Source organism: Dactylosporangium sp. NPDC049140 (genome assembly GCF_040648435.1).
The window spans coordinates 161,979-216,466 of the sequence record NZ_JBEZDS010000007.1 but is presented as its reverse complement, the minus strand read 5'-3'; the positions used below and the strand labels follow the sequence as shown (position 1 = coordinate 216,466).

Annotated in this window: 64 protein-coding genes, 4 tRNA genes and 2 pseudogenes (1 of these 70 only partly in view); 59 read left to right on the top strand and 11 right to left on the bottom strand. The window is 69.2% G+C overall.

What is annotated here, in order from left to right; all coding sequences use genetic code 11:
- Together AB0B76_RS14755 and AB0B76_RS14750 are read right to left on the bottom strand one after the other, a co-directional pair.
- Positions 1-86 carry the start of a hypothetical protein gene (locus AB0B76_RS14755; RefSeq protein ID WP_360374716.1) on the bottom strand. It extends 622 nt beyond the left edge of the window, so 86 of the gene's 708 nt are visible here — the first part of the coding sequence; the start codon lies at positions 84-86; its stop codon lies beyond the left edge, outside the window.
- Between the two features lie 465 nt (positions 87-551).
- A tRNA-Tyr gene (locus AB0B76_RS14750) sits at positions 552-635 on the bottom strand.
- Positions 636-737: 102 nt separating this feature from the next.
- Here AB0B76_RS14750 and AB0B76_RS14745 point away from each other — a divergent pair.
- A complete protein-coding gene (locus tag AB0B76_RS14745) occupies positions 738-1,232 on the top strand; it encodes a YajQ family cyclic di-GMP-binding protein (protein ID WP_360374714.1) in 495 nt (164 codons plus the stop codon).
- 168 nt (positions 1,233-1,400) lie between these two features.
- Here AB0B76_RS14745 and AB0B76_RS14740 read toward each other — a convergent pair whose 3' ends face one another.
- From AB0B76_RS14740 to AB0B76_RS14700, 9 genes are all read right to left on the bottom strand, one after another.
- Positions 1,401-1,532, bottom strand: coding sequence for a hypothetical protein (locus AB0B76_RS14740; protein WP_360374712.1), 132 nt, complete (start codon positions 1,530-1,532; stop codon positions 1,401-1,403).
- 11 nt (positions 1,533-1,543) lie between these two features.
- Positions 1,544-2,791: an MFS transporter gene (locus tag AB0B76_RS14735; protein ID WP_360374710.1), complete on the bottom strand. Its 1,248-nt coding sequence runs from the start codon at positions 2,789-2,791 to the stop codon at positions 1,544-1,546.
- A 132-nt stretch (positions 2,792-2,923) separates the two neighbouring features.
- Positions 2,924-3,799: a zinc metalloprotease HtpX gene (gene htpX, locus AB0B76_RS14730; protein ID WP_360374708.1), complete on the bottom strand. Its 876-nt coding sequence runs from the start codon at positions 3,797-3,799 to the stop codon at positions 2,924-2,926.
- 264 nt (positions 3,800-4,063) lie between these two features.
- Complete coding sequence (locus AB0B76_RS14725) at positions 4,064-5,563, bottom strand: proton-conducting transporter membrane subunit (protein WP_360374706.1); 1,500 nt, start codon at positions 5,561-5,563, stop codon at positions 4,064-4,066.
- Complete coding sequence (locus AB0B76_RS14720) at positions 5,560-7,194, bottom strand: NADH-quinone oxidoreductase subunit M (RefSeq protein WP_360374704.1); 1,635 nt, start codon at positions 7,192-7,194, stop codon at positions 5,560-5,562. Before AB0B76_RS14720 ends, AB0B76_RS14725 begins: the two co-directional genes overlap by 4 nt.
- Positions 7,191-9,032 carry an NADH-quinone oxidoreductase subunit L gene (locus AB0B76_RS14715; protein WP_360374702.1) on the bottom strand — a complete coding sequence of 614 codons (1,842 nt, stop codon included), beginning with the start codon at positions 9,030-9,032 and terminating at the stop codon, positions 7,191-7,193. The genes AB0B76_RS14720 and AB0B76_RS14715 overlap by 4 nt, the downstream gene beginning before the upstream one ends.
- Positions 9,029-9,409 carry an NADH-quinone oxidoreductase subunit NuoK gene (gene nuoK, locus AB0B76_RS14710; protein WP_360374700.1) on the bottom strand — a complete coding sequence of 127 codons (381 nt, stop codon included), beginning with the start codon at positions 9,407-9,409 and terminating at the stop codon, positions 9,029-9,031. Before nuoK ends, AB0B76_RS14715 begins: the two co-directional genes overlap by 4 nt.
- Positions 9,409-9,933 carry an NADH-quinone oxidoreductase subunit J gene (locus tag AB0B76_RS14705; protein ID WP_360374698.1) on the bottom strand — a complete coding sequence of 175 codons (525 nt, stop codon included), beginning with the start codon at positions 9,931-9,933 and terminating at the stop codon, positions 9,409-9,411. Before AB0B76_RS14705 ends, nuoK begins: the two co-directional genes overlap by 1 nt.
- Positions 9,934-10,011: 78 nt before the next feature.
- Positions 10,012-10,518, bottom strand: coding sequence for an NADH-quinone oxidoreductase subunit I (locus tag AB0B76_RS14700; protein WP_360374696.1), 507 nt, complete (start codon positions 10,516-10,518; stop codon positions 10,012-10,014).
- 84 nt (positions 10,519-10,602) lie between these two features.
- Between AB0B76_RS14700 and AB0B76_RS14695 the strand changes: the two genes are divergently transcribed.
- From AB0B76_RS14695 to truA, 58 genes and pseudogenes are all read left to right on the top strand, one after another.
- Positions 10,603-10,899: a hypothetical protein gene (locus AB0B76_RS14695; protein WP_360374694.1), complete on the top strand. Its 297-nt coding sequence runs from the start codon at positions 10,603-10,605 to the stop codon at positions 10,897-10,899.
- 439 nt (positions 10,900-11,338) lie between these two features.
- Positions 11,339-11,548 carry a hypothetical protein gene (locus AB0B76_RS14690; protein ID WP_360374692.1) on the top strand — a complete coding sequence of 70 codons (210 nt, stop codon included), beginning with the start codon at positions 11,339-11,341 and terminating at the stop codon, positions 11,546-11,548.
- Between the two features lie 69 nt (positions 11,549-11,617).
- Entirely contained in the window at positions 11,618-14,155 is a 2,538-nt protein-coding gene (locus tag AB0B76_RS14685; RefSeq protein ID WP_360374690.1) for a bifunctional diguanylate cyclase/phosphodiesterase, read from the top strand.
- Between the two features lie 320 nt (positions 14,156-14,475).
- A tRNA-Thr gene (locus AB0B76_RS14680) sits at positions 14,476-14,548 on the top strand.
- 32 nt (positions 14,549-14,580) lie between these two features.
- Positions 14,581-14,653, top strand: a tRNA-Met gene (locus tag AB0B76_RS14675).
- A gap of 111 nt (positions 14,654-14,764) precedes the next feature.
- Positions 14,765-14,932 (top strand): 50S ribosomal protein L33, encoded by a 168-nt coding sequence (rpmG, locus tag AB0B76_RS14670; RefSeq protein WP_033357682.1) that lies wholly within the window; start codon positions 14,765-14,767, stop codon positions 14,930-14,932.
- 556 nt (positions 14,933-15,488) lie between these two features.
- Positions 15,489-15,935: a MaoC family dehydratase N-terminal domain-containing protein gene (locus AB0B76_RS14665; RefSeq protein ID WP_360374688.1), complete on the top strand. Its 447-nt coding sequence runs from the start codon at positions 15,489-15,491 to the stop codon at positions 15,933-15,935.
- 3 nt (positions 15,936-15,938) lie between these two features.
- Positions 15,939-16,352 carry a MaoC family dehydratase gene (locus tag AB0B76_RS14660; protein ID WP_360374686.1) on the top strand — a complete coding sequence of 138 codons (414 nt, stop codon included), beginning with the start codon at positions 15,939-15,941 and terminating at the stop codon, positions 16,350-16,352.
- A 106-nt stretch (positions 16,353-16,458) separates the two neighbouring features.
- Positions 16,459-16,531 (top strand) — tRNA-Trp (locus AB0B76_RS14655).
- Positions 16,532-16,741: 210 nt separating this feature from the next.
- Positions 16,742-17,230 carry a preprotein translocase subunit SecE gene (gene secE, locus AB0B76_RS14650; RefSeq protein WP_360374684.1) on the top strand — a complete coding sequence of 163 codons (489 nt, stop codon included), beginning with the start codon at positions 16,742-16,744 and terminating at the stop codon, positions 17,228-17,230.
- Positions 17,231-17,531: 301 nt separating this feature from the next.
- Positions 17,532-18,128 (top strand): annotated as a pseudogene (nusG, locus tag AB0B76_RS14645) (transcription termination/antitermination protein NusG); the annotation flags it as partial.
- Positions 18,129-18,231: 103 nt separating this feature from the next.
- Entirely contained in the window at positions 18,232-18,663 is a 432-nt protein-coding gene (gene rplK, locus AB0B76_RS14640) for a 50S ribosomal protein L11 (RefSeq protein ID WP_360374899.1), read from the top strand.
- A 67-nt stretch (positions 18,664-18,730) separates the two neighbouring features.
- Positions 18,731-19,462, top strand: a complete 732-nt coding sequence (rplA, locus tag AB0B76_RS14635) for a 50S ribosomal protein L1 (RefSeq protein WP_360374682.1) — start codon at positions 18,731-18,733, stop codon at positions 19,460-19,462.
- Positions 19,463-19,523: 61 nt separating this feature from the next.
- A complete protein-coding gene (locus AB0B76_RS14630) occupies positions 19,524-20,252 on the top strand; it encodes an ATP-binding cassette domain-containing protein (protein WP_360374680.1) in 729 nt (242 codons plus the stop codon).
- A 29-nt stretch (positions 20,253-20,281) separates the two neighbouring features.
- On the top strand, positions 20,282-20,971 hold the full coding sequence (locus AB0B76_RS14625; protein WP_360374678.1) for a hypothetical protein: 690 nt from the start codon (positions 20,282-20,284) through the stop codon (positions 20,969-20,971).
- A 238-nt stretch (positions 20,972-21,209) separates the two neighbouring features.
- Positions 21,210-21,758, top strand: coding sequence for a 50S ribosomal protein L10 (rplJ, locus tag AB0B76_RS14620; RefSeq protein WP_360374676.1), 549 nt, complete (start codon positions 21,210-21,212; stop codon positions 21,756-21,758).
- Positions 21,759-21,804: 46 nt separating this feature from the next.
- Positions 21,805-22,188 carry a 50S ribosomal protein L7/L12 gene (gene rplL, locus AB0B76_RS14615; protein ID WP_360374674.1) on the top strand — a complete coding sequence of 128 codons (384 nt, stop codon included), beginning with the start codon at positions 21,805-21,807 and terminating at the stop codon, positions 22,186-22,188.
- A gap of 527 nt (positions 22,189-22,715) precedes the next feature.
- Positions 22,716-26,141, top strand: a complete 3,426-nt coding sequence (locus tag AB0B76_RS14610) for a DNA-directed RNA polymerase subunit beta (protein WP_360374672.1) — start codon at positions 22,716-22,718, stop codon at positions 26,139-26,141.
- An 86-nt stretch (positions 26,142-26,227) separates the two neighbouring features.
- Positions 26,228-30,115, top strand: coding sequence for a DNA-directed RNA polymerase subunit beta' (locus AB0B76_RS14605; RefSeq protein WP_360374670.1), 3,888 nt, complete (start codon positions 26,228-26,230; stop codon positions 30,113-30,115).
- A 71-nt stretch (positions 30,116-30,186) separates the two neighbouring features.
- Positions 30,187-30,522: a hypothetical protein gene (locus tag AB0B76_RS14600; protein ID WP_360374668.1), complete on the top strand. Its 336-nt coding sequence runs from the start codon at positions 30,187-30,189 to the stop codon at positions 30,520-30,522.
- Entirely contained in the window at positions 30,523-30,993 is a 471-nt protein-coding gene (locus AB0B76_RS14595) for a hypothetical protein (protein ID WP_360374666.1), read from the top strand.
- Positions 30,994-31,330: 337 nt separating this feature from the next.
- Positions 31,331-31,705 carry a 30S ribosomal protein S12 gene (rpsL, locus tag AB0B76_RS14590; protein ID WP_033357671.1) on the top strand — a complete coding sequence of 125 codons (375 nt, stop codon included), beginning with the start codon at positions 31,331-31,333 and terminating at the stop codon, positions 31,703-31,705.
- A 1-nt stretch (position 31,706) separates the two neighbouring features.
- Positions 31,707-32,177 (top strand): 30S ribosomal protein S7, encoded by a 471-nt coding sequence (gene rpsG, locus AB0B76_RS14585; RefSeq protein ID WP_360374664.1) that lies wholly within the window; start codon positions 31,707-31,709, stop codon positions 32,175-32,177.
- Positions 32,178-32,223: 46 nt separating this feature from the next.
- Positions 32,224-34,323: an elongation factor G gene (gene fusA / locus AB0B76_RS14580; protein WP_360374662.1), complete on the top strand. Its 2,100-nt coding sequence runs from the start codon at positions 32,224-32,226 to the stop codon at positions 34,321-34,323.
- Positions 34,324-34,500: 177 nt separating this feature from the next.
- Positions 34,501-35,694, top strand: coding sequence for an elongation factor Tu (gene tuf / locus AB0B76_RS14575; RefSeq protein WP_360374660.1), 1,194 nt, complete (start codon positions 34,501-34,503; stop codon positions 35,692-35,694).
- 323 nt (positions 35,695-36,017) lie between these two features.
- The gene (gene rpsJ / locus AB0B76_RS14570) at positions 36,018-36,326 is read left to right on the top strand and encodes a 30S ribosomal protein S10 (RefSeq protein ID WP_018347762.1); all 309 of its coding nucleotides are present in this window, start codon (positions 36,018-36,020) and stop codon (positions 36,324-36,326) included.
- 12 nt (positions 36,327-36,338) lie between these two features.
- The gene (gene rplC, locus AB0B76_RS14565) at positions 36,339-37,010 is read left to right on the top strand and encodes a 50S ribosomal protein L3 (protein ID WP_360374658.1); all 672 of its coding nucleotides are present in this window, start codon (positions 36,339-36,341) and stop codon (positions 37,008-37,010) included.
- Positions 37,007-37,675 carry a 50S ribosomal protein L4 gene (rplD, locus tag AB0B76_RS14560; protein WP_360374656.1) on the top strand — a complete coding sequence of 223 codons (669 nt, stop codon included), beginning with the start codon at positions 37,007-37,009 and terminating at the stop codon, positions 37,673-37,675. Before rplC ends, rplD begins: the two co-directional genes overlap by 4 nt.
- 3 nt (positions 37,676-37,678) lie before the next feature.
- Positions 37,679-37,981, top strand: coding sequence for a 50S ribosomal protein L23 (rplW, locus tag AB0B76_RS14555; protein WP_033357665.1), 303 nt, complete (start codon positions 37,679-37,681; stop codon positions 37,979-37,981).
- 12 nt (positions 37,982-37,993) lie between these two features.
- Complete coding sequence (rplB, locus tag AB0B76_RS14550) at positions 37,994-38,833, top strand: 50S ribosomal protein L2 (protein WP_360374653.1); 840 nt, start codon at positions 37,994-37,996, stop codon at positions 38,831-38,833.
- 12 nt (positions 38,834-38,845) lie between these two features.
- Positions 38,846-39,127, top strand: coding sequence for a 30S ribosomal protein S19 (gene rpsS / locus AB0B76_RS14545; RefSeq protein ID WP_190249384.1), 282 nt, complete (start codon positions 38,846-38,848; stop codon positions 39,125-39,127).
- Positions 39,128-39,158: 31 nt separating this feature from the next.
- Positions 39,159-39,524: pseudogene (gene rplV, locus AB0B76_RS14540) on the top strand (50S ribosomal protein L22); the annotation flags it as partial.
- Between the two features lie 203 nt (positions 39,525-39,727).
- The gene (rpsC, locus tag AB0B76_RS14535; protein ID WP_360374651.1) at positions 39,728-40,579 is read left to right on the top strand and encodes a 30S ribosomal protein S3; all 852 of its coding nucleotides are present in this window, start codon (positions 39,728-39,730) and stop codon (positions 40,577-40,579) included.
- 3 nt (positions 40,580-40,582) lie between these two features.
- A complete protein-coding gene (gene rplP / locus AB0B76_RS14530; protein ID WP_190249381.1) occupies positions 40,583-41,008 on the top strand; it encodes a 50S ribosomal protein L16 in 426 nt (141 codons plus the stop codon).
- Entirely contained in the window at positions 41,008-41,247 is a 240-nt protein-coding gene (gene rpmC, locus AB0B76_RS14525; RefSeq protein WP_360374648.1) for a 50S ribosomal protein L29, read from the top strand. Before rplP ends, rpmC begins: the two co-directional genes overlap by 1 nt.
- Positions 41,248-41,249: 2 nt before the next feature.
- A complete protein-coding gene (rpsQ, locus tag AB0B76_RS14520) occupies positions 41,250-41,540 on the top strand; it encodes a 30S ribosomal protein S17 (protein ID WP_360374646.1) in 291 nt (96 codons plus the stop codon).
- A 71-nt stretch (positions 41,541-41,611) separates the two neighbouring features.
- Positions 41,612-41,980: a 50S ribosomal protein L14 gene (rplN, locus tag AB0B76_RS14515; RefSeq protein ID WP_033357657.1), complete on the top strand. Its 369-nt coding sequence runs from the start codon at positions 41,612-41,614 to the stop codon at positions 41,978-41,980.
- 2 nt (positions 41,981-41,982) lie between these two features.
- Positions 41,983-42,297, top strand: coding sequence for a 50S ribosomal protein L24 (rplX, locus tag AB0B76_RS14510; RefSeq protein WP_360374644.1), 315 nt, complete (start codon positions 41,983-41,985; stop codon positions 42,295-42,297).
- Positions 42,297-42,860 carry a 50S ribosomal protein L5 gene (rplE, locus tag AB0B76_RS14505; protein WP_360374642.1) on the top strand — a complete coding sequence of 188 codons (564 nt, stop codon included), beginning with the start codon at positions 42,297-42,299 and terminating at the stop codon, positions 42,858-42,860. Before rplX ends, rplE begins: the two co-directional genes overlap by 1 nt.
- Before the next feature lie 12 nt (positions 42,861-42,872).
- Positions 42,873-43,058 carry a type Z 30S ribosomal protein S14 gene (locus AB0B76_RS14500; protein WP_190249376.1) on the top strand — a complete coding sequence of 62 codons (186 nt, stop codon included), beginning with the start codon at positions 42,873-42,875 and terminating at the stop codon, positions 43,056-43,058.
- A 63-nt stretch (positions 43,059-43,121) separates the two neighbouring features.
- On the top strand, positions 43,122-43,529 hold the full coding sequence (rpsH, locus tag AB0B76_RS14495; protein WP_360374639.1) for a 30S ribosomal protein S8: 408 nt from the start codon (positions 43,122-43,124) through the stop codon (positions 43,527-43,529).
- Between the two features lie 13 nt (positions 43,530-43,542).
- Entirely contained in the window at positions 43,543-44,085 is a 543-nt protein-coding gene (gene rplF, locus AB0B76_RS14490) for a 50S ribosomal protein L6 (RefSeq protein ID WP_360374637.1), read from the top strand.
- A complete protein-coding gene (gene rplR / locus AB0B76_RS14485) occupies positions 44,082-44,477 on the top strand; it encodes a 50S ribosomal protein L18 (protein WP_360374635.1) in 396 nt (131 codons plus the stop codon). The genes rplF and rplR overlap by 4 nt, the downstream gene beginning before the upstream one ends.
- A 15-nt stretch (positions 44,478-44,492) precedes the next feature.
- Positions 44,493-45,119 carry a 30S ribosomal protein S5 gene (gene rpsE / locus AB0B76_RS14480; RefSeq protein ID WP_360374633.1) on the top strand — a complete coding sequence of 209 codons (627 nt, stop codon included), beginning with the start codon at positions 44,493-44,495 and terminating at the stop codon, positions 45,117-45,119.
- Positions 45,120-45,121: 2 nt separating this feature from the next.
- Positions 45,122-45,304, top strand: a complete 183-nt coding sequence (gene rpmD / locus AB0B76_RS14475) for a 50S ribosomal protein L30 (RefSeq protein ID WP_360374631.1) — start codon at positions 45,122-45,124, stop codon at positions 45,302-45,304.
- 4 nt (positions 45,305-45,308) lie between these two features.
- Positions 45,309-45,767 carry a 50S ribosomal protein L15 gene (gene rplO, locus AB0B76_RS14470; protein ID WP_360374629.1) on the top strand — a complete coding sequence of 153 codons (459 nt, stop codon included), beginning with the start codon at positions 45,309-45,311 and terminating at the stop codon, positions 45,765-45,767.
- A gap of 196 nt (positions 45,768-45,963) precedes the next feature.
- Positions 45,964-47,301 carry a preprotein translocase subunit SecY gene (secY, locus tag AB0B76_RS14465; protein ID WP_360374897.1) on the top strand — a complete coding sequence of 446 codons (1,338 nt, stop codon included), beginning with the start codon at positions 45,964-45,966 and terminating at the stop codon, positions 47,299-47,301.
- The gene (locus AB0B76_RS14460) at positions 47,301-47,954 is read left to right on the top strand and encodes an adenylate kinase (RefSeq protein ID WP_360374627.1); all 654 of its coding nucleotides are present in this window, start codon (positions 47,301-47,303) and stop codon (positions 47,952-47,954) included. The genes secY and AB0B76_RS14460 overlap by 1 nt, the downstream gene beginning before the upstream one ends.
- 21 nt (positions 47,955-47,975) lie before the next feature.
- The gene (gene map, locus AB0B76_RS14455) at positions 47,976-48,824 is read left to right on the top strand and encodes a type I methionyl aminopeptidase (RefSeq protein ID WP_360374625.1); all 849 of its coding nucleotides are present in this window, start codon (positions 47,976-47,978) and stop codon (positions 48,822-48,824) included.
- A 69-nt stretch (positions 48,825-48,893) separates the two neighbouring features.
- Positions 48,894-49,385: a DUF1707 domain-containing protein gene (locus AB0B76_RS14450; RefSeq protein ID WP_360374623.1), complete on the top strand. Its 492-nt coding sequence runs from the start codon at positions 48,894-48,896 to the stop codon at positions 49,383-49,385.
- Between the two features lie 218 nt (positions 49,386-49,603).
- Positions 49,604-49,825, top strand: a complete 222-nt coding sequence (infA, locus tag AB0B76_RS14445; protein WP_007073013.1) for a translation initiation factor IF-1 — start codon at positions 49,604-49,606, stop codon at positions 49,823-49,825.
- A gap of 82 nt (positions 49,826-49,907) precedes the next feature.
- Positions 49,908-50,024: a 50S ribosomal protein L36 gene (gene rpmJ / locus AB0B76_RS14440; RefSeq protein ID WP_091262778.1), complete on the top strand. Its 117-nt coding sequence runs from the start codon at positions 49,908-49,910 to the stop codon at positions 50,022-50,024.
- Positions 50,025-50,191: 167 nt separating this feature from the next.
- The gene (gene rpsM / locus AB0B76_RS14435) at positions 50,192-50,572 is read left to right on the top strand and encodes a 30S ribosomal protein S13 (RefSeq protein WP_360374620.1); all 381 of its coding nucleotides are present in this window, start codon (positions 50,192-50,194) and stop codon (positions 50,570-50,572) included.
- Between the two features lie 44 nt (positions 50,573-50,616).
- Positions 50,617-51,027: a 30S ribosomal protein S11 gene (gene rpsK / locus AB0B76_RS14430; protein ID WP_033357646.1), complete on the top strand. Its 411-nt coding sequence runs from the start codon at positions 50,617-50,619 to the stop codon at positions 51,025-51,027.
- 18 nt (positions 51,028-51,045) lie between these two features.
- Positions 51,046-51,672: a 30S ribosomal protein S4 gene (rpsD, locus tag AB0B76_RS14425; RefSeq protein WP_360374618.1), complete on the top strand. Its 627-nt coding sequence runs from the start codon at positions 51,046-51,048 to the stop codon at positions 51,670-51,672.
- Positions 51,673-51,808: 136 nt separating this feature from the next.
- Positions 51,809-52,831 (top strand): DNA-directed RNA polymerase subunit alpha, encoded by a 1,023-nt coding sequence (locus tag AB0B76_RS14420; RefSeq protein ID WP_350611890.1) that lies wholly within the window; start codon positions 51,809-51,811, stop codon positions 52,829-52,831.
- 30 nt (positions 52,832-52,861) lie between these two features.
- Entirely contained in the window at positions 52,862-53,395 is a 534-nt protein-coding gene (rplQ, locus tag AB0B76_RS14415) for a 50S ribosomal protein L17 (protein WP_360374615.1), read from the top strand.
- Positions 53,396-53,465: 70 nt separating this feature from the next.
- Positions 53,466-54,275 carry a tRNA pseudouridine(38-40) synthase TruA gene (truA, locus tag AB0B76_RS14410; protein ID WP_360374613.1) on the top strand — a complete coding sequence of 270 codons (810 nt, stop codon included), beginning with the start codon at positions 53,466-53,468 and terminating at the stop codon, positions 54,273-54,275.
- Positions 54,276-54,488: the final 213 nt, after the last annotated feature.

Here is a 54,488-nt window from a genome sequence, read left to right as displayed (position 1 = left end):
GCGACCAGTTCCGACTTTGTAACTAGGTCGGACGAGCCGTCCTGCAACTGCAGGTACTCCAGGAAGCCGTTCTCGTCCATCGCCACGCAGTCACCTCCACTGGCCTTGTTTACAGTGCCAGTGTAAATCACAGCCTCGGTGCTGTCGCAAGGTCCAGTGACCTACATCACCGAACACCTGTTGGAAATTGGTTGACAAAGGTCGATGAAAGGCTCGGCATGCGGGCCGCCCGGATTCGCGGTCGTGCGAGTGGGGCCGTGCTCGAATGCGAAGCGCTTCAAACACGCAGCTATCGCATGGTCGGCGCGGCGGGCCGCGACTTCCGGTGCGCGGAGTAGATAGCCGCGTCGAGCGAAGTCGAGAAGTGGTAGTCCCGACTACTCGCGGCGCCCGCAAAGGCTCGACGATGTCGCCGGCTCGCGGGGGCTGCACTCGTCGGGGCGCAGTTGGGGCGACGGGTCAGATCAAGCGGGTCGCGGTAGGACTTGGTGAGACCAAGGTGAAGGGCCTGTCACTAGAGTTTCCCCTGGTGACAGGCCCTGTAGCCTTGCTGGTGGCGGGTAGAGGATTCGAACCTCTGTAGCTTTCGCGACGGATTTACAGTCCGCTCCCATTGGCCGCTCGGGCAACCCGCCTGGCGGAAGCCAGAATAGCGGTAGGCCCCGGGGGCAATGCAAACGGGTACCCTCGGCACGCCCACAACCGTCTTTCGCGCGCAGTAACAGGGAGCGTCTGCCATGGCTTCGGCACCCTCGTTCGACATCGTCAGCAAGGTCGACCGGCAGGAGGTCGACAACGCGCTCAACCAGGCCGAGAAGGAGCTGGCTCAGCGGTTCGACTTCCGCGGCACCGGCGCTGAGATCAAGTGGGCCGGGGAGGAGACCGTCGCCCTCCAGGCGGAGACCGAGGAGCGCGTCGCCGCGGCCCTCGAGGTCTTCAAGGAGAAGCTGGTCAAGCGCAACATCTCGCTCAAGTCGCTCGACGCGGGGGAGCCCCGCGCGTCCGGCAAGACCTACAAGATCGACGCCAAGATCGTCCAGGGGATCGAGGCCGACAAGGCCAAGGCGATCTCGAAGAAGATCCGCGACGAGGGTCCGAAGGGCGTGCAGGCCCAGATCCAGGGCGACCAGCTGCGCGTGACCGGCAAGAAGCGGGACGACCTCCAGGCCGTCATCGCCCTGCTCAAGCAGGAGGACTTCGGCATCGCCCTGCAGTTCACCAACTACCGCTGACCCACGCCCGGGGCTGGTTCGCGCGTCGAGCCGGCCCCGGCGCGGACGTCTAGTGGCGCTTGCTGCGGTTCACGATCACGATCGTGACGACGCCCGCGATCACGGCCATCACGAACAGACAGCACAGCAGCACTTCCCACGGCCGGATCGCACCCATGACCGCGCAGCCTAGCCGAGCGGCCGCTCCTGTGTTGACCCATCTCGATCGAAGAGATCACGAAGGTCCGTGTGGCGGATCTCGATGTCGCTCACGCCGGCCTCATCGGGGTCGGTCAGCACGACGTGGAGCGTCTGAGCCATGGTTGCGGACCCTACACGGCGGCCTGATTCTCATCGCTCGAACGAGTGACGGCCGCCGCGCTTGACGCAACAACCCGCGGCGCCACAACCCGCGGCGCCGGCGCGACCACGGCGCCCGCCGCGACCGCGGCCCCGGCCAGTAGAAACGCCCAGACGACCCCGCCGGGACGGTCGACCACGAGGCCGGTCACCGCGACCCCGGCCGCGCTGGCGCCGATCGAGACCGTGACCAGCCAGGTGTACGCCTCCGTCAGCATCGACCGCGGCACGACCTGCCCGACCATGGAGTTCTGGACGGTCAGCGCGGGCGCGATCGTCGCCCCGCCGAGCAGCAACGCCAGGCCGAGCGCGAGCGCATTGGGCATCGCGGCGAGGACGGCCAGGCTGGCCGCGACCCCGACGAGCAGCCACCGCAGCCGCACGCCGGGCCGGGGCCGGACGCCGAACCACACGCCGGCGACCGCGCTGCCGATGCTCCACACGCCGAGCAGGACGCCGCCGGCGCTCTGTGGGTCGTCGGCGACGTAGGCGGTCGCGTACGCGGGCACCGCCACCCCGGTCCCGCCGAACGCGAACCCGATCCCGCACGCGGTCACGAGCAGCGCCGCGAACCCCGGCACGCGCAAGGGCCCGAGCCCGCGCGCCGGCACGTGTCCCTCGGGCCGCCGCCAGGAGCGGATCGCCCGCCCGCGCGCGACGACCAGCGTGCCCACGAGCGTCACGGCGGCCGCGCCCGCGAGCGCGACGGCCGGCTGCCACAGCGCCACGCACAGCGCGACGAGCATCGGCCCGATCACGAACACGAGCTCGAACAGCGCGGTCTCGGCCGCGAGCGCCGTCACGCGCACGTCGGGCTCGTCGGCGGTCATCGCGTTCCAGGTGCCCCGCACGGCCGCCGTGAGTGGCGGAAACGTCACGCCCGCGAGCACCGCCGCGGCGAGCACGACCCCGAGCGGGAGATCCCGCAGCCCCGCAAAGATCAAAAAGACCAGGCTGCAGGGGTACGTCAAGCCGGTCATCAAGAGCACCGGCGCCGGCCCGATCCGATCGGCGAGCCGCCCCACCAGCGGACTCGCGGCGGCGCTCGCGACCGCGTACACCGAGCAGGCGAGCGCCGCCTGCGCGTACCGCCCGTGCGCCTGCTCGAGCAGCAGGAGCAGCGCGAGCGAAACCATCCCGATGCCGAGCCGGGCGAACACGCCCACGACGAGCAGCACGGGCGCGCCGGGAAGCCGCCACACGGCCATGTACTGCCGCACGGCAGACCTCGATCCGATCTCTGAACAGCAAAGCCCGCCGATCGTACGGCGACCCGGCCCCCATTTCCGCTGTGATAACGGCAACGACCGGCGGCTCGGTCGGCCGCCGGTCGTCGTCAGGGCTGGTTGCTACTACCGGTGCAGGGCCACGCCGGCCATCTGCTCCAAGCGCTCCACCCGCTGCTCCATCGGCGGGTGCGTCGAGAACAGCGACGCGATGCCCCCACTCTTGAGCGGGTTGTCGATCATCAGGTGCGCCTGGCTGGCCAGCTGCCCGTCGGCCGGCAGCGGCAGCGCCTGCGTGCCCCGGTGGATCTTCCGCAGCGCGCTCGCGAGCGCCAGCGGGTCCCCGGTGAGCCGCGCCCCGGACTCGTCCGCCTCGTACTCCCGGCTCCGGCTGATCGCCAGCTGGATCACGGTCGCGGCGAGCGGCCCGAGGATCATCATGAGCAGCAGCCCACCGATGCCCGGCCCATCCTCGTCGTCGTTCGATCCGCCGAGCGGCAGGAAGATCGCCAGCTGGGCGAGCATGGTGATCATTCCGCCCAGCGCCCCGGCCACGCTCGAGATCAAAATATCCCGGTTGTACACGTGTGAGAGCTCGTGCCCGATCACGCCCCGCAGTTCACGCGGCGTGAGCATGTCGAGAATGCCCGCGGTAACCGCCACGGCCGCGTTCTGGGGGTTGCGCCCGGTAGCGAAGGCATTCGGCTGCCGGGTCGGACTGATGTAGAGCCGCGGCATAGGCTGCCCGGCCGACGTCGCCAGCTCCCGCACCATCGAGTACAGCTGCGGCGCCTGCGCCTCGGTGACCGGCTGCGCATTCATCGCGCGGAGCGCAATCTTGTCGGAGTAGAAGTAGCTGAACGCGTTCATGCCCAACGACAGGAACACGGCGATCACGAGGCCACCGCTACCGCCGAGCCAGTAGCCGACAAGCAGAATGAGCGAGGTCAGCAGCCCAAGGAGGGCCGCCGTCTTCACACCGTTGAAATGCCTGTGCTGCATGCCACCTACAACAGCGCGACTCCCCGTACCCCTTCCCAACGCACGCTGTGAGCTAGCTGAAAATCCGACCGCCCGGACGACGCTTATTCCCACACGCCCCGCACAGACTCCCCACGCCGCGCCTCCCGTGCCGCGTCCCCACGCAGGCTCCCGCACCGCCGGCCGACCCACGCGGCCACGACCACGCCGGGCACGCCGCGACTCCCGCCACACGTCCCCGCCGACGACCCCCGGCACGGACTCCCCGCGGACTCCCCGCGCCGCCTAGCCGAACGTCCCGGCGGCCCGCATCACCAGCTCCGGCCCGAACCCGACCAGCACCGCCACCACCGCCGCAACCCCCACAGAAGTCGCGACCGCCCACGGCACCCGAGCCCGCAGCGCCACCTCACCCGCCTCCTCCGAGGGGGTGAAGAACGTAGCGCCCACCCGGACGTAGTACGCCAACCCGATCACCGCGTTCACCGCCACCACGATCGCCAGCCAGGTGGCGTCCCCGCCGAGCAGCGACCGGACCACCGCCACCTTCGCGAACAGCCCCGCCAGCCCCGGCGGCAGCCCCGCGAGCCCGGCCAGGGCCAGCGCCAGGACGGCGGTCAGCCAGGGCGAGCGCCGCGCCAGCCCCCGGTAGTCGGCGATCGCCCCGCCGTCGCCGGCCCCGCGGACCGCGACCAGCGCCCCGAACGCGGCGAACTCGAGCACGACGTAGAAGAAGGCGTACCCGATCACGGCCGCCACCAGCAGCGGCGTCACCTCGTCGGCGGCGATCAGGGCCCCGAGCGGCGCCAGCAGATAACCGGCCTGCGCCACCGAGGACCAGGCGAGCAGCCGCACCATCCGCCGCTGCCGCAGCGCCACCAGGTTGCCGACCGTCATGCTCAGCGTCGCCAGCACCGCGAGCGTCAGCCCCGACGTCGACAGCACCGGCCGCGCCGCCGAGACCCCGACGAGCAGCAGCGCGACGACGCCGCCCAGCTTGGAGGCGGTCGACAGATAGGCGGCGATCGGCAGCGGCGCCCCGTCGTACGTCGCGGGCGCCCACGCGTGCGCCGGCACCGCCGCGACCTTGAACCCGAGCCCGACCAGCAGCAGCACCACGCCGACCTTGAGCAGCGCCCCGGTCGCCGCGACCGGCGCGCCGACGTCCGCCGACTGCCCGGCCAGGTGCGCCGGCCCGGCCGCGATGTCCGAGAAGTGCACCCCGCCGGTCGCCGTGAAGACCAGCGCCGCCCCGAGCAGCGCCACCGTCGTCGACACGACGCTCACCACGAAGAACGTGACCGCCGCCGTCCCGCCCTCCCGGGCCCCGCGCCGCAGCCCCACCAGCAGGTACAGCGGAAGGGTCAGCGTCTCGAGGGCCACGATCAGCGTGATCAGGTCGCGCGCCCCGCCCAGCACCACGGCCCCGGCGAGCGAGCAGGCCAGCAGGAAGCAGTACTCGCCGACCGGCACCTCGCCGGTCCGCAGCAGCGGCACCGACAGCGCGAGCGCCCCGAGCGCGAGCGCGGCGAACACGCCGGCGACGATCGCCGCCGCCGGGTCGAGCACGAGCGAGCACTGGTCGGGCCCGACGCAGAACGCGGTCCGCCGCTCACCCCCGGCCCCGACCGCGATCGCCGCGGCCATGACCCCGGCCATCCCGAGCGCGGTGACGCCCATGACGGGCCCGCGCCGCCCCGGCACGATCAGATCCACGAGCAGCGCGAGCACCGCGGTGCCCGCCGCCACGTACGCGGGGATCAGCGCCACCTGGTCGATCCTCATCGCCCGAACACCCCCGCGAGCGCCTCGACCGCCGCATTGGACCAGCCCAGCGCCAGCGCCGGAGCCACACCCACGACGAGCGTGAGCAAGACCAACGGCGCCCAGGCGACCAGCTCACCGGCGGTCAGCCGCGCCAAGATCCGCGCGCCGGCCGGCGTGTCGCTCCCGCCTCCCGCGAGCGCGGGCGCAGGCACGGGCATGGGCGCGGGCACGGGCGCGGGCGCGGGCACGGGCACGGGTGCGGGCGGTGGCAGCGGGCGGGCGAGGGCGGCGACGTCGGGCGTGGCCGCGCCGTGGGTGACCCGGCGCAGCAGCCGCAGGAAGTACGCCGCCGCGAGCGCCGCCCCCGCCGCGGCCAGCACGCCGAGCGTCGTCCACAGCGGCCCGCCCCGCTGGAAGGCCGCCACCACCGCGAACGCCTCGCCCCAGAAGCCCGCGAGGCCCGGCAGGCCGAGCGAGGCGATCGCCGCGAAGGCCAGCACCCCGCTCAGGGCCGGAGCCGTCTCGCGCAGGCCGCCCAGGCGGGCGAGGTCGCCGGTGTGGGTGCGGTCCTTGATCCCGCCGGCGACGAAGAACAGCAGCCCGGTGACGAGCCCGTGCGCGATGTTGCCGATGAGCGCCGCCTGCATGCCCGTGGCGGTCAGCGTGGCCACGCCCAGCAGGACGAAGCCCATATGACCCACGGAGGAGTACGCGATGAGCCGCTTCAGCTCCGTCTGCGCCAGGCAGATCAGGCCGCCCGCGAGGATCGCCGCCGTCGCGAGGACCCCGAGCACGGGCGCGCTGCGGGCCGCGCCGTCGGGCGCCACCCCCACGGCGACCCGCAGCAGCCCGTAGGTGCCCATCTTCAGCAGCACCCCGGCCAGGATCACCGATCCGACCGTCGGCGCCTCGGTGTGCGCGGCCGGCAGCCAGGTGTGCAGCGGCCAGAGCGGGCTCTTGACCGCGAACGCGACCGCCAGCAGCACGAACGCCAGCAGCTGCATGCCCGCGGACATCGGCCGCACCGCCGGGTCGGACAGCGCCACCAGGTCGCCGGTGCCGGACGACGACACCACCACGAACACGCCGACGAGCAGCAGCACCGAGCCCAGCAGGGTGTACAGCACGAACTTCCGCGCCGCCCGCCGCCGCTCGGCCCCGCCCCAGACCGCGATCACCGCGTACATGGGCAGGAGCACGACCTCGAAGAACACGAAGAACAGCACCAGGTCGAGGGCCAGGAACACCCCCGTGATGCCGGCCTGCAGCACCAGCAGCAGCGACACGAGCAGCCGCCCGCGCCCGGGCTCCGGCACCCGCCACAGGCAGTAGGCGCAGCAGAGGACCGTCAGCAGCGCGGTCAGCGCGACCAGTGGATAGGAGATGCCGTCGACGCCGATGTGGAAGCGCAGGCTCAGCGTCGGCGCCCAGGGCGCGTCGATCTCGGCGAACGGCTCGATGCGCCGCACCCCCGGCGTGTCCGTGCGGGCCAGCCCGAGCGCGACGACGACCCCGGCCGTGGCCGCGGCGAACACGGTCCCGCCGACCCGCCCGGCCCGGTCGAGCCGGGCCGGCATCGCGGCCGCGAACAGCGCCCCGATCACCGGCAACAGCAGCGCCGCGAGCAACAGCGTCTGCGCGGAGCTCATCGGCCCACCCCCAACGCCACGACGATCACGGCGGCGAGCACCACGCCGCCGGCCAGCACCGCGGTCGCCGCCCGGGGCAGCGCGGCGGTGTGCGCGCGGGCGAGCAGCCCGCCGAGCCCACCGGCGCCGGACCCGACCCCGTCGACCGCCCCGTCCACGAGGCCCTCGTCGCCGCGGCGGGCCAGCCGGGCCAGCGCCGCGACCGGCCGGGTGACGAGCGCGTCCTGTACCGCATCCAGATAAAAGGCATTGGCCAGCAGCCGCCCGAGCGCCGTGTCGGGCGGCGCGGCGGCCGGGTCGCGGCGCCAGGCGAGCAGCGCCCCGGCGGCCAGCAGCACCAGCGCGACAAGCGTCATCCAGCCCAGGTGGGCGACCCGTTCGTCGGCCCCGAGCCGTTCGCCGAACCCGGGCGCCAGCCCGGCCAGGCCGAGCAGCGCCGCCGGCACGGCCAGGACCAGCAGCGGCCCCCGCATCGCCCACGGTGGCTCGTGCCCGGCCTCGGCCGCGGCCGTGCGCGGCGCACCGAAGAACGTGCGGCGCCAGAGCCGCACCACGTACGCCGCGGTCAGCGCCACCGTCAGCCCCGCCGAGCCGAGCACGATCCACGCGACCCCGCGCGGCACCGGCCCGGCCCCGGTCGTCGCCTCCAGGATCGCGTCCTTGCTCCAGAACCCGGCCAGCGGCGGCACCCCGGCCAGCGCCCCGAGCCCGATCGTCATGGTCCAGAACGTCACCGGCATGCGGCCCCGCAGCCCGCCCATCGCCGACATCAGGTTGCCGCCGACCGCGTGGATCACCGACCCGGCCGCGAGGAACAGCAGCGCCTTGAACGCCGCGTGCGTGAGCAGGTGGAACAGCGCCGCCGAGGGCGCACCGACCGCGAGCGCGCCGGTCATGTACCCCAGCTGGCTCACCGTCGACCAGGCGAGCACCCGCTTGATGTCGTCCTGCCCGAGCGCACTGAGCGCGCCGAGCAGCATGGTCACCGAGGCCATGACCGCGAGCACGACCAGCGCCGCCGTCGAGCGCTCGAACAGCGGGTACAGCCGGGCGACCACGTAGACCCCGGCCGCCACCATCGTCGCGGCGTGGATCAGCGCCGAGATCGGCGTCGGGCCGGCCATCGCGTCGGGCAGCCAGGTGTGCAGCGGGAACTGGGCGCTCTTGCCCGCCACCCCGGCCAGCAGCAGCACGCACGCCGCGGTCAGCGTCCCGCCGGAGATCGCCCCCGACCCGGCCGCCGCGAACACGTCGGCGATCCGGAAGCTGTGCGCGTGCAGCCCCAGCACCACGATCCCGAGCAGGAAGCCGACGTCGCCGACCCGCGTCACCAGGAACGCCTTGACCGCGGCCCGCGGCGCCTCGGGCAGCCGCCGGTCGTGCCCGATGAGCAGGTAGGAGCAGATGCCCATGACCTCCCACCCCACCAGCAGCGCGATGAGGTCCCCGGACACGACCACCAGCAGCATCGCCCCGGTGAAGAGGCTCACCTGCGCCGCGTAGGGCGCGTATCGCTCGTCGTCGTGCAGATAGGCGACGGAGTAGACCTGAACGCAGAGGGCGACCACCCCGACGGCGATCGCGACCAGCCCCGCCGGCCCGTCCAGCCACGTCCCGAACGTCACCGTGATCCGCCCGAACTCGGCGACCGTCACGCCCGCGTCGGCACCGCGCACGCCTCGCAGCGCCACGGCGATCGCGCACCCGAGCGCGACGGTGGCCCCGCCAACCCCCAGAAGAACGGAAAGACCCCGCATCCGGTACCGCAGCAGCAGCCCGGCCAGCCCGGCTCCCACGGGCACGGCCGGCAGCGCGGCCCCCAGCACGTCGACGCTCACCGAGCCACCTCCGTTCCGCCCGAGCCGGTTCCGTCTACCCCTTCATCGGATCGAGTGCCCTGATCGGTTCTCGTCTCGCCGAGCGGGAGGTCGTCGACGACGACCGTGCGGCTCAGTCGGTACAGCTGCAAAATCAGGGCGAGGCCGACGCCGATCTCCGCGGCCGCCAGCACGATCACGAAGAGTGTGAAGGACTGCCCGGCGCGGGGCACCGCGGCGCGGATGGTCGCGTCCGCGGTCACGAAGACCAGGTTGACCGCGTTGAGCATGAGCTCGACGGCCATCAGGAGCAGGACGGCGTTGCGGCGCACCAGCACGCCGTAGACCCCGATACCGAACAGCAGGGCCGCGATGGTGAACGGCAGCACGGGGTGCATCAGCCGCGCCCCCGCTCCGATGACACGCGGGCGCCGATGTCCGGGCGGGACACCACGATCGCGCCGACCAGGGCCGCCAGCAGCAGGACCGACACCAGCTCGAACGGCAGCACCCACGTGCCGAACAGGGCCGCGCCCAGGCGCTCGGCGGTGCCGGCCTCGGGCATCGCGACCCGCGTCCACCGGAACGCGTCGATGAGCAGCGCGGCGAGCCCGGCCCCGGCCCCGGCGCCGACGAGGGCCCCGGGCCATCGGGCCCGGTCGAGGTCGTCGCTGGCGCCGATCGGTGCGCGGGTGAGCATCACCGCGAAGAGCAGGAGCACCACGACCGCGCCGACGTACACCAGCACCTGGACCCACGCGACGAGCTCGGCGGTCAGCACGAGGTAGAGGCCGGCGATCGCGCCCAGGGCGACGACGAGCCAGAGCCCGGCCCGCACGACGTGCCGGGTGGTCACGACCAGCAGGCCGGCGCCCAGCGCCACCGCGCCGAGCGCCAGCGTGAGCACGTCGGCCACGGTCATCGCTGCGCCACCCTCATGGCCGACATCCTGCCACCCGGGTATGACAGGAATCGACCGCCGGGCCGTGCATCGGGTGCGCTACCGGGCGGCGCGCTTCGCGGCGGCCGTCTGCTCCTTGGCCGGCTCGCCGCGGTGGTCGTGCGCGGGCGGCGCCGGGACGGTGGGCACCCACTCCTCGAGCCGGTCCTTCTCGTGCAGCAGGTCACGGATGTCGTGCTCGGCGTACTCGAACTCCGGCGACCAGTGCAGCGCGTCGAACGGGCAGACCTCGATGCAGATCCCGCAGTACATGCAGAGCGAGAAGTCGATCGCGAACCGGTCGAGGACGTTGCGCTGGCGGGCCCGCGCGGCCCCGGGGACCAGGACCTCTTCCTTGTGCGAGTCGATGTAGATGCACCAGTCCGGGCACTCCCGCGCGCACAGCATGCACACCGTGCAGTTCTCCTCCAGCAGCGCGATCACGCCGCGGGAGCGGGGCGGGAGGTCGGGTTCGACGTCTGGGTACTGCTGCGTGTGCGACCGCTTGGTCATCGTGCCCAGCGTGACGGCCAGTCCCTTGGCGAGACCCTTCCCCGGAAACTCCACGTTCGGAAGGTAACACCGGACCCGGAAGGGTGGCGGCGATCGCCGGGGGCAAAAAATGTCGTACACCTGTTCTAAGATATCCCCATGAACGAGCGACGGTGGTGGAACGGTAGCTGGGCGCGGCTCACGCGTCGTGACGTCTTCGTGCGCAACGCGGCCGACGGCCGGTGGCAGGTCGAGCTTCGCCGCGGCGGCCCGGAGGGGCGGGTGCGGACCCGGGCGTTCGGGTCCGAACGAGAGGCGGTCGAGTGGATCGAGGCCACGGTGGTCGGGGCGGAGCCCAGCTGGCGGGAGATCGTGGCGGTCCGGCCCAAGGTAAAGCGGAACAGCCGGCGGGGTGCGGTGAAGGCCGTGCCGAGTCCCGGCGGGCGCGTCGCATAGAGATTGCATCGGGGGGATGGAAATGTCGGAGCAAGAGATGATCTGTCGGAGACGTCGGACTTGCGATAATTCGCGCGTACCGAATGGGTGGGCCGCGAAGTCCGTTCGGGTTGCTCAAGACCCTCGGGACGTCGGGGGGCGGGCCGGTGGGTTGACGGGACCTTGGGAGAACCGAGGTCCGTACGGCGCGGGGCAGTGCCGGAACGTCGGAGGGAGTTCGACGGAGGCCGACTCACGAGGACGCCGAAACGTTGCGGGAAAGCTGCGACGAGTGAGCTGATATAGCCGGTTCGCCAGACCTGAAATCGGCCGAAAGGTCGATTCTTCCGTGCGGCCGCGTCATCTTGGCCCGCGCTCTGTTGGTCCTGACGTGGCTTGTGGCACGATCGTGGGTAACCAAACCGGGCCACGTGTCACAGCGATCGCATGGGAGTAAGAGATGCGCGACAAGACGCTAGGCCGGTGGATTATGCGGTTGGTGGTGACACTCGGAGCTGGGTCGCTGGCGTTAGGACTCTCGACTGCTGCGGCCCATGCTGATGCGTCCACATTCGGCCGGACCAATCCCCGCCCGAGCCTGATCGGCACGGCGCAGCTGGCGCCGGCGGGAGAACAGATCTTCGTCACCGAAGACTTCACCTGGGACTGACCCCGAGCGTCCCTGATGCAGCGGGGCGGCGGTTGATCATGGCCACGGCTGCATGCGATTGGGGAACTGGTGCCGGCACCGAAGACGCCGATCAGGCGCGCTGATACGCATGCCTGGATCGTCACCGGGCCGCTGATCGTCATCGGGCTCCTCATGGCCCTGCCGGGCCTGGTCTTCGCGCCGTCCCACCCGATCACCGAAAACTTCCTCTACGCACCGGTCCTGCTGCTCTTCGCCATCCTGTCCACGCACATGCAGCTGCGCCTGGACGTGCGCCGGCAGGTGCTGGCGATCGGGATGAACGACGTGCCGATCCTGCTGGCGCTGTATTACCTGCCGCCCGCGCTCGTCATCGTCATCCGCATCATCGCGAGCCTGACCTGGAACTTCTTCAACGTCCGGCCCGGCCCGCACAAGATCGTCTTCAACGCCGCGAGCCACTTCGCGGGCGTTGCGGCGGCGACCCTGGTCGTCTTCACGGCCCACATCGGCAGCGCCGAGGAGCCGCGCACCTGGCTGGTCCTCGCGCTGGCGATCCTCGCGAACAACATCGTCACCCTGGCCGCCGTGGCCGGCGTCATGGCCCTGGTGCAGGGCGTCGCGCACCTGCCGCAGTTCCTGCGCACGGCGCTGCCCGGGTTCGCGGTCATGGGCGTCGGCATCGTGCTCGGCCTCGTGATGCTGCTGACCTTGCAGGCCAGCCCCTGGGCGAGCCTCTTCCTGATCTTCATCGCCATCGTGCTGGTGCTCGGCAACCGGGCCTACGCGCGGTTCCTGCGCCAGCACAAGAGCCTGATGGAGATGTACGGGCTGACCCGCGACATCGCCAGCACCAACCACGACGGCACCCTGCCCGACGTGCTGCTCGGCCGGGTCCGCGCGCTGCTCGTCGCCGACTCCGCCTCGCTCTGGCTGCCGCCGCAGGGACGGCACCAGGAGGTACTGCTCTCGGCGCGGTTCGACTACCCGGGCCTGCTCGACGCCGCGCCGACGCCCGACCTGTTCCGCGAGCTGGCGATGCGCACCGGGCGCACGATCGCGGTCGGCCCGCACGTCGGCGACGCCGAGCTGCGCACGGCGCTGCAGGAGGCGTCGGTCAAGGACATCGTCGTGGTGCCGCTGCGCTCCGGCGGCGTCACGATCGGCACGCTCGAGGTGGCCGGCCGGCTCGGCGAGCGGATCGCGTTCGGCAAGGACGACGTACAGCTCATCGAGACGCTCGCGGCGCACACCGGGGTCGCGGTCGAGAACAGCCGGCTCGTCGACCGGCTCCAGTTCGACGCCAACCACGACGCGCTCACGGGCCTGGCCAACCGGCGCCGGATGCTCGAGGCGCTCGGCGAGGCGATGAGCGGGCGCGGACCGCGCGAGGTCGTGGCCGTTCTACTCTTCGACGTGGTGGCGCTGCGCCAGGTCAACGACTCGCTCGGACACGCGGCCGGCGACAAGGTGCTCGTCGAGGTCGCCCGGCGGCTCCGGGCGCTCGCCCCGCAGGGCGCGCTCGTCGCCCGGGTCGGCGACGACGAGTTCGCGATCGAGCTGCGCACGGCCAGCTCCGACGCGGCCGCGACGGTCGCGGACACGTTACGCCAGGGCCTGCGCGACCCGATGGTGATCGACTCGCTGACCATAGACATCGACACGTACGTCGGCGTCTCGATCTACCCCGAGCACGGCACGGAGCCCGAGGAGCTGCTGCAGCGGGCGCACGTCGCCACCCACGTGGCGAAGTCGCGGGGGATCGTGCAGGTCTTCAACGCGGGCCTGCAGTCGCGCGCGGTCCGGCGCGTCGGGCTCGCGGCCGACCTGCGCACCGCCCTCGCCGGCGGCGAGCTCGAGGTGTACTTCCAGCCGAAGGTCGCCCTCACCGACCGCCGCCTCGTCGGCGTCGAGTGCCTCGCGCGGTGGGAACACCCCGTGCACGGCCAGGTGGCGCCGCCCGACTTCGTGGCCGTCGCCGAGCACACCGGCCAGCTCGGCCGGCTCAACGGCGTGGTGCTGCGCGAGGGCATCCGGCGCGCCCGGGAGTGGGCCGATGCCGGCCGTCCGCTCGTCGTGGCCGTGAACCTTTCGGTCCGCACGCTCGGCGACTCCGACCTGCCGCTGCAGATCTCGGAGCTGCTCGACGAGCACGGCGTGCCCGCCGACCGGCTCATCCTGGAGATCGCCGAGGACGAGGGCCTTCTCGCCGGCGGCCGCGCCCTCTCGACCCTCACCCGCCTGCGTGACCTCGGCGTGCGGCTCTCCGTAGACGACTTCGGCGCCGGCCGCTCCTCGTTCGCGGACCTGAGCCGGCTGCCGGTCCAGGAGGTCAAGATCGACCGCACGTTCGTGCAGGGCATGGCGACCTCGCCCAGCGACCTCGCCATCGTGCGCACGATCGTGGACATGGCGCGTAACTTCGGCCTCGACGTGGTCGCCGAGGGCGTGGAGAGCGAGCTGACCCTGGGCCTGCTCGAGGACATGCGCTGCGACATGGGGCAGGGCTTCCTGTTCAGCCGGCCCCTGCCGTACGAGCGCTTCGAGTCGTGGCTGCAGGTCCAGACCGCGGAGGACTCGGCCGAGGCCCCGGCGGGCGAGGTCCGCTGGCTGCGCGCCGTGCCATAGAAGAGATTCAGAGCTACCGCGACGTCCGTGGTGGTCCGGACCGTTACTCCCGTGGCCTCACCGTCCGTGGGTAGTTACGGCAGAGGGCGCTACGCGCCCCCACGGTCCGCGGGTAGCTGCGGTAGAAGGCGCTGTGCGCCCCGAAAACGGCCCGCCGAAGCGCCCATGGACACCTGCCGACCCCGACGCCAGGAGCCCGGTCGCAACGCCCGAAAAGCGCACCTGAGCTGGGGGAAGACCGAAAGTGGGTAAGTCGATTTCGTGCCCGGCCCGGGGCCGTGTACGCTTAGCGAGCGCGTGTGCGGGAACGTATGCGACGCGCCCCCTTAGCTCAGTCGGCAGAGCGTCTCCATGGTAAGGAGAAGGTCTACGGTTCGATTCCGTAAGGGGGCTCGAGACCGGGCTTGAGACATCGAGTCCGCCGCGGCGGTGTAGCTCAGATGGCAGAGCAAGCGGCTCATAATCGCTGTGTCGCCGGTTCAAGTCCGGCCACCGCTACAGAAGCACCACGGGACGCCCGATTGGGCGTCCATCTGTGTGAGCCGCTATGATGGTTCGCTGGATCTGTTTCCGCCCCACCTGAACGCTCTGAAGGAAGGCACTTCCGCCATGGCCAAGGCGACCGACGTTCGTCCGAAGATCACGCTGGCGTGCACGGAGTGCAAAGAGCGGAACTACATCACGAAGAAGAACCGCCGCAACGACCCGGACCGCATCGAGCTGAAGAAGTTCTGCCCGCGTGACGGCAAGCACACCGTCCACCGCGAGACCCGGTAGTCGCGGCCCCAAGCGCGACCATCCACGAAGCCCCGGCCGAGCGGCCGGGGCTTCGTCGCGTCCCGGCCCGCGGCCGAGAAGGCGGTGGGAGAGTCAGGCCCGCGGCCGGGAAGGCGGTGGGAGAGTCAGGCCCGCGGCCGGGAAGGCGGTGGGAGAGTCAGGGCCCGCGGCCGGGAAGGCGGCGGGACAGCCAGGCCCGGCGGCCGGGGAGGCGATGGAACAGCCAGGCCCGCGGGCAAGAAGGCGGTGCGGGGCCGCGGCCGAGCGAGAACCGGGTGCGGGAGCCTGCGATACAGAGTGAGCCGACGGGGGAAACGGGCCGCCGACGGAAGCCGGATCCGTATGAGCGCCGAAGCGAAAGATGGCCGCGCGGGACACAACGCCGGACGGGTGACACGGCGGCGAGCGGTGCGTGGCACCGGGCGGGACGCTACCCGGGGCCGGCACCGGACACGGCGCGCCCCAGCGGGTGAGAAAGTCGCGCGCGGCAGGTGTCGATCGCAAAGGCGGCGGCCTGCGACCGGTGGCGCCGCGCGTTACCGGTAAATTTCAGGGTATGCCGTTGGATCAGTCGTTCATGGGCCGGGTTTACCCGCCGACCCCGCCGTACGAGGTGGGACGGGAGAAGATCCGTGAGTTCGCGGACGCGGTCTTCGCCGCCGACCCCGTGCACCGCGACCTCGCCGAGGCGCGCGCGCGGGGGTACAGCGACGTGATCGCCCCGCCCACGTTCGCGATCATCCTGAGCCAGAACGCCGGGCAGCAGCTCGTCGACGATCCCACGCTCGGCATGGACTACAGCCGGGTCGTGCACGGCGGGCAGACCTTCCGGTACGTGCGGCCCATCCAGGCCGGCGACCACCTCGTCACGGTGATGACGGTGGAGGAGATCACCAGCCGGGCCGGGCACGGGTTCCTGACCACTCGCCACGAGGTGGCGACGGTCGAGGGCGAGCCCGTCGTGACCGTCTGGACCCGGCTCGTCATCCGTGGGGAGGGCTGAACGATGCAGCCAGGCACCGAGTTCCCGGCCCAGACGTACCAGCTGACGCGGGCCACGCTGGTGCGCTACGCGGGCGCGTCCGGCGACTTCAACCCGATCCACTGGAGCGACCGCCAGGCGACCGCCGTCGGACTGCCCGGTGTCATCGCGCACGGCATGCTGACCATGGGTCTGGCGGGTCAGGCGGTGGCGTGCTGGGTGGGCGGTACCGCCGCAATCGTGGAATTTTCCACCCGGTTCGCCAACCCGATCGTCGTGCCTGACGACGACAAGGGGACCGAGGTTGTGATCAGCGGCATGGTGAAGAAGATCCATGAAGACGGCCTGGTGCAGATCGACGTGACCGCTACGTGCCAGGGGGACAAGGTGCTGGGTGCCGCGAAGGCACTCGTGCGGAACCACGAGGACAACCGGTAGAGGGGGGTGGTTGGGATATCCCGCCACCAACCCGTACACTGGTCCGCCGTGGGGTGAGCAACTCGACACCGGCCCGTCAGGGCCCGTCGGAGGGCCTTCCTCACGAAGGGGTGTGGCGCAATTGGTAGCGCAGCGGTCTCCAAAACCGCAGGTTGCAGGTTCGAGTCCTGTCGCCCCTGCGCCGAAGGCCTGACCTGGGTCTGGTGCGCTCGGCCATAAGGCCGGGTCGTCGACCACAGCGGTCACGGTTGGTCCGACCGCGTGCCACCGGCTCTCGCCGGTGTCTCGCGACTTGAACCGAACCGGTGGTCTACGGGTCCAAAAGGCCCGGGGTCTTGCTGCCGGCCGACACGGACCGAGCACTCGCGAGATCACGGAAGAGGGCGAAAGTGGCCGAACGCAGGCGACGCGGGACAAATCCCGCCGACGATCGCCGTGAAGAGGAGCTCAGCGCCGAGGACGCCGCCATCGAGGAAGAGTTCGCCGACGAGCTGGACGGCCTCGACACCGCGGACGACGTCGATGACGAGGTCGACGAGGACGATGACCTCGACGACGACGAGACCGCGAGCAAGAACGGTCGTTCCAAGGACAAGGTCAAGGACGCCAAGTCCAAGGACCTGAAGACCAAGGACGGCAAGAAGGTCAAGGTCAAAGAGGGCGGCTCGAACAACATCTTCGCGCGGCTCATCAACTTCATCCGCGAGGTCGTCGCCGAGCTGCGTAAAGTTATCTGGCCGACCCGCAAGGAGCTGACCACCTACACCCTCGTCGTGGTGGTGTTCGTGATCATCATGCTGGCCATCGTCGGCGGCCTCGACTTCGGCTTCGCCAAGCTCGTGCTCTGGTCCTTCGGCAACGGCAACGCCGACCAGTAACGGCGCTGGCAACGCCGGCCGGAAACGGCACCGGCGACGCTGACCGGAAACGGCATCGGCGGCGCCGGCCGGAAACGGAACCGGCGCCGGCCAGCAACGGCGGCGTCGGTGGCCGAGGGCGCCGGCGACGCCGGCGCCACAGGGGCGGCACCAGCACAGACGGCGACCGAAGATCAGACAGACGGAAGTGAGCAGCGTGCAGGAATTCGACGAGACGCCCGGTACCGACGACGACGAGCAGCGCGACGAAGCGTCGACGGTGATGACGGCCGCCACCCCGACGGTGGCGACCGACGCCGAGGACCCCGTCGCCGAGCTGCGTGCCGCACTGCGCTTCGCGCCCGGTGACTGGTACGTCGTGCACTCCTACGCCGGCTACGAGAACAAGGTCAAGACGAACCTCGAGACCCGCATCACGAGCCTCGACATGGAAGAGTTCATCTACCAGGTCGAGGTCCCGACTCGTGAAGAGGTCGAGATCAAGAACGGCAAGCGCACTCAGGTGCAGAACAAGGTCTTCCCCGGCTACATCCTCGTCCGGATGGAGCTGACCCCGGAGTCGTACTCGTGCGTGCGCAACACGCCGGGCGTCACGGGCTTCGTCGGCGCGACCGACCGGGCCGACCGCCCGGCGCCGCTGTCGCTCGACGAGGTGCTCAAGTGGCTCGCCCCCGTCGTGCAGCAGGAGGGCGGCAAGAAGGCCGGCGGCAAGGCCGAGATCAAGGTCCTCGACTTCGAGGTCGGCGACTCGGTCACGGTCACCGACGGCGCCTTCGCCTCGCTCCAGGCCACGATCAGTGAGATCAACGCCGACCAGCAGAAGCTCAAGGTGCTCGTCTCGATCTTCGGCCGCGAGACCCCGGTGGAGCTCAACTTCAACCAGGTCACGAAGATCTAATTAGCCTGCGGTACGCTTGAGCGTCCGGCCTCAGTTGCCGGGCGCTCAATCGTGCGTAGAAACAGCACGAACCGAATTCCAGCCCAGGAAGACGAAAGCAGCCATGCCTCCGAAGAAGAAGCTCGTCAAGACCTTCACGCTTCAGTTGCCGGGCGGCCAGGCCACCCCGGCGCCGCCGGTCGGTCCCGCCCTCGGTCAGCACGGCGTGAACATCATGGAGTTCGTCAAGGCGTACAACGCCCAGACGGAAGCCATGCGCGGTGACATCATTCCGGCGCAGATCAGCGTCTACGAGGACCGCACGTTCACGTTCATCCTCAAGACGCCTCCGGCCGCCCGTCTGCTGCTCAAGGCCGCCGGCGTGCCGAAGGGCTCCGGTGTTCCGCAGTCGACCAAGGTCGGCTCGATCACCAAGGCCCAGCTGCGCGAGGTCGCCGAGAAGAAGATGGCCGACCTGAACGCGAACGACATCGAGATGGCCGAGCGGATCATCGCCGGCACTGCCCGCTCCATGGGCATCGTCGTCAAGGACTGAAGCACCGCCGAAGAGTGGGAGGACGCCTGCGGGCGTCCGCACTGAGACCACAGGAGAAATCAGCGACATGTCGCAGCACGGCAAGAACTACCGCAAGGCCGTCGACCTCGTCGACCGCAACGCGCTCTACAGCCCGATGGCCGCCGTCAAGCTGGCGAAGCAGACGACGACCGTGAAGTTCGACCCCACCGTCGAGGTGGCCATGCGCCTGGGCGTCGACCCGCGCAAGGCCGACCAGATGGTCCGGGGCACGGTCAACCTGCCGCACGGCACCGGCAAGACCGCCCGCGTCATCGTCTTCGCGCAGGGCCCCAAGGCCGCCGAGGCCGAGGCCGCCGGCGCGGACGCCGTCGGCACGGACGAGCTGGTGGCCCGGATTCAGGAAGGCTGGCTGGACTTCGACGCGGCGATCGCCACGCCCGACCAGATGGCCAAGATCGGCCGGATCGCGCGGATCCTGGGCCCGCGCGGCCTGATGCCGAACCCGAAGACGGGCACGGTGACCATGGACGTCACCAAGGCGGTCAACGAGATCAAGGGTGGCAAGATCACCTACCGCGTGGACAAGCACTCCAACCTGCACCTCATCATCGGCAAGGCCAGCTTCAGCGAGCAGCAGCTCGTGGAGAACTACGCGGCCGTGTTGGAGGAGGTCAACCGGGCGAAGCCGTCCGCCTCCAAGGGCAAGTACCTGCGGAAGATCTTCCTCACCACCACCATGGGCCCGGGCATCCCGGTCGACCCGGGTAAGACGCGCAACCTCCTCGAGGACGACAGCGTCCCCCCCGGCGCGGAGTAGTCAGCAGACTCCCAGCCAAGCGGGAACACCCGGGACAGCGTGTCTATGGCACGCTGTCCCGGTGCGTTTCCGGGACGTGTGGTTTCGATATGGCCGCCGTGCACCCTGGACGCTGCGCGGCCTCGACCTGGCCCTCGAGCCGGGGGAGACGGCGGTCGTGGCCGGTCCGAACGGCTCCGGCAAGTCCACGCTGCTGCAGCTCGCCGCGGGGGTACTGCGGCCGGGCCGGGGCCTGGTGACGGAGCGGCCGGCGGTCGTCGGCTGGGTCCCCGAACGCTTTCCGGCGGATCAGCCGTTCACGGCGCGGGCCCTTCTGAAGCACATGGCGGCGATTCGCGGCCTGGACGCCACCGAGGACATCGAGCGGTGGGCGCGCCGGCTGCACTTCGAACACTTCCTCGACGTCCGGCTCAACCGGCTGTCGAAGGGCTCGGCCCAGAAGGTCGGCCTCGTGCAGGCGCTGCTGCAGCCGCCCGGGCTGCTGGTGCTCGACGAGCCCTGGGAGGGCCTCGACGCGCAGACCCGGGAGCAGGTGCCCGCGATCGTCGCCGAGGTCGTCGGGCGCGGCGGGTCGGTGCTGGTCAGCGACCACCTGGGTGAGGTCGCGCGGCTGCCGGGCGCGCGCCGCTGGCGCGTCCGCGACGGCGAGGTGCTCGCCGGCGAGCGGCCGGGGCGCAAGAAGGTGATCGAGCTGGCGGTCGACGCGGCGGAGGCGGGCGACGCGGTCTCGCGGCTGCGTTCGGCCGGATTCGACATTTTGACGGTACGCGACGAGGCGCCACTGTCATGACCGGTCCCGAGCGCAGCGAGGAAAGTGGCATGACCGCCCTCATCCGCATGCGGCTGACCGGCTTCGTGCAGACCGGCCGGGCCGCCGCCCCGCTCCTGGCCGCGCTCGTGGTGCTCTCCGTGCTCTACGGCGGCGGCCAGGCCCAGGCCGGCGAGGCCTACGGGGTCTCCGCGGCCGTCCTCTTCGCGGTGTTCGCCTGGCAGACCAAGGTCCTGCTCGACGTCGAGCCCGACGTGCAGCGCCGACTCGGCCGGGTCGCGGTCGGCGGCGCCGGGCGGGAGATCTCGGCCGGGCTCGTCGCGGCGGTGCTGGCCGGGCTGCCCCTGGTCCTCATCGCGATGATCCTGCCGTGGGTGGTCGGCGGCGTGACCACCCCGCGCGCGGGCGACCCGTCCCTGTCGACCGGCATCGCGCTGGGCCTCTGGGCGCACCTGCTGCTCCTGCTGCCGGCCGTGGCCCTCGGCGGCCTGGCCAGCCGCGCGGTGACCGTCCAGGCCGCCCGCGGGCTGACCGTGCTGGTCGCCGGCGTCGTGTTCGCGATCGTCTTCGGCCTCAAGAGCTTTCCGGTGCCCTGGCTGGCCCCGCCGGTGATGACCACGGCCCGCGACACGATCGGCGCGGCGCATTTCCCCGCGTTGATCGTCACGACCCTGTGGGCGGTCGCCTGGAGCGCCGTCTCCGTCCTCGCATACGGCCGAATCCGGGTGCATCGCGCCTGATTTGGCGCGGCGCAGGTCGTCACGTACTGTGTTACACGAAAACCCGAAGACCGCTGGTCATGTCCGCGTGAGCGGACATCGAAGGCCCCGCCGCAATGCGGGCGACCCGCGCAGGGACGCGAAACTGGTGTGAATGCCGGCGCAGTCATGTGCCGCCCTCCGCTCCGAGCGCCCCTGCGCCCGGGGCGTTTTTCATTGCCCGGGGCCGTGATCGGCACCGAAGCAAGAGAGGAGGGACATGGCGGACAAGCCGGTTCGAGACGACAAGGCCACGGCTGTCGCGGAGCTCACCGAGAGCTTCCGGGGCGCTTCGGCCACCGTGCTGACCGAGTACCGCGGCCTTACCGTGGCGCAGCTGAAGACCCTGCGCCGCAACCTGGGCCGCGAGACCACGTACGCCGTCGCGAAGAACACGCTCGCGAAGCGTGCCGCGACGGACGCAGGCATCAGCGGGCTCGACGATTTGTTCTCCGGTCCTACCGCGCTCGCCTTCGTCGGCGGCGACCCGGTGGAGGCGGCCAAGAGCCTCCGCGAGTTCGCGAAGGCCAACCCGATGCTCGTCATCAAGGGCGGCGTCTTCGAGGGCAAGGCCATCAGCGCGGACGAGGTCCGTCGCCTGGCCGACCTGGAGTCCCGTGAGGTGCTGCTGGCGAAGCTGGCCGGCGCCATGAAGGGCAACCTGAGCAAGGCCGCGGCGCTGTTCCAGGCTCCGCTGTCCAAGGCGGTCCGCACCGCCCAGGCTCTGGTCGACAAGCGCGCGCAGGAAGCCGGTGGCGCGGCCGAATAGTGCGGCCCGCCCCGAATATTCAAACTTTTCGAGAGGAAACGCCACCATGGCGAAGCTGAGCACCGACGACCTCCTCGAGGCGTTCAAGGAGATGACCCTGATCGAGCTCTCCGAGTTCGTGAAGGAGTTCGAGAAGGTCTTCGAGGTCACCGCGGCCGCGCCGGTCGCCGTGGCCGCCGCCGGCGCTGCGGCCGCCCCGGCCGAGGCCGTCGAGGAGCAGACCGAGTTCGACGTCATCCTCGAGGGTGACGGCGGCAAGAAGATCCAGGTCATCAAGGTCGTGCGCGAGCTGACCGGCCTGGGCCTGAAGGAGGCCAAGGACCTCGTCGAGGCCGCGCCGAAGGCCGTCCTCGAGAAGGCCAACAAGGACGCCGCCGACAAGGCCAAGGCGAAGCTCGAGGCCGAGGGCGCCAAGGTTACCCTCAAGTAACTTTGCCCCCAGGGCATGGGCGGCCGCCGGACTCCGGCGGCCGCCCTTTTCGTGAGCAACTTGTAAGGACCCCAAGATCTAGGGTGTCGACCACAACACTTAGTGGTCGGGGTGCGAGATATCTGTCACGAAGCCCCGACGCGCGCCGGAACCCTTGACGTGGTGACCGGCGGGCAGGCACGCTAATCAGGCACTGCCTTCCGCGGACGCGGCGGCCGGGCGGACCGACTAGATGTGCCCCGATCCTTCTTGGGTCGGCTCAGCGCGCATCGACAGGGAAACCGCAGGCCACAACCGACGCGAGCGGCTCGGCCGGTGGAGAAACGATCTTCGCAAAAGGTCGTTGGAAACATCGTGCACGATGCCGCTGGACAGCGGTGAGCCTCTCGGCTACACTGCTAGTTTGCGCTGTCTTCTGACTTCACCTTCGGCGTGAGGTGTCCCTTCGTGGGCTCCTCCACATCGGAGGTCGTCAGGCTGCACGCGAAACGGCCTGTCTGCAACACCGGTCCTCGGAAGGACGCATCTTGGCAGCTTCCCGCCCTGCGAAGACCAGTTCGAGCGCTTACGCTCCCCGCCGGGTCTCCTTCGGCAGGATCACCGAACACCTTGAGGTTCCCAACCTCCTTGCCATCCAAACCGACTCGTTCGACTGGCTGGTTGGCAACGAGAATTGGCAGAGCCGCTCGGCCGGTGATCAGCACGCCCGTTCCGGGCTCGCGGAGATCCTCGAAGAGATCAGTCCCATTGAGGACTTCTCCGGCACGATGTCACTGTCGTTCTCGGCGCCACGCTTCGACGAGGTCAAGGCCCCGATCGAGGAGTGCAAGGAGAAGGACCTCACCTACTGCGCCCCGCTGTTCGTGACCGCGGAGTTCACCAACCACACCACCGGCGAGATCAAGAGCCAGACGGTGTTCATGGGTGACTTCCCGATGATGACGCCCAAGGGCACCTTCATCATCAACGGCACCGAGCGCGTCGTGGTGAGCCAGCTTGTCCGCTCCCCGGGCGTGTACTTCGACAAGCAGCCGGACAAGACCTCCGACCGCGACCTCACCAGCGTCAAGGTCATCCCGAGCCGGGGTGCCTGGCTCGAGTTCGACATCGACAAGCGCGACACCGTCGGTGTCCGCATCGACCGCAAGCGCCGGCAGGCGGTCTCCGTCCTGCTCAAGGCCATCGGCTGGTCCGCCGAGCGCATCCGTGAGAAGTTCGGCTGGTCCGAGCTCATGATGACGACGCTCGAGAAGGACCACATCGCCGGCCAGGACGAGGCGCTGTTGGACATCTACCGCAAGCTGCGGCCGGGTGAGCCGCCGACGCGGGAGAACGCGCAGAACCTCCTCGACAACCTGTTCTTCAACCCGAAGCGGTACGACGTCGCCAAGGTTGGCCGATACAAGTTCAACAAGAAGCTCGAAGTCGGCGTGCCGATGCACCAGGGCGTCCTGACCGAAGAGGACATCGTCGCCACGGTCGAGTACCTCTGCCGCCTGCACACGGGCGAAGAGGGCTACGAGGCCGACGACATCGACCACTTCGGCAACCGGCGCCTGCGCACGGTCGGCGAGCTCATCCAGAACCAGGTCCGCGTGGGCCTGTCCCGGATGGAGCGCGTCGTGCGCGAGCGCATGACGACCCAGGACGTCGAGGCGATCACGCCGCAGACCCTGATCAACATCCGCCCCGTCGTGGCGGCGATCAAGGAGTTCTTCGGCACCTCGCAGCTGTCGCAGTTCATGGACCAGACCAACCCGCTGGCGGGCCTGACCCACCGGCGCCGGCTGAGCGCGCTCGGTCCGGGTGGTCTGTCTCGTGAGCGGGCCGGCTTCGAGGTCCGTGACGTGCACCCGTCGCACTACGGCCGCATGTGCCCGATCGAGACCCCTGAGGGTCCGAACATCGGTCTCATCGGCGCGCTGTCGACGTTCGCGCGGGTCAACCCGTTCGGCTTCGTCGAGACGCCGTACCGCAAGGTCGTCGACGGCCGGGTGACCGACCAGATCGACTACCTGACCGCGGACGAGGAGGACCGGTTCGTCAAGGCGCAGGCCAACGCTCCGCTCAAGAGCGACGGCAACTTCGCCGAGGACCGGATCCTGGTCCGCCGGAAGGGCGGCGAGGTCGACAACGTCCCCGCCGACCAGGTCGACTACATGGACGTGTCGCCGCGGCAGATGACCTCGGTCGCGACCGCGATGATTCCGTTCCTCGAGCACGACGACGCCAACCGGGCACTGATGGGCGCGAACATGCAGCGCCAGGCCGTGCCGCTGGTCAAGGCGGAGTCGCCGCTGGTCGGCACCGGCATGGAGTACCGTGCCGCCGTCGACGCCGGCGACGTGGTCGTGGCCGAGGTCGGCGGGGTCGTCGAGGACATGTGCGCCGACTACGTCACGGTCCACCAGGACGACGGCCACCGCCGGACGTACCTGCTGCACAAGTTCCGCCGCTCCAACTCCGGCTCCTGCGTCAACCAGAAGCCGGTGATCTTCGAGGGCGACCGGGTCGAGGCGGGGCAGGTCATCGCCGACGGTCCGTGCACCGACGAGGGCGAGATGGCGCTCGGGCGAAACCTGCTCGTGGCGTTCATGCCCTGGGAGGGCCACAACTACGAAGACGCGATCATCCTGTCCCAGAAGCTGGTGCAGAACGACGTCCTCACCTCGATCCACATCGAGGAGCACGAGGTCGACGCGCGCGACACCAAGCTGGGGCCGGAGGAGATCACCCGCGACATCCCGAACGTCAGCGAGGAAATGCTCGCCGATCTCGACGAGCGGGGGATCATCCGGATCGGTGCCGAGGTCGTCACCGGCGACATCCTCGTCGGCAAGGTCACGCCCAAGGGTGAGACCGAGCTGACCCCGGAGGAGCGGCTGCTGCGCGCGATCTTCGGCGAGAAGGCCCGCGAGGTGCGCGACACCAGCCTCAAGGTGCCGCACGGCGAGACCGGCACGGTCATCGGCGTGCGCACGTTCAGCCGGGAGGACGGCGACGAGCTGTCCCCGGGCGTGAACGAGCTGGTGCGCGTCTACGTGGCCCAGAAGCGGAAGATCCAGGACGGCGACAAGCTCGCCGGCCGCCACGGCAACAAGGGTGTCATCTCCAAGATCCTGCCCGTCGAGGACATGCCGTTCCTCGAGGACGGGACCCCGGTCGACATCGTGCTCAACCCGCTCGGCGTGCCCAGCCGTATGAACATCGGCCAGGTGCTGGAGACCCACCTCGGGTGGGTCGCCAAGACGGGCTGGAAGATCGACGGCGACGACACGGAGTGGAAGCGGGCGCTGAAGGCCATCAACGCGGGGGAGTCCGAGCCGGACACCAACGTGGCGACCCCGGTCTTCGACGGTGCCAAGGAGGAAGAGATCGCCGGCCTGATGAGCAGCACGCTGCCCAACCGGGACGGCAACCAGCTCATCGGGGCCAGCGGCAAGGCGCGGCTGTTCGACGGCCGCTCCGGCGAGCCGCTGCCGGACCCGATCGCGGTTGGCTACATCTACATCCTCAAGCTCAACCACCTGGTCGACGACAAGATCCACGCTCGCTCCACCGGCCCCTACTCCATGATCACGCAGCAGCCGCTGGGTGGTAAGGCGCAGTTCGGTGGCCAGCGCTTCGGTGAGATGGAGTGCTGGGCGATGCAGGCCTACGGCGCGGCCTACGCGCTGCAGGAGCTGCTGACGATCAAGTCCGACGACGTCCTCGGACGCGTCAAGGTCTACGAGGCGATCGTCAAGGGCGAGAACATCCCGGAGCCGGGTATCCCGGAGTCCTTCAAGGTGCTCCTCAAGGAGCTGCAGTCGCTGTGCCTGAACGTCGAGGTGCTCTCCAGCGATGGTGTGGCCCTCGAGATGCGTGAGACGGACGATGAGGTGTTCCGCGCGGCCGAGGAGTTGGGCATCGACCTCTCGCGGCGCGAGCCGAGCAGCGTCGAGGAAGTCTGATTCGCCGGTGATGCCCCTCCCGTGGAGGGGCATCACCGCCGACCTAGCAATTACCCGAGCAACTGAATCGTGAGGACATAGACGAAGTGCTCGACGTCAACTACTTCGACGAGCTCCGCATCGGCCTGGCCACGGCCGACGACATCCGGCAGTGGTCGCACGGCGAGGTCAAGAAGCCCGAAACGATCAACTACCGCACCCTGAAGCCGGAAAAGGACGGGCTCTTCTGCGAGAAGATCTTCGGCCCGACCCGGGACTGGGAGTGCTACTGCGGTAAGTACAAGCGGGTCCGCTTCAAGGGCATCATCTGCGAGCGCTGCGGCGTCGAGGTGACCCGGGCGAAGGTCCGCCGCGAGCGCATGGGCCACATCGAGCTCGCCGCGCCGGTCACGCATATCTGGTACTTCAAGGGTGTGCCCAGCCGCCTCGGCTACCTGCTCGACCTGGCGCCGAAGGACCTCGAGAAGATCATCTACTTCGCGTCGTACGTGATCACCAGCGTCGACAAGGAGGCCCGCCACCGCGACCTGGCCACCCTCGAGAACGAGGTGTCGGCCGAGAAGCGGCAGGCGGAGAACGCGCGCGACTCCGAGATCGAGAAGCGGGCCGCCAAGCTGGAGCAGGACCTGGCCGAACTCGAGGCCGAGGGTGCGAAGGCTGACGTGCGCCGCAAGGTCAAGGAGGCCGGCGAGCGCGAGATGCGGCAGATCCGCGACCGCGCGCAGCGCGAGATCGATCGTCTCGACGAGGTCATGGACACGTTCCGCAAGCTGGAGCGCAAGAACCTCATCACCGACGAGCTGCTCTACCGCGAGCTGCGCGACCGGTTCGGTGAGTACTTCAACGGCGCCATGGGCGCCGAGGCGATCAAGGCTCTGCTGGAGAACCTCGACCTCGAGGACGAGGCCGAGCTGCTGCGCGAGACCATCCGCAGCGGCAAGGGCCAGCGCAAGATCCGGGCGCTCAAGCGCCTCAAGGTCGTCGCCGCGTTCCTCAACACGGCCAACTCGCCGCTGGGCATGGTGCTGGACTGCGTCCCGGTCATCCCGCCGGACCTGCGCCCGATGGTGCAGCTCGACGGTGGCCGCTTCGCCACCAGCGACCTGAACGACCTGTACCGGCGCGTCATCAACCGCAACAACCGGCTCAAGCGCCTGATCGACCTGGGTGCCCCGGAGATCATCGTCAACAACGAGAAGCGGATGCTGCAGGAGGCCGTCGACGCGCTGTTCGACAACGGCCGCCGCGGTCGTCCCGTCACCGGCCCGGGCAACCGGCCGCTGAAGTCGCTGTCCGACATGCTCAAGGGCAAGCAGGGCCGCTTCCGGCAGAACCTGCTCGGCAAGCGCGTCGACTACTCCGGCCGTTCGGTCATCGTCGTCGGCCCGCAGCTCAAGCTGCACCAGTGCGGCCTGCCGAAGCAGATGGCGCTGGAGCTGTTCAAGCCGTTCGTGATGAAGCGCCTGGTCGACCTCAACCACGCGCAGAACATCAAGTCGGCCAAGCGCATGGTCGAGCGTCAGCGCCCGGTCGTGTGGGACGTGCTGGAGGAGGTCATCGCGGAGCACCCGGTGCTGCTCAACCGCGCGCCGACCCTGCACCGCCTGGGCATCCAGGCCTTCGAGCCCCAGCTGGTCGAGGGCAAGGCGATCCAGATCCACCCGCTCGTCTGCACCGCCTTCAACGCCGACTTCGACGGCGACCAGATGGCCGTGCACGTGCCGCTGTCCGCGGAGGCGCAGGCCGAGGCCCGCATCCTCATGCTGTCCAGCAACAACATCCTCAAGCCGGCCGACGGCAAGCCGGTCACCATGCCCACCCAGGACATGGTCATCGGCCTGTACCACCTGTCGCACATCCAGAAGAACCTGCTCGGCGAGGGGCGCACGTTCAGCTCCGACGCCGAGGCGCGGATGGCGTTCGACAACGGCGAGCTGCACCTGCAGGCGCCGGTGCGGATCCGGCTCAGGGAGATCGTCGGGGTCGACAACGGCGTTGGTGCCGAGCCGTGGGAGGCGCCGGAGGGCTGGCAGCCGGGCGAGCCGGTCGTGGTCGAGACCACGCTCGGGCGCGTGCTGTTCAACGAGGCGCTGCCCGTGGGGTACCGCTTCGTGAACTACGAGATCCGCAAGGGTCAGCTGTCGGCGATCGTCAACGACCTCGCCGAGCGCTTCCCGAAGGTCTCCCTCGCGGCGGCCCTCGACGCGCTCAAGCTGGCCGGCTTCCACTGGGCCACCTGGTCCGGCGTCACCATCGGCATGGAGGACGTCATCCAGCCGCCTCGTAAGCGCGAGATCCTCGAGCGCTACGAGAAGGAGGCCGAGCGGATCGACAAGCAGTACCAGCGTGGTCTCATGACCGCCGAGGAGCGTCGCGGCGAGCTCATCGAGATCTGGACCAAGGCGACCGGCGAGGTGGCCAAGGAGATGGAGAGCGCGCTGCCGCGCGAGAACCCGTTGTGGAAGATGATCAACTCGGGTGCCCGCGGTAACCTCCTCCAGCTCCGCCAGATCGCCGCGATCCGTGGTCTGGTGGCCAACCCGAAGGGCGAGATCATCCCGCGGCCGATCAAGGCCAGCTACCGGGAGGGTCTGTCCGTGCTGGAGTACTTCATCTCCACCCACGGTGCCCGCAAGGGTCTGGCCGACACCGCGCTGCGGACCGCCGACTCGGGTTACCTGACCCGTCGTCTGGTCGATGTCTCGCAGGACGTCATCATCCGCGAGGAGGACTGCGGCACCGACCGCGCCATCCCGATGGCGGTCGGCGAGCTGGCCGACGACGTGCTGCGCATCCACCAGCACGCGGAGACCGGTGTGCACGCGCGCACCCTCGCCGACGACGTCCGCAACAAGGACGGCCAGATGGTCGCCGAGCGGGGCACGGACATCAACTCGATCGTGGTCGACCAGCTGATCGCCGCGGGTACCGAGAACGTCCGGGTCCGCAGCGTGCTCACCTGCGAGTCCAAGCTGGGCGTCTGCGGCGCCTGCTACGGCCGGTCGCTGCCCACGGGCAAGACGGTCGACGTCGGCGAGGCGGTCGGCATCATCGCCGCCCAGTCGATCGGTGAGCCCGGCACGCAGCTGACGATGCGTACCTTCCACACCGGTGGCGTCGCGGGTGAGGACATCACCCAGGGTCTGCCGCGTGTCACGGAGATCTTCGAGGCCCGCGTGCCGAAGGGTAAGGCGCCCATCGCCGACACCCCCGGCCGTGTGCGCATCGAGGACGGCGAGCGGATGCGGAAGATCATCATCGTGCCGGACGACGGCAGCGAGGAGATCGTCCACGACAAGCTCAGCCGCCGCGTCAAGCTGCGGATCCAGGACGGCGAGCACGTCGAGGTCGGTGAGAAGCTCACCGAGGGCACGATCGACCCGCACGAGCTGCTGCGCATCATGGGTCCCCGGGCGGTGCAGGTGCACCTCACGTCCGAGGTCCAGGAGGTGTACCGCTCGCAGGGCGTGCTCATCCACGACAAGCACATCGAGATCATCATCCGGCAGATGCTCAAGCGGGTGACGGTCATCGACTCCGGCTCGACCGAGTTCCTGCCGGGCGTGCTCGTCGACCGCGCGATGTTCGAGGCGGAGAACCGCCGCGTCGTCGCCGAGGGCGGTGAGCCGGCCGCTGGTCGTCCGGTGCTCATGGGTATCACCAAGGCGTCGCTGGCGACGGAGTCGTGGCTGTCCGCGGCCTCGTTCCAGGAGACGACCCGGGTGCTGACCGACGCCGCGATCCACGCGCGCAGCGACTCGCTGATCGGTCTGAAGGAGAACGTCATCATCGGCAAGCTCATCCCGGCGGGTACTGGCATCAGCAAGTACCGCAGCATCCGGGTCGAGCCGACCGAGGAGGCGAAGGCGAAGGTCTACTCGATGACGGGCTACCCGGAGGCCGACTACGGCTTCGGGCCCGCGAGCGGCCAGGCCGTCCCGCTGGACGACTTCGACCTGGGCTCCTTCCGCTAGTCGAACCGGCCAAGGGGCGGGGACTCTCAGGGGTCTCCGCCCCTTCGTCGTTCACCGGATAGAGTCGGGTGGTGAGCTCTCCCACGCGGCATCCGCTCGATCCGGATCCGGTCCGGGCGACCAAGGCCAACGCCGTGTTCGGGCTCGGCCTGCTGTCCGTGGTCACGGGTCCGTTCCTCGGTGGGGTGATTCCGGCGACGCTGGCGCTGCTCATGGCCCGCGACTCGCACCGGGAGCTCGTCGCCGCGGAGGGCTTCCTGCTCGGCGCCCGGCGGCTGCGCAACGGCGTCCGGCTGGCCTGGACCGGGATCGTGCTCGCCATCGCCGGCCTCGTCGTGCTGGCGATCATCGGCCTGCTGCACTACGCCCGGCAGCGCGGCACCGACTTCGACCCGACGGTGAACTAGATGTCGTACCCGCCGTACCAGCCGCAGCCGCCCGCGTACGGGCCGCCACCGCCGATGTACGCGCCGCCCTCGCCCGCGCTGGCCCCCGCCATGCGCGTCGACGCCATCCAGGGCACCCCGTTCGGCGTCGCCTATCCGGCCGTCCCCACCAGCCCGAGCGGCCCTTCCATCGGCTCGCTGGTCGCCGGCATCGCCTCGATCCTCGTGGCCCTGTTCGCGATGTGCCTCGGATTCACCGGATCGTCGGAAGGCTGGGGCCTCGCCGCCGCCGGCGCGTTCACCGTGCTGGGTATCTTTCTCGGCGCGGGCGCGGCCGGCCTGGGCCTCGCCGGCACCCGCCAGATCCGCCGGGCCGCCGGCAGCGGGCGCACGGTGAGCGGCCGGGGCATGGCCATCACCGGGATTGTGCTGGGCTGCGTCGGTGGCGGGCTGGCCGTGGTCGTCGTTCTGCTCACGTTTTTGATGAGCTGATCGGCGAAAACGGGCCCCCCGGACACTTCGATCGGCGACCAGGTACTCTTGGTGTGAAGAGTGTTCCGTCGGCGGAGGCCTCGGGCGATTTTGACCAGCGTCCTTACGGTGGGTACTCTTTCCCCTCGTGCCCGGCTTTGCCGGGCAACTCGTGCGTGCGCCCACATCGGTCCCGCTCCGCGGGAGTGAGAGTGGGTGCGGACCACAACCCCGGGCTGGGATCAATCGGACCGGGTCGCGGATCTGGCGACACGCCCGACCGCGGGTGCCGGTCCCGCCGGGCAAGACACAGAGAAGAAGACGTGCGGCCGCGAGGCCGAAGGGAGAGGCAGGCCCAGTGCCTACGATCCAGCAGCTGGTCCGCAAGGGCCGCCAGGCGAAGCTGAGCAAGACGAAGACGCCGGCGCTCAAGGGCAGCCCGCAGCGACGTGGCGTCTGCACGCGTGTGTACACCACCACGCCGAAGAAGCCCAACTCGGCGCTGCGCAAGGTGGCCCGTGTGCGGCTGAGCAACGGTATCGAGGTGACGGCCTACATCCCCGGTGTCGGTCACAACCTTCAGGAGCACTCGATCGTGCTGGTCCGCGGCGGCCGGGTGAAGGACCTCCCCGGCGTCCGGTACAAGATCATCCGTGGTTCGCTGGACACCCAGGGCGTCCGCAACCGCAAGCAGGCTCGCAGCCGTTACGGCGCGAAGAAGGAGAAGAGCTGACATGCCGCGTAAAGGCCCCGCGCCGCGCCGGCCCCTCGTGGCGGACCCGGTCTACAACTCCCTGCTCGTGACCCAGCTGATCAACAAGATCCTGGTCGAGGGCAAGCGCCAGCTCGCCGAGCGCATCGTCTACAGCGCTCTCGAGGGTGCCCGCGAGAAGACCGGCACCGACCCGGTGGTGACGCTCAAGCGCGCCATGGACAACGTCAAGCCGACCCTCGAGGTCCGCAGCCGCCGCGTCGGTGGCGCGACCTACCAGGTGCCGGTCGAGGTTCGCCCTCCCCGGGCGACGACGCTGGGCCTGCGCTGGCTGGTCAGCTACTCCCGCGCCCGTCGCGAGAAGACCATGACCGAGCGGCTCATGAACGAGCTGCTGGACGCGAGCAACGGCCTCGGTGCTTCGGTGAAGCGCCGCGAAGACACCCACAAGATGGCGGAGTCCAACAAGGCCTTCGCGCACTACCGCTGGTAAGCGACGCTTCCCCAGCATCCGACGAGAGACGAAGTAGGGATTTGTAGTGGCTGCCGCAGACGCCGCCCTCGCCAAGGTCCGCAACATCGGCATCATGGCGCACATCGACGCCGGTAAGACGACGACGACCGAGCGCATCCTCTTCTACACCGGCATCACGTACAAGATCGGCGAGGTCCACGAGGGCGCGGCGGTCATGGACTGGATGGAGCAGGAGCAGGAGCGCGGCATCACCATCACCTCCGCCGCCACGAAGTGCGAGTGGAAGGGCCACACGATCCAGATCATCGACACGCCCGGCCACGTCGACTTCACGGTCGAGGTCGAGCGGTCGCTGCGCGTCCTCGACGGCGCGGTTGCGGTCTACGACGGCGTCGCCGGGGTGGAGCCGCAGACCGAGAACGTCTGGCGTCAGGCGGACAAGTACAACGTCCCGCGTATGTGCTTCGTCAACAAGCTGGACCGGACCGGGGCCGACTTCTTCCGCTGCGTGCAGATGATGGTCGACCGGCTCAACGCGACCCCGCTGGTCCTGCAGATCCCGATCGGGCTCGAGGGTGACCACATCGGCGTCGTCGACCTGCTGGAGATGCGCGCGCTGACCTGGCGCGGCGAGACCCAGAAGGGCGAGGACTACGCGATCGAGGAGATCCCGGAGCACCTGGTCGAGCAGGCCAACGAGTACCGGGACAAGCTCCTCGAGACCCTGTCCGAGACCGACGACGACATCATGGTCCGCTACCTCGACGGCGACACGTTCGACGTCAAGGAGCTCAAGGCCGCGATCCGCCGGGCGACGATCGCCGGCAAGCTCAACCCGGTCGTGTGTGGCTCGGCGTTCAAGAACAAGGGCGTTCAGCCCATGCTCGACGCCGTCGTCGACTTCCTGCCGTCGCCGCTGGACATCCCGGCGGTCGAGGGCGTTGCGACCGACGGTGAGACCCCGCTGCTGCGCAAGCCGTCGAACAGCGAGCCCTTCTCCGCGCTGGCGTTCAAGATCCAGACGGACAAGCACCTGGGCAAGCTGACCTACGTGCGCATCTACTCCGGCACGCTCGACTCCGGCGCCCAGGTGGTCAACTCCACCAAGGACCGCAAGGAGCGGATCGGCAAGATCTACCAGATGCACGCCAACAAGCGTGAAGAGCGTCCCAACGCCCAGGCGGGGGACATCATCGCCGTGCAGGGTCTCAAGCAGACCACCACCGGCGACACGCTGTGCGACCCGGCCAACCCGGTCATCCTCGAGTCGATGACGTTCCCGGAGCCGGTCATCCAGGTGGCCATCGAGCCGAAGAGCAAGGCCGACCAGGAGAAGCTGGGCACCGCCATCCAGCGCCTGGCCGAGGAGGACCCGACCTTCCGCGTCAAGAACGACGAGGAGACCGGCCAGACGATCATCGCCGGGATGGGCGAGCTCCACCTCGACATCCTGGTCGACCGCATGCGCCGCGAGTTCAGCGTCGAGGCCAACATCGGCAAGCCGCAGGTGGCCTACCGCGAGACCATCAAGGGCACCGTGGACAAGATCGACTATGTCCACAAGAAGCAGACCGGTGGCTCGGGGCAGTACGCGAAGGTCATCGTCAAGCTCGAGCCGCTCGAGATGTCGGCCGACGGCGCGACCTACGAGTTCGTCAACGCGGTCTCGGGCGGTCGCATCCCGAAGGAGTTCATCCCTTCGGTGGACGCCGGCGCCCAGGACGCGATGCAGTACGGCGTACTCGCCGGCTACCCCATGGTGGGTGTGAAGCTGACGCTGCTGGACGGCCAGTACCACGAGGTCGACTCGTCGGAAATGGCGTTCAAGATCGCTGGTTCGATGGTGATGAAGGAGGCGGCCCGCCGGGCCACTCCGACGCTCCTTGAGCCGCTGATGGCCGTCGAGGTCACCACCCCGGAAGAGAACATGGGTGATGTCATCGGTGACCTCAACTCCCGGCGGGGCACCATCCAGGCGATGGAGGAGCGTGGCGGCGCCCGTGTCGTCCGCGCCACCGTGCCGTTGTCGGAAATGTTCGGCTACGTCGGCGACCTGCGGTCGAAGACTCAGGGCCGAGCGAGCTACTCGATGCAGTTCGACTCCTACGCCGAGGTTCCCGCGAACGTGGCGAAGGAGATCATCGCGAAGGCAACCGGCGAATAAGTTTCCCAGTCCGATTCGGACCGGGGCCGCACTCGCCGGCAATGGCCGTGAGGCTAAGTCAGCGGGGCTGAGCCGGCTTCTCGAACATCAGGGGCCAGCCAGACCCAAGTCGACCGGGTGCGTCGGCGCTTCCAGCGTCGGCGCACCGTGAACCAAGAAGTCCACAGGAGGACACCAGTGGCGAAGGCGAAGTTCGAGCGGACTAAGCCGCACGTCAACATCGGCACCATCGGTCACATCGACCACGGTAAGACGACGCTGACGGCGGCCATTACCAAGGTGCTGCACGACGAGTTCCCGGACCTCAACCCCTACACGCCTTTCGACGAGATCGACAAGGCGCCGGAGGAGAAGGCCCGCGGTATCACGATCTCGATCGCGCACGTCGAGTACCAGACCGCGAACCGGCACTACGCGCACGTCGACTGCCCGGGGCACGCCGACTACATCAAGAACATGATCACCGGTGCTGCGCAGATGGACGGCGCGATCCTGGTGGTGGCGGCGACCGACGGCCCGATGCCGCAGACCCGCGAGCACGTGCTGCTGGCCCGCCAGGTCGGTGTGCCGTACATCGTCGTGGCGCTGAACAAGAGCGACATGGTCGAGGACGAGGAGCTCCTCGAGCTCGTCGAGCTCGAGGTCCGTGAGCTGCTGTCGAGCCAGGAGTTCCCGGGCGACGACGCTCCGGTCGTGCGTGTCTCGGCGCTGAAGGCGCTCGAGGGTGACGAGCAGTGGACCGGTGCGCTGCTGGAGCTGATGAACGCGGTCGACACCGCGATCCCGCAGCCCGAGCGTGAGACCGAGAAGCCGTTCCTCATGCCCGTCGAGGACGTCTTCACGATCACCGGTCGTGGCACGGTCGTGACCGGTCGCGTCGAGCGTGGCATCCTCAAGCCGAACGAGGAGGTCGAAATCGTTGGCATCAAGGCCAAGTCGATGAAGACCACCTGCACGGCGATCGAGATGTTCCGCAAGATCCTCGACGAGGCGCGTGCCGGCGAGAACGTCGGTCTGCTCCTGCGTGGTATCAAGCGCGAGGACGTCGAGCGCGGCATGGTCGTGGTGAAGCCGGGCAGCAACACCCCGCACACCGAGTTCGAGGCGACCGTCTACATCCTCTCCAAGGAGGAGGGTGGCCGGCACACCCCGTTCTTCCAGAACTACCGGCCGCAGTTCTACTTCCGCACCACGGACGTCACCGGCGTCGTCACGCTGCCCGAGGGCACCGAGATGGTCATGCCGGGCGACAACACCAGCATGTCGGTGCAGCTCATCCAGCCCATCGCGATGGAGGAAAACCTCCGCTTCGCGATCCGCGAGGGTGGCCGCACCGTCGGCGCCGGCCGCGTGACGAAGATCATCAAGTAGCACCAGAGGTACCCCGATTTCACTTTGTCGCAGTACGTGCGGCATAATGGTCGGGTTGCGTCGTGGGGCGGTCGAGACGCTCGCTGAGAAGTCTCGACCGCTTCTGCGCGGCGTCGGTCCGGTGGGCCGGCGCTGATCCCCTCGACTGGGCGTGGCACGCCCTGGGGTTGGTCTCCACAGCGGAAATCGCGTGTGGCGGAGCCTGGCCCTTGGCCGCGACACGCCCGACCGCGGGGGTCGGACCAAATCAATAGGCGGCACCGGACCCTGCGGGGTTTGGCGGGGCTGCGAGGCCCCGCATGAGAGAGGGAACTGAAGCCACCATGGCGGGACAGAAGATCCGCATCCGGCTCAAGGCCTACGACCACGAGGTCGTCGACTCCTCGGCGCGGAAGATCGTCGAGACGGTCACGCGCACCGGGGCTCAGGTCGCTGGGCCGGTGCCGCTGCCCACTGAGATCAACCGCTACTGCGTGATCCGCTCGCCGCACAAGTACAAGGACTCGCGCGAGCACTTCGAGATGCGCACGCACAAGCGTCTGATCGACATCATCGACCCCACCCCGAAGACGGTCGACTCGCTCATGCGGCTCGACCTTCCGGCCGGCGTCGACATCGAGATCAAGCTGTAGGGACTCTGACTTATGGACAGGCAAGTCAAGGGCATCCTGGGTGAGAAGCTCGGCATGACCCAGGTCTGGGACAACGGCAAGGTTGTCCCCGTGACCGTGGTCCAGGCCGGCCCGTGCGTCGTGACCCAGGTGCGCACGCCCGACAACGACGGCTACTCGGCGGTCCAGCTGGCCTGGGGCCAGATCGACCCCCGCAAGGTCAACAAGCCGCGCGCCGGCCACTTCGCCAAGGCGGACGTCGCGCCGCGCCGGCACGTGGTCGAGCTGCGCACCACCGACGCCGGCGAGTACGCGCTCGGCCAGGAGATCAGCGCCGACACGTTCGCCACCGGCCAGCGCATCGACGTGACCGGCCGCACCAAGGGCAAGGGCTACGCCGGCGTCATGAAGCGGCACGGCTTCCACGGTCTGCGGGCCAGCCACGGTGTCGAGCGCAAGCACCGCTCGCCCGGCTCCATCGGCGCCTGCGCGACCCCCGGTCGCGTCTTCAAGGGCGTGCGGATGGCCGGTCGCATGGGTGGCGCGCGCTTCACCGTGCAGAACCTCACGGTTCAGGCGGTCGACGCCGAGCAGGGTCTGATCCTGATCCGGGGTGCCGTTCCCGGCCCGAAGGGCAGCCTCGTGCTCCTGCGCACCGCGGCCAAGGTCGAGACGAAGGCGCAGAAGGGCGGGATCACGCGATGAGCACCGTCGACGTTCGTAAGGCCGACGGCACCACCAACGGCTCCGTCGAGCTCCCCGACGACATCTTCGACGCCCAGGCCAGCATTCCGCTGCTGCACCAGGTCGTCGTCGCCCAGCTCAACGCCGCCCGCCAGGGCACGCACAAGGCGAAGAGCCGCGGCGAGGTCGCCGGCGGCGGCAAGAAGCCTTACAAGCAGAAGGGCACCGGTCGCGCCCGTCAGGGCTCGATCCGCGCGCCGCAGTTCACCGGTGGTGGCGTGGTCCACGGCCCCGTGCCGCGCGACTACACCCAGCGGGTGAACAAGAAGATGAAGGCCGCCGCCCTGCGCGGTGCGCTCTCGGACCGCGCCCGCGAGGGTCGCATCCACGTCGTCGAGACCTTCGTCGAGGGCGAGTCGCCGAAGACGAAGGACGCGCTGACCGCGCTCCGCGGCATCACCGAGGCCCGCCGGGTCCTGGTGGTGCTCGCCCGCGACGACGAGGCCAACTGGCTGAGCCTGCGCAACGAGCAGTCGGTGCACCTGCTGGTCGCCGACCAGCTCAACACCCACGACGTGCTCGTGGCCGACGACGTGGTGTTCACCACCGCGGCGCTGGACGAGTTCCTCGGGGTTCCGGCCGAGTCCGGCGCGAGCGCCGACGCCGACACCAACGAGGAGGGCTGAGCCATGGCGACGATCGCAGACCCGCGTGACGTGATCATCCAGCCGGTGGTCTCCGAGAAGAGCTACAGCGAGCTCAACCGCAACTGGTACACGTTCCTGGTGCACCCGGACGCCAACAAGACCGAGATCAAGATCGCGATCCAGCAGATCTTCAACGTCCGCGTCCTGTCGGTCAACACCATCAATCGCGAAGGCAAGCGCAAGCGCACCCGCACGGGTTGGGGCAAGCGCAAGGACACGAAGCGGGCGATGGTGAAGCTCGCCGAGGGTGACCGGATCGAAGCCTTCGGCGGACCGGTCAGCTGAGGGGTATAGACGATGGCTATCCGTAAGTACAAGCCGACGACGCCCGGTCGTCGTGGTTCGAGCGTTGCCGACTTCGCGGAGATCACCCGATCGACGCCGGAGAAGTCGCTGCTCGTCCCGCTGCCGAACAAGGGCGGCCGCAACGTGCACGGGCGGGTCACCGCTCGGCACCAGGGCGGCGGGCACAAGCGCCAGTACCGGTTGATCGACTTCAGGCGCGCGGACAAGGACGGGATTCCCGCCAAGGTTGCGCACATCGAGTACGACCCCAACCGCACCGCGCGTATTGCCCTGCTGCACTACGCCGACGGCGAGAAGCGCTACATCATCGCCCCGAAGGACCTCAAGCAGGGCGACCAGGTCGAGGCGGGCGTCGGCGCGGACATCAAGCCGGGCAACAACCTGCCGCTGCGCAACATCCCGGTCGGCACCACCGTCCACGCGGTGGAGCTGCGCCCGGGCGGCGGCGCCAAGCTGGCCCGCTCGGCCGGCGTCGGCATCCAGCTGCTGGGCCGCGAGGGTCAGTACGCCACGCTGCGCATGCCCTCGGGCGAGATCCGGCGTGTCGACGTGCACTGCCGGGCCACCGTCGGCGAGATCGGCAACGCCGACCAGTCGAACATCAACTGGGGCAAGGCCGGCCGCATGCGGTGGAAGGGCAAGCGCCCGACCGTCCGTGGTGTCGCGATGAACCCGATCGACCACCCGCACGGTGGTGGTGAGGGCAAGACCTCTGGTGGCCGCCACCCGGTCAACCCGAAGGGCAAGCCGGAGGGCCGCACGCGGCGCAAGGGCCAGCCGAGCGACCGTCTCATCGTCCGTCGGCGTTACGCCACCCGGAAGCGCGGCTAAGGAGCCTGAGCAATGCCTCGCAGCCTGAAGAAGGGCCCGTTCGTTGACGACCACCTGATCAAGAAGGTGGAAGTCCAGAACGCCAAGAACTCCAAGAACGTCATCAAGACCTGGTCGCGCCGGTCGACGATCGTCCCCGAGATGCTCGGGCACACGATCGCCGTCCACGATGGGCGCAAGCACGTACCGGTCTTCGTGACCGAGGCGATGGTCGGGCACAAGCTCGGCGAGTTCGCGCTGACCCGCACGTTCAAGGGTCACGAGAAGGACGACCGGAAGAGCCGCCGCCGCTAAGGCAGCCGATAGGAATCAAGAGGATTTCCCGATGCCAACGAAGAGCGAGGCGGCGCTGCCCGGTGCGCGGGCGATCGCGCGGCACGTGCGCGTGTCGCCGATGAAGGCGCGCCGTGTGGTGAACCTTGTGCGCGGCCTGCCCGCGCGTGAGGCGCTCACGGTGCTGCAGTTCGCGCCGCAGTCGGCGAGCGAGCCGGTCTACAAGGTGCTTGCGAGCGCCATCGCCAACGCAGAGAACAACGAGCGTCTCGACCCCGATTCGCTCTTGGTCGCGGCGGCCTACGTCGACGAGGGCCCGACGCTCAAGCGGTTCCGGCCGCGGGCGCAGGGCCGGGCGTACCGGATCCGCAAGCGCACCAGCCACATCACGATCGTGGTCGAGAGCGTCCCGGCCGCCCAGGCCCGCGCGGCGAAGGCCGGCGTGGCCAAGGCGACCAAGGCCGCGAAGGCCGTGACGCCGGAGGTCGACGAGGTCGACGAGGTCGACTCGCCGCCCGCGAAGAAGGCGGGTGCGAAGGCCAAGAAGGCCGCGCCGGCCAAGCAGGCGGAGGCCACGAAGGCGGACGCCGACGAGGCTGACGCCGAGGAAGGGACCGAGTAATGGGTCAGAAGGTTCACCCGCACGGGTTCCGGCTCGGCATCAGCACCGACTGGAAGTCGCGCTGGTACGCGGACAAGCTCTACAAGGACTACATCGCCGAGGATGTCAAGATCCGTCGGATGATGTCCAAGGGCCTGGAGCGCGCCGGCATCGCCAAGGTCGACATCGAGCGCACCCGCGACCGGGTCCGCGTGGACATCCACACGGCCCGCCCGGGCATCGTGATCGGCCGTAAGGGCGCCGAGGCGGACCGCATCCGCGCCGAGCTCGAGAAGCTCACCGGCAAGCAGGTGCAGCTCAACATCCTCGAGGTGAAGAGCCCGGAGTCGGACGCGCAGCTCGTTGCGCAGGCCGTCGCGGAGCAGCTGTCCAGCCGTGTCAGCTTCCGCCGCGCGATGCGCAAGTCGATGCAGTCGGCCATGAAGAACCCGCTCGTGCGCGGGATTCGGGTGCAGGTCTCCGGCCGTCTCGGCGGCGCGGAGATGAGCCGTACCGAGTTCTACCGCGAGGGTCGCGTGCCGCTGCACTCGCTGCGCGCGAACATCGAGTACGGCTTCTTCGAGGCCCGTACGACCTTCGGCCGCATCGGCGTGAAGGTCTGGATCTACAAGGGCGACGCCGTTCCGGGTCGCGAGGCGCCGGCCGAGGCCGCCGCTCCGCGTGGCCGCCGTGAGCGTGCCGACCGGCCCGAGCGTCCGCGCCGCGGTCGTTCCGGCTCGTCCGGTACGACCGCCGGTGGCACCGAGGCCGGTCGCGCCGCGGCCGCCGCGCACGCGCAGGCCGCCGCCACTGAGAGCGCTCCGGCCGCCGAGGCCGCGCCCGCTCCGGCAGAGACGCAGCAGGAGGGCTGACGAATGCTTATCCCTCGTAAGCCCCCGAAGGGCTTCCGCAAGCCGCACCACCCGGACCGTCACGGTCCGGCCAAGGGCGGCACGCGAGTGGTCTTCGGCGAGTTCGGTATTCAGGCTCTCGAGCCCGCGTACATCACGAACCGCCAGATCGAGGCGGCCCGTATCGCCATGACCCGGCACATCCGCCGTGGTGGCAAGGTCTGGATCACGATCTTCCCGGACCGCTCCATCACCAAGAAGCCGGCCGAGACCCGCATGGGTTCCGGCAAGGGTTCGCCGGAGTGGTGGGTGGCCAACATCAAGCCGGGCCGGATCCTCTTCGAGATGTCGTTCCCGAACGAGCAGATCGCCCGGGAAGCAATGCGCCGCGCGATCCACAAGCTTCCGCTGAAGTGCCGGATCGTCACGCGCGAAGGGGCTGATGTGTGATGGCCGCCGGTATCAAGGCGACCGAGCTGCGGGATATGTCCGACGAGGGCCTGGTCGAGAAGCTGCGGGAAGCCAAGGCGGAGCTGTTCAACCTCCGCGTCCAGTCGGCCACCGGCCAGCTGGACAACCACGGGCGTCTGCAGACCATCCGCAGGGACATCGCCCGGATCTACACGATCATGCGCGAGCGCGAGCTGGGACTTTCGGCCGCGCCCGACGCTGTGGCTGAGGTGGCGTGAACATGAGCGAGCAGACGACCGAGTCGGGCACCGAGACCGAGGTGCGCGGCCGCCGCAAGGTCCGCGAGGGCCTCGTGGTGAGCGACAAGATGAACAAGACCGTCGTCGTGGCGGTCGAGGACCAGGTCAAGCACCCGCTGTACGGCAAGGTCATGCGCCGCACCAGCAAGCTCAAGGCGCACGACGAGCAGAACGCGTGCGGCGTCGGTGACCGGGTGCTGCTCATGGAGACCCGCCCCCTGTCGGCGACCAAGCGCTGGCGGGTCGTGGAGATCCTCGAAAAGGCCAAGTAAGGCCGTCGTTCCGCCAAGCTCGGCGCCGGGCGTGCCCGGCGCCGAGAACTGGCAGACATTAGGAGACAAGCGTGATTCAGCAGGAGTCGCGGCTGCGCGTCGCCGACAACACGGGTGCCCGGGAAATCCTGTGCATCCGTGTGCTCGGTGGCTCCGGCCGCCGCTATGCAGGCATCGGCGACATCATCGTGGCCACGGTGAAGGACGCCATTCCGGGCGCCGGCGTGAAGAAGGGCGACGTGGTCAAGGCCGTCGTCGTCCGTACCACGAAGGAGCGGCGCCGGCCGGACGGCTCGTACATCCGGTTCGACGAGAACGCCGCCGTGATCATCAAGGATGGCGGCGACCCGCGCGGTACCCGTATCTTCGGCCCGGTCGGGCGTGAGCTCCGGGACAAGCGTTTCATGAAGATCATCTCGCTCGCGCCGGAGGTGTTGTAGCCATGAAGGTGAAAAAGGGCGACACCGTCCTCGTCATCGCCGGCAAGGACAAGGGGTCCCGCGGCAAGGTCCTCTCGGCCATTCCGCGCGAGGACAAGGTCGTCGTCGAGGGCGTCAACCGGATCAAGAAGCACACCCGCATCCGCACCACCCAGCGGGGCTCGAAGACCGGCGGCATCGTGACGCAGGAAGCCCCGATCCACATCTCCAACGTGATGGTGATCGACTCGGACGGCAACGCCACCCGCGTCGGCTCCCGCGAGGACGAGAACGGCCTGAAGACCCGCGTGTCCCGCCGTTCGGGTAAGGAACTGTGATGACGACGGTCGAGAAGGTGAACCCGCGCCTGAAGCAGCGCTACCGCGACGAGATCGCGGGCGCCCTGCGGGAGCAGTTCAAGTACGCCAACGTCATGCAGATCCCGGGCGTGGTGAAGGTCGTCGTGAACATGGGTGTCGGCGAGGCTGCTCGCGACTCCAAGCTCATCGACGGCGCGGTGCGCGACCTGGCCACCATCACGGGCCAGAAGCCGCAGGTCCGGCGGGCGACCAAGTCGATCGCGCAGTTCAAGCTGCGCGAGGGCATGCCGATCGGCGCCAAGGTCACCCTGCGCAACGACCGGATGTGGGAGTTCCTGGACCGGCTGCTGTCGATCGCGCTGCCGCGTATCCGCGACTTCCGCGGTCTGGACGGGCGCAAGCTCGACGGCAACGGCAACTACACGTTCGGTCTCACCGAGCAGTCGGTGTTCCACGAGATCGACCAGGACCGCATCGACCGGCCGCGAGGGATGGACATCACCGTGGTCACCACCGCCCGCACGGACGAGGAGGGCCGCGCGCTGCTCAAGCTGCTCGGCTTCCCCTTCCGTGAGAACTAGGGAGAACTGACCATGGCGAAGAAGGCCCTTGTCCTCAAGGCCGCCGCGAAGCCCAAGTTCGCGGTCCGCGCTTACACCCGCTGCCAGCGCTGCGGCCGGCCCAAGGCCGTCTACCGCAAGTTCGGCCTGTGCCGCGTGTGCATCCGCGAGATGGCGCACCGTGGCGAACTGCCCGGCGTTTCCAAGGCTTCCTGGTAATCCTCCTTCGCCGCAGGCCCACCGAGCCGGTGCGGAACCGCGGCGAGAAAGGCAAACAAACCCATGACCATGACCGACCCGATCGCAGACATGCTTACCCGTCTGCGCAACGCCAACCAGGCGTACCACGACCGGGTGTCGATGCCATATTCGAAGATCAAGGCGAACATCGCCGAGGTGCTCAAGACCGAGGGCTACGTGTCCGCGTGGCAGGTTCAGGACCCCGAGGAAGGCAAGGTCGGCAAGACCCTTGTCGTCGACCTCAAGTACGGCCAGAACCGTGAGCGCAGCCTCGCCGGCATCCGGCGCGTGTCGAAGCCCGGCCTCCGCGTCTACGCGAAGTCGGTCGAGATGCCGCGCGTGCTCGGCGGCCTTGGCGTGGCCATCATCTCGACGTCCCAGGGTCTGCTGACCGACAAGCAGGCTCGCAAGCGAGGGGTGGGCGGGGAAGTCCTCGCCTACGTCTGGTAAGGGAAGGCATCACATGTCTCGAATCGGACGTAAGCCGATCACGGTGCCCAGCGGCGTCGACATCAAGGTCGACGGTCCGCGCATCACCGTCAAGGGCCCCAAGGGCGAGCTGTCCCACACGCTGGCCGAGCCGATCACGGTCGAGCGGGCCGAGGACGGCAGCTTCAACGTCGTCCGCCCGAACGACGAGCGGAAGTCCAAGGAGCTGCACGGCCTCTCGCGCACGCTGATCTCCAACATGGTGATCGGCGTCACCGAGGGCTACCGCAAGAGCCTGGAGATCGCCGGTACCGGTTACCGCGTGACCGCCAAGGGCAGCGACCTCGAGTTCGCGCTCGGGTTCTCGCACCCGGTGCTGGTCACGCCGCCGCCCGGGATCACCTTCTCGGTCGAGAAGCCGACGGTGTTCCACATCGCCGGCATCGACAAGCAGCAGGTCGGCGAGGTCGCCGCCAACATCCGCAAGATTCGCCCGCCGGAGCCGTACAAGGGCAAGGGCGTGCGGTACCAGGGCGAGGTCATCCGCCGCAAGGCCGGAAAGGCTGGTAAGAAATGAGCGCCACGCTGCTCAAGCGCCGCAACTCCGGTGGCGTTGCCGCCGCGCGCCGCACGGGGCGTGCTCGCCGGCACTTCCGCATCCGCAAGCACGTGGGTGGTACGGCCGAGCGTCCTCGCCTGGTGGTCACCCGTTCGCTGCGGAACGTCACGGCGCAGATCGTCGACGACCTCAAGGGCCACACGCTGGCCTCGGCCTCGACGCTCGACGCGACCATCCGGGGCACCGAGGGCGACAAGAAGGCCCAAGCGGCGAAGGTGGGCAAGCTGCTCGCCGAGCGGGCCCGGGCCGCGGGCGTTGGCAAGGTCGTCTTCGACCGTGGTGGCAACAAGTACGCCGGGCGCCTCGCGGCCCTGGCGGACGCCGCCCGCGAAGCCGGACTCGAGTTCTAAAAAGGAGAAACGTTCATGCCTGGTCCTCAGCGCAGGGGCGGCGGGTCCGGTAGCACCCAAGAAGGTGGTGGCGGCCGTCGCGAAAATCGTCGTGACGGCGGCGGTCGTGGTAACGCGCCCGCCGAGAAGACCCCCCACCTCGAGCGGGTCGTCGCGATCAACCGTGTTGCCAAGGTCGTAAAGGGTGGTCGTCGCTTCAGCTTCACCGCCCTGGTCATCGTCGGCGACGGCGACGGCACGGTAGGCGTCGGCTACGGAAAGGCCAAGGAGGTGCCCGCGGCCATCGCCAAGGGCGTCGAGGAGGCCAAGAAGCACTTCTTCAAGGTTCCGCGGCTCGCGGCGTCCATCCCGCACCCGGTGATCGGCGAGGACGCGGCCGGTGTCGTGCTGCTCAAGCCGGCCTCCGCCGGTACGGGCGTCATCGCCGGCGGCCCGGTCCGTGCCGTCCTGGAGTGCGCGGGCATCCACGACGTGCTGTCCAAGAGCCTCGGCTCCTCCAACGCCATCAACATCGTCCACGCGACGGTGGCGGCGCTGAAGAAGCTCGAGTCGCCGGAGGCTGTGGCCGCGCGCCGTGGCCTGCCGGTCGAGGACGTCGCGCCGGCCGCCATGCTGGCCGCACGTGCCGGGGCGGGGGCATAGCCATGGCCCGTCTGAAGGTGACCCAGATCCGGTCCGAGATCGGGGGCAAGCAGAACCAGCGGGATACGCTGCGTTCGCTCGGCCTGAAGCGGATCCGCGACGTGGTCGTCAAGGAGGACCGCCCGGAGATCCGCGGCATGATCCACACTGTGGCGCACCTCGTCACCGTGGAAGAGGTGGAATAATCCGATGACGATCAAGCTGCACCACCTGCGGCCCGCCCCGGGCGCCAAGACCGCGAAGACCCGTGTGGGTCGCGGTGAGGGCTCCAAGGGCAAGACCGCCGGTCGTGGTACCAAGGGCTCCAAGGCCCGCAAGAACATCTCGGCGGCGTTCGAGGGTGGGCAGATGCCCCTTCACATGCGCCTGCCGAAGCTCAAGGGCTTCCGCAACCGCAACCGGATCGAGTTCCAGGTTGTGAATCTTGCACGCCTCGCGGAGCTCTTCCCGCAGGGCGGCGAGATCGGCGTGCCCGAGCTGGTCGACGCCGGCGCCGTCCGCAAGGGCGAGCTGGTCAAGGTCCTCGGTGACGGAGAGCTCGGCGGCGTGAAGCTGCAGGTCAGCGCGCACAAGTTCAGCGCGACGGCCAAAGAGAAGATCGAGGCGGCCGGCGGCTCTGTGAAGCTGCTCGGCGGCGACAGCGAATAGAGCGCTATCGTGGCGTCCACCGTCCCGGTGGGCGCCACGCGGCGCCTCAAAAGCCGGACGTGATGTGCCCCGGACATCCTGTTAGAGTCCGTTGCGCAGTAACACGCTCGACTCATACGTTCGACAGCGTCACCAGCACCACCCGGACCCCACCTCGTCGGCCGAACGACCGGCCGCCTTGCGCAGGAGGATGAAGTTGCTCTCCGCCTTTGTTAGTGCGTTCCGAACGCCTGACCTGCGCAAGAAAATCTTGTTCACGTTGCTGATGATCGGCATCTACCGGCTCGGCGCGACGCTGCCCAGCCCGGGCGTGTCCTACGGCAACGTGCAGAAGTGCCTCAACATCGTCGAGAACAGCAAGGACAACCAGGTCTTCACCCTGTTGAACCTGTTCTCCGGTGGGGCACTCCTCCAGCTGTCGGTGTTCGCGCTGGGCATCATGCCCTACATCACCGCGAGCATCATCCTCCAGCTGCTGACGGTGGTGATCCCGCGCCTTGAGCAGCTGCGCAAGGAAGGCCAGTCCGGCCAGGCGAAGATCACGCAGTACACGCGGTACCTGACCCTCGGGCTCGGCATCCTGCAGGCCTCGGCGTTCGTCGCCCTGGCGCGGTCCGGCCAGCTCTTCGGCGGCGCGTGCGACCAGTCGCAGTACCCGATCATCCCGGACACCGGCAAGATCCCGATGTGGCTGACGCTGACCGCCCTGGTCGTCACCATGACCGCCGGCACCGGCGTCATCATGTGGCTGGGTGAGATGGTCACCGACCGCGGCGTCGGCAACGGCATGTCCGTCCTGATCTTCACCTCGATCGCCGCCCGGCTCCCGCTCGAGGGCATCCAGATCTGGCAGGACAACAAGACCACGTTCTTCGTGATCGTCGGCCTGGCGGTCGTCGTCATCGCCTTCGTGGTCTTCCTCGAGCAGGCCCAGCGGCGCATCCCGGTGCAGTACGCGAAGCGCATGATCGGCCGGCGCATGTACGGCGGCACCTCGACCTACATCCCGCTGAAGGTCAACCAGGCGGGTGTCATCCCGGTCATCTTCGCCTCGTCGCTGCTCTACATCCCGCAGCTGATCACGTCGTTCGCCGGCACCAGCTCGACGAACAAGACGATCCTGTGGATCAACCGGAACATCGTGCCGCAGAACAGCGCCTGGCACATCTCGATCTACTTCCTGCTGATCATCTTCTTCACGTACTTCTACGTGTCCATCACCTTCAACCCGACCGAGGTGGCGGACAACATGCGGAAGTACGGTGGTTTCGTGCCCGGCATCCGCCCGGGCAAGCCCACCGCCGAGTATCTTGACTTCATCCTCAGCCGTATCACCCTCCCCGGTGCGCTCTACCTGGGTATCATCTCGATCCTGCCCAACCTGCTCATCGGGATCGTGGGCGGCGGGCAGGCTCTGCAGAACTTCCCGTTCGGCGGCACGGCAGTCCTCATTATTGTTGGTGTTGGCCTCGAGACGGTGAAGCAGATCGAGAGCCAGCTGATGCAGCGCAACTACGAAGGGTTCCTCCGGTAGTGAGGCTGGTGCTGGTAGGTCCCCCCGGGGCGGGCAAGGGGACCCAGGCCGAGTACATCGCCGCGCATCTCGCCGTGCCCAAAATCTCCACCGGCGACATCTTCCGCGCGAACGTCGGGCAGGGCACGCCGCTCGGCGTCGAGGCCAAGCGCTACATGGACGCCGGCCAGCTGGTGCCCGACGAGGTCACGATCAACATGGTGTCCGACCGGCTGGCTGAGGGCGATGCGGTCGACGGCTTTCTGCTCGACGGCTTTCCCCGCACGGTGCCGCAGGCCAACGCGCTCGACAAGCTGCTGGCCGACCTCGGCACCGGCCTGGACATCGTCCTCGAGCTCGTCGTGGAGAACGAAGAGGTCATCCGCCGGCTCTCGGGCCGGCGGACCTGCCGTGGCTGCGGCAAGATCTGGCACGTCGAGTTCGACGCGCCGACGCACGACGGGGTCTGCGACCGGTGCGGCGGCGAGCTGTTCCAGCGCGACGACGACAAGGCCGAGACCATCGCCGAGCGGCTGAAGGTCTACGCCCGCGACACGTCGCCGCTGGTGGACTACTTCGGCGCACAGGGCAAGCTGGTGGGCATCGACGCGACGGGTCCGGTCGAGGACGTCACTGTGCGCGCGATCGACGCCCTGCGCTCCTACGGCGCCTGAACAACACGACGGGTAAGTTTCATGGCCCCTCACCAGCTCGAGATCGAGCTCAAGACGCCCGAAGAGATCGGCCTCATGCGCCGTGCCGGGCTGGTCGTCGCCGACGCACTGGAGCGGATGCGGGCCGCGGTCGCGCCCGGCGTCTCCACCGCCGAGCTCGACCGCATCGCCGAGGAGACCATCCGGTCCGCGGGTGCCGTGCCGTCCTTCAAGGGCTACCACGGGTACCCGGCGTCGATCTGCTCCTCGGTCAACGACCAGGTCGTCCACGCGATCCCGAGCCCGCGGCAGGTGCTGCGCGAGGGTGACCTCATCTCCATCGACTGCGGCGCGGACCTCGACGGGTGGCACGGAGACGCCGCGATCACCGTCGGCGTCGGTGAGGTACACCCGGATCTGCTGCGGCTCGTGCGGGTCGCCGAGGACGCCATGTGGGCCGGCATCGCCGCGGCCGCGCGCGGGGCGCGTTCGGGCAAGGGGCGGCTGACCGACATCTCGTTCGCCATCCAGTCGGCGATCCGCAAGGCCAGCCGCTTCGGCATCGTCGAGGGCTACGGCGGGCACGGCATCGGCAGCGCCATGCACCAGGACCCGTTCGTGCAGAACTCCGGCCGCCCGGGCAAGGGCCCGATGCTGCGCCCGGGCATCGCGCTGGCCATCGAGCCCATGATCACCAAGGGGAAGCCGAAGGTCGCCGAGCTCGACGACGGCTGGACCGTGGTGACCGTCGACGGCTCGGTCGCGGCGCACGTCGAGCACACCATGGCTCTCTGCGACGACGGCGTCTGGGTGCTCACCGCCCACGACGGGGGTCGTTCCCGCCTCGGTGACCTGGTCACCGCCCGTGAGCCGGTGCCGGCCGGCGAGTAAGGGAAAAGCCGGGGTGGAAGGTGCACCTGCCTCGGTGCGATGCTGTGTGCAGTGTCCGAAGGGGGAGCGGTGGCAGACCGGCGGGAAGACCTGCGCGCGGCCGATGTGGATCGGCAGTTCGTGGCGGAGCGTCTGAAGGCGGCGCTCGACGAGGGCCGGCTGTCGCTCGGCGAGTACGACGACCGGCTCAAGGAGACCTACGCCGCGCGCACCTACGGCGACCTGGACGGCATCCTCAAGGACCTCCCCGGCTTCCACCCGATGGGCGGCTCGCAGCTGGAGCCCAGCGAGCCCGTCGCCGACGAGCCGGACGAGCGGCCCCGCCGGTCGGGTGACGGCAACCCCAAGTGGCTGATCGGCATCTGGAGCGCCTGGCTCGTCGCCGTGTCGGTCAACGTGGTCATCTGGGCCCTGGTGAGCCTGTCCGCCGGCGAGCCCGTCTACTTCTGGCCGATGTGGGTCGCGGGCCCCTGGGGTGCGGTGCTGCTCGCCTCGACCTTCTCGGTCAAGGCGCTCGGCCAGAACCCGGAGAGCAACCAGCGGCGCTACCGCGACAGCTGAACACCGCTCGGCCGGCCCGTTTCCGCCGGCTGCAGGCCCCGATTTGGTGCACGGGGCGCACACGCGTAGACTTGCCCATTGGCGCAAAGCGTCCACTCCGGCATGCCCCCACGCGCTTCTAGTGGCAGGACCGGAGCCGCGGCTGGCTTCAGGCCTTCTGGCCTGGAGAAATGGATGCGAGCGTCAACCACCAGACCCGATGTCAGGTAGCGGAGGACATGCCGAAGAAAGACGGGGCCATCGAGATCGAGGGCCGAGTGATCGAGCCACTTCCGAACGCGATGTTCCGGGTGGAGCTCGCCAATGGCCATAAGGTCTTGGCGCACATCAGCGGCAAGATGCGGCAGCACTACATCCGCATCCTGCCCGAGGACCGTGTTGTCGTGGAGCTCTCGCCCTACGACCTCACCCGCGGGCGCATCGTCTACCGCTACAAGTAATCGGTATCCGGTACCCAGTTAACGGTCGGGTTCTGTCGTGCCCGTTCGTACGAGCGCGCACGCAGCGAGAGTTAGGCAAACCGTGAAGGTCAAGCCGAGCGTCAAGCGGATCTGCAACAACTGCCGGGTCATCCGGCGGCACGGCCGGGTCATGATCATCTGCAGCACCGACCCGCGCCACAAGCAGCGCCAGGGCTGAGTCCCTAGCACCCGCTTCAGTTATTTGCCCGTTCCAGCCTCGGGCGGCCCGCCGATTCGGCGTGGCCTGCGTGGGGTGCACCCTTGGTCGGAGGCCAGGGCCCGTCTGTGGGCAGACGGGAGCGGAGCGGGCACAGACCTCCGCACACTTGAGGAGCACGCCCACCTATGGCACGTCTCGTCGGTGTCGACCTCCCGCGCGAAAAGCGCACGGAGATCGCACTCACCTACATCTACGGCATCGGGCGTACCCGGGCCGTCGAGACCCTGGCCGCAACCGGCATCGACCCGAACAAGCGGGCCCGGGACCTGACCGATGAAGAGGTCGTGCAGCTGCGCGACCACATCGAGGCGAACTACAAAGTTGAAGGCGACCTGCGCCGCGAGGTCGCCGCGGATATCCGCCGCAAGGTCGAGATCGGCTGCTACGCCGGTATCCGGCACCGCAAGGGCCTGCCGGTGCGCGGTCAGCGCACCCGGACCAACGCGCGCACCCGCAAGGGTCCGAAGCGCACGGTCGCCGGCAAGAAGAAGCCGGGCAAGAAGTAATCCCGCCGGTCGAGATCAGTTACGAATCTAGGAGCGCATAGAGAATGCCGCCGAAGGCTCGCGCCGGCGCGACCGCTGTCAAGAAGGTCCGGCGCAAGGAACGCAAGAACGTCGCCCACGGGCAGGCGCATATCAAGAGCACGTTCAACAACACCATCGTGTCGATCACCGACCCGACCGGTGCCGTCATCTCCTGGGCCTCGGCCGGCCAGGTGGGCTTCAAGGGCTCGCGTAAGTCGACCCCGTTCGCCGCGCAGCTGGCCGCCGAGGCCGCCGCTCGCCGCGCGATGGAGCACGGCATGCGCAAGGTTGACGTGTTCGTCAAGGGCCCCGGCTCCGGCCGGGAGACCGCGATCCGCTCGCTGCAGGCCGTGGGCCTGGAGGTCGGGCAGATCTCTGACGTCACGCCGCAGCCGCACAACGGCTGCCGTCCGCCGAAGCGCCGCCGGGTCTAAGGGAAGAGACGAAGAACTATGGCTCGCTATACAGGTGCCGACTGCCGCCGTTGCCGGCGCGAGAAGATGAAGCTGTTCCTCAAGGGCAGCAAGTGCGACGGGCCGAAGTGCCCGTTCGAGTCGCGTCCCTTCCCGCCCGGCCAGCACGGCCGCGGCCGGCCGAAGGAGACCGAGTACCTCCTGCAGCTGCGCGAGAAGCAGAAGGCCCGCCGCATCTACGGCGTGCTGGAGCGTCAGTTCGCCGGCTACTACGAGGAGGCCGTGGCCAAGCCGGGTAAGACCGGTGAGGAGCTGCTGCGCATCCTCGAGTCGCGGCTGGACAACGTCGTGTACCGGGCCGGCCTGGCCACGTCGCGCGACGCGGCCCGCCAGCTCGTGAAGCACGGCCACATCGTGGTCAACGGCCGGAAGGTCGACATCCCGTCGTACCGCCTCCGTGAGCACGACATCGTGCAGGTGCGGGAGAAGTCGCGGGAGCTCACCCCGTTCCAGATCGCGCAGGGCCTCGCGGGCAGCAAGACCGTCCCGGCGTGGCTCGAGTTCATCCCGAGCGAGTTCAAGGTCCTGGTGCACAGCCTGCCGGCCCGGCAGGTCATCGACACCCAGGTCCAGGAGCAGCTCATCGTCGAGCTCTACAGCAAGTAGCAACATTGTCGGCGGAGCCTGGTCCGGGTCGATCCTCGCGAAGCGTCATCGAGCCAGACCAGGCGTAGGCCGTGCGGCCCCCGCCGATCCGGAGCGCGTCATATAGCGGGCGCGCAACGAACTGGAGGAAAAGAAAGTGCTCATCTCACAGCGGCCCAGCCTCGCCGAAGAGTCGATCAGCGAGGTCCGTTCCAAGTTCACCATCGAGCCCCTCGAGCCGGGCTTCGGGTACACCCTCGGCAACTCGCTGCGGCGCACCCTGCTCAGCTCGATCCCGGGCGCGGCGGTCACCAGCATCAAGATCGACGGCGTGCTGCACGAGTTCACCACGATCCCCGGGGTCAAGGAGGACGTGGTCGAGCTCGTCATGAACATCAAGGAGCTGTGCGTCAGCTCCGAGCTGGACGAGCCGGTCTCGATGTACCTGCGCAAGCAGGGCCCGGGCGACGTCACCGCGGGCGACATCCAGCCCCCGGCCGGCGTCTCCGTGCACAACCCCGACCTGAAGCTGGCCACGCTCAACGGCAAGGGCCGCCTCGACATGGAGCTCACGGTCGAGCGGGGCCGTGGCTACGTGACGGCCAACCAGAACAAGCAGCAGGGCCAGGAGATCGGGCGCATCCCGGTCGACTCGATCTACTCGCCGGTGCTCAAGGTGACGTACCGCGTCGAGGCGACCCGTGTCGAGCAGCGCACCGACTTCGACCGGCTCATCATCGACGTCGAGACCAAGGCGTCGCTGACCCCGCGCACCGCGCTGGCCTCGGCCGGCTCGACGCTGGTGGAGCTGTTCGGCCTCGCGCGCGAGCTGGACGAGACCGCCGAGGGCATCGACATCGGCCCGTCGCCGCAGGACGCGCAGCTCGCGGCCGACCTGGCGCTGCCGATCGAGGAGCTGGACCTCACCGTCCGGTCGTACAACTGCCTCAAGCGTGAGGGCATCAACTCCGTGGGGGAGCTGATCAGCCGCACGGAAGCCGACCTCCTCGATATAAGGAATTTCGGTCAGAAGTCGATCGACGAGGTCAAGATGAAGCTCGCCGGGATGGGCCTGGGTCTGAAGGACTCCGCCCCGACGTTCGACCCGGCCCACGTCGTGGACTCCTTCGCCGAGGTGGACTACGACGCCGACGACTACCGCGAGACCGAGCAGCTGTAGTTCAGCCGCTGTATTAGAGGAGTCCCAACAATGCCCACGCCCACCAGAGGTCCCCGCCTCGGCGGCAGCCCCGCGCACGAGCGGCTGATGCTGGCGAATCTCGCCACGTCGCTGTTCAAGCACGGGCGCATCACGACGACCGAGACGAAGGCCAAGCGGCTGCGCCCGCTCGCCGAGCAGCTCATCACCAAGGCCAAGCGCGGCGACCTGCACGCGCGCCGTCAAGCGCTCTCCGTGGTGCGGGACAAGGACGTGGTGTTCCAGCTGTTCGACCAGATCGCGCCGCGGTTCAGCAACCGGCCGGGTGGCTACACCCGCATCGTGAAGACGGGCCCCCGCAAGGGCGACGCGGCTCCGATGGCGATCATCGAGCTGGTCGAGGAGCTCGAGGTGGCCGCCCCGAAGGCGCCGCGCAAGACCGCCGCTCGTAAGGCCGCCAAGGCCGACTCGATCGCGGTGCTCGCCGGCGACGCGGACGAGGACGAGACCCCGGCCCCGGCCGCCGCGTCGTCGTCCTCGGACGAGGGCGACACCGAGGCGAAGGACGAAGAGACCAAGGCCTGATCACCGGTCGAGGTTCGTCGGCCCGGCACCCTTTCGGGGGTGCCGGGCCTTCTTTTGGGAGTTGTACCCCATGAGCGTTCGCGTCCGCCTGGACGTCTCCTACGACGGCACCGACTTCTCCGGGTGGGCCGTGCAGCCGGGCCGCCGGACGGTCGCCGGCGAGCTGCTGGGGGTGCTGGAGCGCCTCTTCGGCTCGGTGGAGGGCCTGACGGTCGCGGGACGCACGGACGCGGGCGTGCACGCGACCGGGCAGGTGTGCCACATCGAGGTCGCGGAGGAGCGCTGGGCCGCGCTGGAGGCCGCGCTCGTGCACAAGCTGGCCGGGCTCCTCCCGCCCGACGTGCGCGTCTTGGCCGCGGCCGCGGTGCCGCCGGAGTTCGACGCGCGCTTCTCGGCGCTGGCGCGGCGGTACGAGTACCGCGTGACGGACGCCCCCTTCGGCGCCGAGCCGCTGCGCCGCCGCAATACCCTGGCCTGGCCGCGCCCCCTGGACCTGGCGCGGCTGAACGAGGCCGCGGCGGGCTTGGTGGGCGAGCACGACTTCGCCGCGTTCTGCCGGCGCAAGGAGCACGCGAGCACGATCCGCGCCGTGTCGCGGATGGACTGGCGCCGCGACGCCGACGGGATCGTGGTGGCCACCGTGTCGGCGGACGCGTTCTGCTGGTCGATGGTGCGCAGCCTGGTGGGGGCCCAGCTGGTGGCGGGGGACGGCCGGCGGCCGACCTCGTGGCCGGGCGCGCTGCTCACGCGGACGGTCCGGGCCGACGAGGTGATGGTGGCGCCGGCGTACGGCCTGACGCTGGTCGAGGTGACGTACCCGGCGGACGCGGCCGCGCTGCGGGCGCGAGCGGAACTGACCCGCCGGCGCCGCGACCTCTGACCCTTGTCGGCGCCCGGCTAGCTCGCAGTCTGCGCTGAACACCGCGCACCGCGGCCTACCGTCCAGCCGGACGCCGCGAGCCGCGTGTTCGATAAGTCGGGCGCTGCGCGCCGCGCGCCGCGTGTTCGATAAGTCGGGCGCTGCGCGCCGCGCGCCGCGTGTTCGATAAGTCGGGCGCTGCGCGCCGCGCGCCGCGTGTTCGATAAGTCGGGC

What these genes read in the sequence shown, in the direction of transcription:
- AB0B76_RS14745 (WP_360374714.1), top strand. Translation starts at nt 738, where the DNA reads ATGGCTTCGGCACCCTCGTTCGACATCGTCAGCAAGGTCGACCGGCAG.
- AB0B76_RS14740 (WP_360374712.1), bottom strand. Translation starts at nt 1,532, where the DNA reads ATGGCTCAGACGCTCCACGTCGTGCTGACCGACCCCGATGAGGCCGGC.
- htpX (WP_360374708.1), bottom strand. Translation starts at nt 3,799, where the DNA reads ATGCAGCACAGGCATTTCAACGGTGTGAAGACGGCGGCCCTCCTTGGG.
- AB0B76_RS14725 (WP_360374706.1), bottom strand. Translation starts at nt 5,563, where the DNA reads ATGAGGATCGACCAGGTGGCGCTGATCCCCGCGTACGTGGCGGCGGGC.
- AB0B76_RS14720 (WP_360374704.1), bottom strand. Translation starts at nt 7,194, where the DNA reads ATGAGCTCCGCGCAGACGCTGTTGCTCGCGGCGCTGCTGTTGCCGGTG.
- nuoK (WP_360374700.1), bottom strand. Translation starts at nt 9,409, where the DNA reads ATGCACCCCGTGCTGCCGTTCACCATCGCGGCCCTGCTGTTCGGTATC.
- AB0B76_RS14705 (WP_360374698.1), bottom strand. Translation starts at nt 9,933, where the DNA reads ATGACCGTGGCCGACGTGCTCACGCTGGCGCTCGGCGCGGTGGCGCTG.
- AB0B76_RS14695 (WP_360374694.1), top strand. Translation starts at nt 10,603, where the DNA reads ATGAACGAGCGACGGTGGTGGAACGGTAGCTGGGCGCGGCTCACGCGT.
- AB0B76_RS14690 (WP_360374692.1), top strand. Translation starts at nt 11,339, where the DNA reads ATGCGCGACAAGACGCTAGGCCGGTGGATTATGCGGTTGGTGGTGACA.
- rpmG (WP_033357682.1), top strand. Translation starts at nt 14,765, where the DNA reads ATGGCCAAGGCGACCGACGTTCGTCCGAAGATCACGCTGGCGTGCACG.
- AB0B76_RS14665 (WP_360374688.1), top strand. Translation starts at nt 15,489, where the DNA reads ATGCCGTTGGATCAGTCGTTCATGGGCCGGGTTTACCCGCCGACCCCG.
- AB0B76_RS14660 (WP_360374686.1), top strand. Translation starts at nt 15,939, where the DNA reads ATGCAGCCAGGCACCGAGTTCCCGGCCCAGACGTACCAGCTGACGCGG.
- rplK (WP_360374899.1), top strand. Translation starts at nt 18,232, where the DNA reads ATGCCTCCGAAGAAGAAGCTCGTCAAGACCTTCACGCTTCAGTTGCCG.
- rplA (WP_360374682.1), top strand. Translation starts at nt 18,731, where the DNA reads ATGTCGCAGCACGGCAAGAACTACCGCAAGGCCGTCGACCTCGTCGAC.
- AB0B76_RS14625 (WP_360374678.1), top strand. Translation starts at nt 20,282, where the DNA reads ATGACCGCCCTCATCCGCATGCGGCTGACCGGCTTCGTGCAGACCGGC.
- rplJ (WP_360374676.1), top strand. Translation starts at nt 21,210, where the DNA reads ATGGCGGACAAGCCGGTTCGAGACGACAAGGCCACGGCTGTCGCGGAG.
- rplL (WP_360374674.1), top strand. Translation starts at nt 21,805, where the DNA reads ATGGCGAAGCTGAGCACCGACGACCTCCTCGAGGCGTTCAAGGAGATG.
- AB0B76_RS14595 (WP_360374666.1), top strand. Translation starts at nt 30,523, where the DNA reads ATGTCGTACCCGCCGTACCAGCCGCAGCCGCCCGCGTACGGGCCGCCA.
- rpsG (WP_360374664.1), top strand. Translation starts at nt 31,707, where the DNA reads ATGCCGCGTAAAGGCCCCGCGCCGCGCCGGCCCCTCGTGGCGGACCCG.
- rpsJ (WP_018347762.1), top strand. Translation starts at nt 36,018, where the DNA reads ATGGCGGGACAGAAGATCCGCATCCGGCTCAAGGCCTACGACCACGAG.
- rplC (WP_360374658.1), top strand. Translation starts at nt 36,339, where the DNA reads ATGGACAGGCAAGTCAAGGGCATCCTGGGTGAGAAGCTCGGCATGACC.
- rplD (WP_360374656.1), top strand. Translation starts at nt 37,007, where the DNA reads ATGAGCACCGTCGACGTTCGTAAGGCCGACGGCACCACCAACGGCTCC.
- rplW (WP_033357665.1), top strand. Translation starts at nt 37,679, where the DNA reads ATGGCGACGATCGCAGACCCGCGTGACGTGATCATCCAGCCGGTGGTC.
- rplB (WP_360374653.1), top strand. Translation starts at nt 37,994, where the DNA reads ATGGCTATCCGTAAGTACAAGCCGACGACGCCCGGTCGTCGTGGTTCG.
- rpsS (WP_190249384.1), top strand. Translation starts at nt 38,846, where the DNA reads ATGCCTCGCAGCCTGAAGAAGGGCCCGTTCGTTGACGACCACCTGATC.
- rpsC (WP_360374651.1), top strand. Translation starts at nt 39,728, where the DNA reads ATGGGTCAGAAGGTTCACCCGCACGGGTTCCGGCTCGGCATCAGCACC.
- rplP (WP_190249381.1), top strand. Translation starts at nt 40,583, where the DNA reads ATGCTTATCCCTCGTAAGCCCCCGAAGGGCTTCCGCAAGCCGCACCAC.
- rpmC (WP_360374648.1), top strand. Translation starts at nt 41,008, where the DNA reads ATGGCCGCCGGTATCAAGGCGACCGAGCTGCGGGATATGTCCGACGAG.
- rpsQ (WP_360374646.1), top strand. Translation starts at nt 41,250, where the DNA reads ATGAGCGAGCAGACGACCGAGTCGGGCACCGAGACCGAGGTGCGCGGC.
- rplX (WP_360374644.1), top strand. Translation starts at nt 41,983, where the DNA reads ATGAAGGTGAAAAAGGGCGACACCGTCCTCGTCATCGCCGGCAAGGAC.
- rplE (WP_360374642.1), top strand. Translation starts at nt 42,297, where the DNA reads ATGACGACGGTCGAGAAGGTGAACCCGCGCCTGAAGCAGCGCTACCGC.
- AB0B76_RS14500 (WP_190249376.1), top strand. Translation starts at nt 42,873, where the DNA reads ATGGCGAAGAAGGCCCTTGTCCTCAAGGCCGCCGCGAAGCCCAAGTTC.
- rpsH (WP_360374639.1), top strand. Translation starts at nt 43,122, where the DNA reads ATGACCATGACCGACCCGATCGCAGACATGCTTACCCGTCTGCGCAAC.
- rplF (WP_360374637.1), top strand. Translation starts at nt 43,543, where the DNA reads ATGTCTCGAATCGGACGTAAGCCGATCACGGTGCCCAGCGGCGTCGAC.
- rplR (WP_360374635.1), top strand. Translation starts at nt 44,082, where the DNA reads ATGAGCGCCACGCTGCTCAAGCGCCGCAACTCCGGTGGCGTTGCCGCC.
- rpsE (WP_360374633.1), top strand. Translation starts at nt 44,493, where the DNA reads ATGCCTGGTCCTCAGCGCAGGGGCGGCGGGTCCGGTAGCACCCAAGAA.
- rpmD (WP_360374631.1), top strand. Translation starts at nt 45,122, where the DNA reads ATGGCCCGTCTGAAGGTGACCCAGATCCGGTCCGAGATCGGGGGCAAG.
- rplO (WP_360374629.1), top strand. Translation starts at nt 45,309, where the DNA reads ATGACGATCAAGCTGCACCACCTGCGGCCCGCCCCGGGCGCCAAGACC.
- map (WP_360374625.1), top strand. Translation starts at nt 47,976, where the DNA reads ATGGCCCCTCACCAGCTCGAGATCGAGCTCAAGACGCCCGAAGAGATC.
- infA (WP_007073013.1), top strand. Translation starts at nt 49,604, where the DNA reads ATGCCGAAGAAAGACGGGGCCATCGAGATCGAGGGCCGAGTGATCGAG.
- rpsM (WP_360374620.1), top strand. Translation starts at nt 50,192, where the DNA reads ATGGCACGTCTCGTCGGTGTCGACCTCCCGCGCGAAAAGCGCACGGAG.
- rpsK (WP_033357646.1), top strand. Translation starts at nt 50,617, where the DNA reads ATGCCGCCGAAGGCTCGCGCCGGCGCGACCGCTGTCAAGAAGGTCCGG.
- rpsD (WP_360374618.1), top strand. Translation starts at nt 51,046, where the DNA reads ATGGCTCGCTATACAGGTGCCGACTGCCGCCGTTGCCGGCGCGAGAAG.
- rplQ (WP_360374615.1), top strand. Translation starts at nt 52,862, where the DNA reads ATGCCCACGCCCACCAGAGGTCCCCGCCTCGGCGGCAGCCCCGCGCAC.
- truA (WP_360374613.1), top strand. Translation starts at nt 53,466, where the DNA reads ATGAGCGTTCGCGTCCGCCTGGACGTCTCCTACGACGGCACCGACTTC.